This window comes from Marinobacter sp. MMG032 (assembly GCF_040112695.1).
In the GTDB taxonomy this organism is placed as follows: Bacteria; Pseudomonadota; Gammaproteobacteria; order Pseudomonadales; family Oleiphilaceae; genus Marinobacter; species Marinobacter salsuginis.
This window is the reverse complement of record NZ_CP157802.1, coordinates 2,501-60,171: the sequence shown is the minus strand read 5'-3', so window position 1 is coordinate 60,171 and position 57,671 is coordinate 2,501. Positions and strand designations below refer to the sequence as shown.

45 protein-coding genes, 1 other RNA gene, 2 pseudogenes and 1 riboswitch (2 of these 49 running past the window's edge) are annotated in these 57,671 nt (G+C 55.9%); of the genes and pseudogenes, 15 read left to right on the top strand and 33 right to left on the bottom strand.

Features of this window, described 5'->3' with window-relative positions:
* A protein-coding gene (locus tag ABNF92_RS00245) for a LuxR C-terminal-related transcriptional regulator (protein ID WP_349343098.1) crosses the window boundary here: on the top strand, positions 1-2,692 show its 3' portion. Its footprint begins 41 nt before the window's first position; 2,692 of the gene's 2,733 nt are visible here — the last part of the coding sequence; the start codon falls outside the window, past its left edge; it ends in the stop codon at positions 2,690-2,692.
* Positions 2,693-2,962: 270 nt separating this feature from the next.
* Here the strand turns inward: ABNF92_RS00245 and dinG are convergent, their stop codons facing one another.
* From dinG to ABNF92_RS00220, 5 genes are read right to left on the bottom strand one after another with little or no spacing between them, the layout of a single operon-like run.
* Positions 2,963-5,167 carry an ATP-dependent DNA helicase DinG gene (gene dinG / locus ABNF92_RS00240; protein ID WP_349343097.1) on the bottom strand — a complete coding sequence of 735 codons (2,205 nt, stop codon included), beginning with the start codon at positions 5,165-5,167 and terminating at the stop codon, positions 2,963-2,965.
* Complete coding sequence (locus ABNF92_RS00235) at positions 5,167-5,895, bottom strand: general secretion pathway protein GspB (protein ID WP_069183518.1); 729 nt, start codon at positions 5,893-5,895, stop codon at positions 5,167-5,169. Before ABNF92_RS00235 ends, dinG begins: the two co-directional genes overlap by 1 nt.
* A 2-nt stretch (positions 5,896-5,897) precedes the next feature.
* Positions 5,898-7,583 (bottom strand): AAA family ATPase, encoded by a 1,686-nt coding sequence (locus ABNF92_RS00230; RefSeq protein ID WP_349343096.1) that lies wholly within the window; start codon positions 7,581-7,583, stop codon positions 5,898-5,900.
* Position 7,584: 1 nt separating this feature from the next.
* Positions 7,585-9,072 (bottom strand): DUF3336 domain-containing protein, encoded by a 1,488-nt coding sequence (locus ABNF92_RS00225; RefSeq protein WP_349343095.1) that lies wholly within the window; start codon positions 9,070-9,072, stop codon positions 7,585-7,587.
* 29 nt (positions 9,073-9,101) lie between these two features.
* A complete protein-coding gene (locus ABNF92_RS00220) occupies positions 9,102-9,890 on the bottom strand; it encodes a VacJ family lipoprotein (protein ID WP_349344045.1) in 789 nt (262 codons plus the stop codon).
* A gap of 90 nt (positions 9,891-9,980) precedes the next feature.
* On the opposite strand from ABNF92_RS00220, the gene ABNF92_RS00215 reads away from it, so the two are divergent.
* A complete protein-coding gene (locus ABNF92_RS00215) occupies positions 9,981-10,388 on the top strand; it encodes an acyl-CoA thioesterase (protein ID WP_069183514.1) in 408 nt (135 codons plus the stop codon).
* 12 nt (positions 10,389-10,400) lie between these two features.
* Here the strand turns inward: ABNF92_RS00215 and ABNF92_RS00210 are convergent, their stop codons facing one another.
* The 3 genes from ABNF92_RS00210 to ABNF92_RS00200 all read right to left on the bottom strand — a co-directional run bounded on the left by ABNF92_RS00210 (position 10,401) and on the right by ABNF92_RS00200 (position 17,407).
* A complete protein-coding gene (locus ABNF92_RS00210) occupies positions 10,401-11,522 on the bottom strand; it encodes a beta-ketoacyl-ACP synthase III (protein ID WP_349343094.1) in 1,122 nt (373 codons plus the stop codon).
* A 149-nt stretch (positions 11,523-11,671) separates the two neighbouring features.
* Positions 11,672-15,607, bottom strand: coding sequence for an ATP-dependent RNA helicase HrpA (gene hrpA / locus ABNF92_RS00205; protein WP_349343093.1), 3,936 nt, complete (start codon positions 15,605-15,607; stop codon positions 11,672-11,674).
* Positions 15,608-15,730: 123 nt separating this feature from the next.
* Complete coding sequence (locus tag ABNF92_RS00200; protein WP_069183512.1) at positions 15,731-17,407, bottom strand: long-chain fatty acid--CoA ligase; 1,677 nt, start codon at positions 17,405-17,407, stop codon at positions 15,731-15,733.
* Between the two features lie 212 nt (positions 17,408-17,619).
* On the opposite strand from ABNF92_RS00200, the gene ABNF92_RS00195 reads away from it, so the two are divergent.
* Entirely contained in the window at positions 17,620-18,105 is a 486-nt protein-coding gene (locus ABNF92_RS00195) for a MaoC/PaaZ C-terminal domain-containing protein (RefSeq protein WP_069183511.1), read from the top strand.
* A 45-nt stretch (positions 18,106-18,150) separates the two neighbouring features.
* Here ABNF92_RS00195 and ABNF92_RS00190 read toward each other — a convergent pair whose 3' ends face one another.
* The 21 genes from ABNF92_RS00190 to ABNF92_RS00090 form a co-directional block, all read right to left on the bottom strand.
* Entirely contained in the window at positions 18,151-19,152 is a 1,002-nt protein-coding gene (locus tag ABNF92_RS00190) for an AgmX/PglI C-terminal domain-containing protein (protein WP_349343092.1), read from the bottom strand.
* Positions 19,145-19,633, bottom strand: a complete 489-nt coding sequence (locus ABNF92_RS00185) for a biopolymer transporter ExbD (protein WP_349343091.1) — start codon at positions 19,631-19,633, stop codon at positions 19,145-19,147. The genes ABNF92_RS00190 and ABNF92_RS00185 overlap by 8 nt, the downstream gene beginning before the upstream one ends.
* Complete coding sequence (locus tag ABNF92_RS00180; protein ID WP_349343090.1) at positions 19,630-20,160, bottom strand: biopolymer transporter ExbD; 531 nt, start codon at positions 20,158-20,160, stop codon at positions 19,630-19,632. Before ABNF92_RS00180 ends, ABNF92_RS00185 begins: the two co-directional genes overlap by 4 nt.
* Before the next feature lie 9 nt (positions 20,161-20,169).
* Complete coding sequence (locus ABNF92_RS00175) at positions 20,170-20,841, bottom strand: MotA/TolQ/ExbB proton channel family protein (protein ID WP_209397174.1); 672 nt, start codon at positions 20,839-20,841, stop codon at positions 20,170-20,172.
* 27 nt (positions 20,842-20,868) lie between these two features.
* Positions 20,869-21,204, bottom strand: coding sequence for a hypothetical protein (locus tag ABNF92_RS00170; RefSeq protein WP_305966950.1), 336 nt, complete (start codon positions 21,202-21,204; stop codon positions 20,869-20,871).
* Positions 21,205-21,690 (bottom strand): tetratricopeptide repeat protein, encoded by a 486-nt coding sequence (locus ABNF92_RS00165; protein ID WP_069183505.1) that lies wholly within the window; start codon positions 21,688-21,690, stop codon positions 21,205-21,207.
* Positions 21,680-24,487 carry an outer membrane protein assembly factor BamD gene (gene bamD, locus ABNF92_RS00160; RefSeq protein ID WP_349343089.1) on the bottom strand — a complete coding sequence of 936 codons (2,808 nt, stop codon included), beginning with the start codon at positions 24,485-24,487 and terminating at the stop codon, positions 21,680-21,682. Before bamD ends, ABNF92_RS00165 begins: the two co-directional genes overlap by 11 nt.
* Entirely contained in the window at positions 24,484-25,890 is a 1,407-nt protein-coding gene (locus tag ABNF92_RS00155; protein ID WP_349343088.1) for a hypothetical protein, read from the bottom strand. Before ABNF92_RS00155 ends, bamD begins: the two co-directional genes overlap by 4 nt.
* Before the next feature lie 6 nt (positions 25,891-25,896).
* Positions 25,897-26,445: an AraC family transcriptional regulator gene (locus tag ABNF92_RS00150; RefSeq protein WP_349343087.1), complete on the bottom strand. Its 549-nt coding sequence runs from the start codon at positions 26,443-26,445 to the stop codon at positions 25,897-25,899.
* A gap of 345 nt (positions 26,446-26,790) precedes the next feature.
* The gene (locus ABNF92_RS00145; RefSeq protein ID WP_069183501.1) at positions 26,791-27,969 is read right to left on the bottom strand and encodes a VWA domain-containing protein; all 1,179 of its coding nucleotides are present in this window, start codon (positions 27,967-27,969) and stop codon (positions 26,791-26,793) included.
* Positions 27,970-28,003: 34 nt separating this feature from the next.
* On the bottom strand, positions 28,004-28,846 hold the full coding sequence (locus ABNF92_RS00140) for a MoxR family ATPase (protein ID WP_069183500.1): 843 nt from the start codon (positions 28,844-28,846) through the stop codon (positions 28,004-28,006).
* A 17-nt stretch (positions 28,847-28,863) separates the two neighbouring features.
* Positions 28,864-31,029 carry a VWA domain-containing protein gene (locus ABNF92_RS00135; RefSeq protein ID WP_349344044.1) on the bottom strand — a complete coding sequence of 722 codons (2,166 nt, stop codon included), beginning with the start codon at positions 31,027-31,029 and terminating at the stop codon, positions 28,864-28,866.
* A gap of 38 nt (positions 31,030-31,067) precedes the next feature.
* Entirely contained in the window at positions 31,068-31,412 is a 345-nt protein-coding gene (locus tag ABNF92_RS00130) for a hypothetical protein (protein WP_069183498.1), read from the bottom strand.
* A complete protein-coding gene (locus ABNF92_RS00125; protein WP_349343086.1) occupies positions 31,412-31,858 on the bottom strand; it encodes a YcgN family cysteine cluster protein in 447 nt (148 codons plus the stop codon). Before ABNF92_RS00125 ends, ABNF92_RS00130 begins: the two co-directional genes overlap by 1 nt.
* Positions 31,855-32,148: a YcgL domain-containing protein gene (locus ABNF92_RS00120; RefSeq protein WP_069183496.1), complete on the bottom strand. Its 294-nt coding sequence runs from the start codon at positions 32,146-32,148 to the stop codon at positions 31,855-31,857. The genes ABNF92_RS00125 and ABNF92_RS00120 overlap by 4 nt, the downstream gene beginning before the upstream one ends.
* A complete protein-coding gene (locus ABNF92_RS00115; protein WP_349343085.1) occupies positions 32,145-33,308 on the bottom strand; it encodes an HRDC domain-containing protein in 1,164 nt (387 codons plus the stop codon). Before ABNF92_RS00115 ends, ABNF92_RS00120 begins: the two co-directional genes overlap by 4 nt.
* A 31-nt stretch (positions 33,309-33,339) precedes the next feature.
* Positions 33,340-33,942 (bottom strand): recombination mediator RecR, encoded by a 603-nt coding sequence (gene recR / locus ABNF92_RS00110; RefSeq protein WP_349343084.1) that lies wholly within the window; start codon positions 33,940-33,942, stop codon positions 33,340-33,342.
* Between the two features lie 31 nt (positions 33,943-33,973).
* A complete protein-coding gene (locus ABNF92_RS00105) occupies positions 33,974-34,297 on the bottom strand; it encodes a YbaB/EbfC family nucleoid-associated protein (protein WP_053115401.1) in 324 nt (107 codons plus the stop codon).
* A gap of 3 nt (positions 34,298-34,300) precedes the next feature.
* Positions 34,301-36,265: a DNA polymerase III subunit gamma/tau gene (gene dnaX / locus ABNF92_RS00100; protein WP_349343083.1), complete on the bottom strand. Its 1,965-nt coding sequence runs from the start codon at positions 36,263-36,265 to the stop codon at positions 34,301-34,303.
* Positions 36,266-36,432: 167 nt separating this feature from the next.
* Positions 36,433-36,529, bottom strand: an RNA gene (ffs, locus tag ABNF92_RS00095) — signal recognition particle sRNA small type.
* Positions 36,530-36,636: 107 nt separating this feature from the next.
* Positions 36,637-37,338, bottom strand: a complete 702-nt coding sequence (locus ABNF92_RS00090) for a 2OG-Fe(II) oxygenase (protein WP_349343082.1) — start codon at positions 37,336-37,338, stop codon at positions 36,637-36,639.
* A gap of 181 nt (positions 37,339-37,519) precedes the next feature.
* On the opposite strand from ABNF92_RS00090, the gene ABNF92_RS00085 reads away from it, so the two are divergent.
* From ABNF92_RS00085 to prsK, 4 genes and pseudogenes are all read left to right on the top strand, one after another.
* Positions 37,520-38,443: a D-hexose-6-phosphate mutarotase gene (locus ABNF92_RS00085; protein WP_349343081.1), complete on the top strand. Its 924-nt coding sequence runs from the start codon at positions 37,520-37,522 to the stop codon at positions 38,441-38,443.
* A complete protein-coding gene (locus tag ABNF92_RS00080; RefSeq protein ID WP_349343080.1) occupies positions 38,440-39,255 on the top strand; it encodes a lysophospholipid acyltransferase family protein in 816 nt (271 codons plus the stop codon). The genes ABNF92_RS00085 and ABNF92_RS00080 overlap by 4 nt, the downstream gene beginning before the upstream one ends.
* Complete coding sequence (locus ABNF92_RS00075; RefSeq protein WP_349343079.1) at positions 39,255-40,202, top strand: SDR family oxidoreductase; 948 nt, start codon at positions 39,255-39,257, stop codon at positions 40,200-40,202. Before ABNF92_RS00080 ends, ABNF92_RS00075 begins: the two co-directional genes overlap by 1 nt.
* 83 nt (positions 40,203-40,285) lie before the next feature.
* Positions 40,286-41,848 (top strand): annotated as a pseudogene (gene prsK, locus ABNF92_RS00070) (XrtA/PEP-CTERM system histidine kinase PrsK); the annotation flags it as partial.
* A gap of 32 nt (positions 41,849-41,880) precedes the next feature.
* Here prsK and ABNF92_RS00065 read toward each other — a convergent pair.
* Positions 41,881-43,088, bottom strand: a protein-coding gene (locus ABNF92_RS00065) for an IS3-like element ISMaq2 family transposase (protein ID WP_349342663.1) whose coding sequence is annotated in 2 segments (ribosomal slippage) — positions 41,881-42,761 and positions 42,761-43,088 — 1,209 coding nt in all. Because the reading frame shifts where the segments join, the coding sequence is not laid out codon by codon here.
* Positions 43,089-43,169: 81 nt separating this feature from the next.
* Here ABNF92_RS00065 and ABNF92_RS00060 point away from each other — a divergent pair.
* The 7 genes and pseudogenes from ABNF92_RS00060 to ABNF92_RS00030 all read left to right on the top strand — a co-directional run.
* Positions 43,170-43,745: pseudogene (locus ABNF92_RS00060) on the top strand (ATP-binding protein); the annotation flags it as partial.
* Positions 43,746-43,847: 102 nt separating this feature from the next.
* On the top strand, positions 43,848-45,221 hold the full coding sequence (prsR, locus tag ABNF92_RS00055) for a PEP-CTERM-box response regulator transcription factor (protein WP_349343078.1): 1,374 nt from the start codon (positions 43,848-43,850) through the stop codon (positions 45,219-45,221).
* A 54-nt stretch (positions 45,222-45,275) separates the two neighbouring features.
* The gene (locus tag ABNF92_RS00050) at positions 45,276-47,915 is read left to right on the top strand and encodes a tetratricopeptide repeat protein (protein ID WP_349343077.1); all 2,640 of its coding nucleotides are present in this window, start codon (positions 45,276-45,278) and stop codon (positions 47,913-47,915) included.
* Between the two features lie 194 nt (positions 47,916-48,109).
* Positions 48,110-48,192: riboswitch (cyclic di-GMP riboswitch) on the top strand.
* 38 nt (positions 48,193-48,230) lie between these two features.
* On the top strand, positions 48,231-49,034 hold the full coding sequence (locus ABNF92_RS00045; protein ID WP_349343076.1) for a PEP-CTERM sorting domain-containing protein: 804 nt from the start codon (positions 48,231-48,233) through the stop codon (positions 49,032-49,034).
* 115 nt (positions 49,035-49,149) lie between these two features.
* Entirely contained in the window at positions 49,150-50,586 is a 1,437-nt protein-coding gene (locus ABNF92_RS00040) for an exosortase/archaeosortase family protein (protein ID WP_349343075.1), read from the top strand.
* Positions 50,587-50,803: 217 nt separating this feature from the next.
* Complete coding sequence (locus tag ABNF92_RS00035; RefSeq protein ID WP_349343074.1) at positions 50,804-51,352, top strand: PEP-CTERM sorting domain-containing protein; 549 nt, start codon at positions 50,804-50,806, stop codon at positions 51,350-51,352.
* Positions 51,353-51,529: 177 nt separating this feature from the next.
* Complete coding sequence (locus ABNF92_RS00030; RefSeq protein ID WP_349343073.1) at positions 51,530-52,597, top strand: glycosyltransferase; 1,068 nt, start codon at positions 51,530-51,532, stop codon at positions 52,595-52,597.
* Between the two features lie 29 nt (positions 52,598-52,626).
* Here the strand turns inward: ABNF92_RS00030 and ABNF92_RS00025 are convergent, their stop codons facing one another.
* Together ABNF92_RS00025 and ABNF92_RS00020 are read right to left on the bottom strand one after the other, a co-directional pair.
* Positions 52,627-53,712, bottom strand: coding sequence for a hypothetical protein (locus ABNF92_RS00025; RefSeq protein ID WP_349343072.1), 1,086 nt, complete (start codon positions 53,710-53,712; stop codon positions 52,627-52,629).
* Between the two features lie 137 nt (positions 53,713-53,849).
* Positions 53,850-55,103 carry an ISL3 family transposase gene (locus ABNF92_RS00020; protein ID WP_349342348.1) on the bottom strand — a complete coding sequence of 418 codons (1,254 nt, stop codon included), beginning with the start codon at positions 55,101-55,103 and terminating at the stop codon, positions 53,850-53,852.
* Between the two features lie 560 nt (positions 55,104-55,663).
* Between ABNF92_RS00020 and ABNF92_RS00015 the strand changes: the two genes are divergently transcribed.
* Positions 55,664-57,148 (top strand): DUF2264 domain-containing protein, encoded by a 1,485-nt coding sequence (locus ABNF92_RS00015; protein ID WP_349343071.1) that lies wholly within the window; start codon positions 55,664-55,666, stop codon positions 57,146-57,148.
* A 38-nt stretch (positions 57,149-57,186) separates the two neighbouring features.
* Here the strand turns inward: ABNF92_RS00015 and ABNF92_RS00010 are convergent, their stop codons facing one another.
* Positions 57,187-57,671, bottom strand: the 3' portion of a protein-coding gene (locus tag ABNF92_RS00010) for a sulfotransferase (protein WP_349343070.1). The gene runs 361 nt beyond the window's last position; only the last 485 of its 846 coding nucleotides appear in the window; its start codon lies beyond the right edge, outside the window — the gene reads right to left on this strand; the stop codon is at positions 57,187-57,189.

Below are 57,671 nucleotides of genomic sequence, written 5' to 3'. Positions count from 1 at the left end.
TCGCGCAGTCAAGCGCGACCGCCTGAGCGACCTGCTCGAGACCTATGGCCCCAAACGACTGAACCTGGTGATTGCTCCAGCCGGGTTTGGAAAGACCACACTGGTCGCCCAGTGGTGCGCACGAGTTACCTCACCCACCGCCTGGTTATCGCTGGACGAGCACGATGATGAGCCCAGGCGTTTCTGGCAATACGTTATCGGCGCCTTCCAACAGGCCGGGCTGAACGGCGCCGCCGAGTTGCGTAAACAGCTGGCGCACCAGTCTGACGAGTCCTTTACCGAGGCCATCACCGGTTTGATCAATATCCTGGCTCAGGACGGCAGTGCGTGGGGCCTCGTACTGGACGATTTCCACTTTGTTGGAAACCCGGCTATCCACCGGCAGTTTGCCTACTTCATCGACTATCTGCCGCCGGGAATCCTGGTCACCCTGGCGTCCCGAACAGAGCCGCCCCTGCCGCTCGCACGTTGGCGCGTCCGCCGCTGGATTGAGGATATCCATCCTGGCCTGTTGGCCTTCTCAGAGGGCGAGTGTCGGCAGTTCTTCCGCGAAACCATGGGGCTTCAGATCTCAGACGAAGATGTCCACACCGTTTACCATAAAACCGAAGGCTGGGTGGCCGCCATGCAGCTTTCCGCCCTGTCTTCGACATTCTCCGGGAAGGAAGCTGCGAAGTCAGGGAGCCAGATAAATCTGGATGAGCGCTACATCAGCGATTATGTTCTGAGTGAAGTGCTGGACCAACAACCCCGGGATATTGCGAACTTCCTGCTTGAAACCGCTTGCTGCCCCCGGCTCTGCGCTTCCCTGTGTGATTCAATCCGCGAGTCCAGCGACAGCCAGGAAATGCTTGAGAGACTTCTGGGTCAGAACCTGTTCCTGATTCCGCTGGATACTCGTAACGAATGGTTCCGCTATCACGATCTGTTCCGGGATGCGCTGCTGCTCAGGATCAGTCATACAGAACCGGAAGAGGCAACGCGCCTCTGGCAACGCACTGTGGAGTGGCTATTGGCCCACGGTCATGTCCAGGAGGCCATTGCCCAGATCGTCCGTCAGACGGACTGGCCCTGGCTCGCCCGGGTACTGGCCGAACACGGGAACAATCTGATTCATGGTGGCTACCATCTGCCCGTTCTGGGCTGGCTCGATGCCCTGCCACAGTCGCTCGTCAACGATAACCCACAACTCCAGATGCTCCGTATCTGGGGATTATTCTTTGCCAACCGCGTGGATACTCTGGAACCGCTGCTATCGGCCCTTGAGGATCTGCTCGACCGTCAGGTAGCTGATTCACACCCGGATGCCGAAGGGGCTCTCGGACTACAGAGTGAGATCTCGCTGATGCGCTCGTATCTGGCCCGTACCCGGAGTGACGACAAGAGCGCCGCCGACCTCACCCGCCAGGTGCTCCGGGAGATAGATCACACCCGCATACCGTTGAAATCCGTGACCTATTACGGACTGGGCCTGGATTACTATGGCAAGGGTGAGCTTACTGAAGCTGAGGACGCACTCCAGTCAGCCGTTCGATACGGGCAGGTCGAACATAAACCCAGCACGGTGCTCTCGAGTGGCGGACTGTTGGCCTGGATTCAGTACAACCGGGGCGATATCGATCTGGCGCTGGAAACCTGCACTGACATCCGGCAATGGGTGGATAAGCATTACGCAGACCCGAGCCAACCAAGGCTCATTTCCTGTTGGCAAAACAGCACCCTGTGTGAAATCCACAGGGAGCGCAACCATTCAGAGCTCGCAGCGATGCATCTGAAGCCGCTTCTGGAGCATGTGGAGCGGGGTACGGAACCGGGGCAGCATGTGATCATCCAGTACGTTCGTGGCCATCTTGCCTTCAGCGAAGGTAAGCTTCAGGAGGCAATTGAGGCACTGGAGGATGCCTCCCAGACAGGCCGGAAACGCCGTGAACAGATCGTATTCGAACCACCGGCAAGCACGGCCCTTCTTGCGCGGTGCTATCTCGCCACCGGCCACCCGGAAAAAGCCAGGGCCTGCCTGGATGCCAGAGCAGACGGCGAATTTACCAACCCGCTTCACCTTGAACAAAGCCGAATCAGCGAAGCACGTGTACTGGTGGCACTGAATCAGCCAGAACGTGCCCAGGAAATACTAAGCGCCCTGCTGAAACCGGCTGAACGCAATGCCCACAACCGTCACCTGGTGGAGATACTGTTGGTTTATGGCGAGGCCCTGGCACAGCAAAAGCGGAACGACGAATCGCAACAGATGCTGACCCGGGCATTAAATCTGGCCGCTGAGGCCGGGTTCATGCGACTGTTTGCCGAGGAAAGCCCGGATCTTCGCGCCTTGCTGCTGAAGCTGCCCGCGCTGAACGGCCCTGGCAGCTGGAACACCAATCTCAGGAAGATGCTTGTTGATCAGAGCCAATCGAGACAGGTGAATTCTGACACTCGAGAAACCCCAACCAGCCGTTCGGCTGATAAGCCGGCACAGCAACCAACAGCGCTACCCGAACCACTCAGCCAGCGCGAGCTGGAGGTGCTGGCCTTGATTCATGAGGGGCATGCCAACAAGGAAATCGCCTCGAAAATGAAGGTCGCGCCGGCGACCGTAAAAGCCCACATTCGGAATCTCTATGGCAAACTGGGCGTCGGCCGCAGGACCGAGGCCCTGGCCCGCGCCCGGGACCTCGGGCTTTTTGAAGCCTGAGGTCGAGGCAGTCAGAAATGTGACAGGCGTCACATTCTGCACCAACAATCTAAGCCCGCTACGCCCTTTGGACGATCCGACTACGCCCTCTAATCCCCTATGATTATTCCAACGGTGAGGGAAACCTCACCAGGAATTCTGAAACTTCAGGCCTTCAGATTTCTTGTTCCGCGTTGTTTCGACGCCCGGGTTCGAAAGAACCCCTTTTGACGAGAGCCACCCCATCCGGGCTGGCTCTTTTTTTATGCCCAGGTAACCCGAGGCCAAGCCCTAGCGCTCGATCATTCGACGGAACGGAGGCAAAGCGTCCAGTAAAAGCTGCCCATAACGCCTGGTAATTATACGTCGATCCAGAATGGTCACCCTGCCGGTATCCTGCTCGGTTCGAAGCAACCGCCCTACCGCCTGGACCAATTTGATCGAAGCATCCGGTACCGTGATTTCCATAAAGGGATTACCGCCTCGTTGCGTCACCCACTCCGCCAGGCTCGCCTCAATGGGGTCGTCCGGCACAGAGAACGGTAGACGGGTAATTACAACGTGGTGCAAGTACTTCCCGGGCAAATCTATGCCCTCTGCAAAACTGGCCACACCAAAAAGAACACTCGGTCGACCCTCGTCCACCCTGCTGCAATGCTGGCGAAGCACTTCGCCCTTGGCCATATCGTCCTGGGTGATGATGAGATCCGGATACTCCGGGGCCAGTGCGTCACGCACCTGCTGCATCTGGCGGCGCGAGGTAAACAAGACCAGGGTCGCTTTCTCTCCCGCCCAAAGGGCGGGCAACCGCCTTGTCAGCTCATCAGCAAAGCCGTCATCCGTTGGCATGGCGGACATCGCCGGAATCTCAACCGTCGCCATCTCACCGTACCTGAAAGAGCTGGGTACAACGAGAAAACGGCTTCCCTGGGGCAACCCCGCCCGGGCATTCAAACGATCAAACCGTCCAAGTGCAGTCAGCGTGGCACTGGTGAGAACGGCTCCGTAGGCACGGGACCAGAGCCTCGAGTACAACAGGTTATCCGCCAATACGGGAGAACTGTAGAGGGTAATGTCCTCCGCGTGATCCCAACGCTGGCGTACTGCCCATCTGGCCGGTGGCGGGCTTTTCTGTGTTTGCGGCCTGGCCGCGGCCTCCTCAGCCGCTTCACCGTCAGTTTCTGGTTCACTCACAGGTTTGGCGCTGCCCTGCTCGCACCAGGCCGTCCACAACCTTAACTGGTCTTCTGCCCGGGCGTGAAACGAGCCGATCACCGGATACCAGGCTTCCGCGGTTTCCCGGTCTATCTCATGTTCCTTGCGTTCGTCGAAAGCGCCTTGAAGCTCATCCGCCAGCACACCCAATTGCCGGACCATATTGGCGGTTGCAATACGGCTCTCGGCCGCCAGCTCCGCCATAGCCTCCGGTAACTCACCTTCCGGATAACGCCATTGGGCCGTCCGGCGCTCCTCGTTGAACTCCCATCCGGTATTCTGCTCAGCTTCCTCGTAGACCCGGTTCAGCACGAGATCCACCTCCCGCGAAGCGGAACTGATTCGATCCAGCGACTTCGCGGCCTGGGTACCAGCCGCGAGGTATGGCTGCATTTTCACCAGCGCCTGGGAAAGCTGTTTTAGCCATTGCCGGGTAGCGTTCAGGGGAAGCGATGCGGCGAAGTGATTGAGCGCCTTGTCCGGAAGGTGGTGAGCCTCATCGAAAATATAGAGAGCATTCTCCGGCTCCGGCAGAATCGCCCCGCCGCCGAGCGCCAGGTCCGCGAGCACCAGATCGTGGTTGGCGACCACGATATCGGCATCGTCCAGGTCTTTACGGGCATCGAAAAACGCACAACTGTCGAAGTAGGCGCAGTGACGGTTGGTGCATTGACGGTGATCTGTGGTCACCTGTCGCCAGACATCGTCCGGGATCTGCTCCGGCCAATGGTCCCGGTCGCCGTCCCACTCCCGGGACCCATAGCTCGCCAGCATCTCTTCAAAAAACGCTCGGGTACCGGGCTCTTCGTTTTTGGGGCCGTCCAGCAGGAACAGGGGCATGGTATCGCTGTCGGTATTACCCTCATCGTGCAGACGGGCTTCCAAACGGGACATGCACAGGTAGCGGCCCCGACCCTTTGCCAGCGTCCAGTTGAAATCCATTTTGCTGTGCTTTTTCAGGTCTGGAAGGTCCTTGAGTACGATCTGGTCCTGAAGAGCCACGGTCGCGGTGGAAATCACAAGGGTTTTGCCCAGAGCTTTTGCCACCGGAATGGCAGCGATCAGGTAGGCAAGGGTCTTGCCGGTACCAGTGCCTGCCTCCACAACACAGGCCGAGGCCGGTGAGGTTCTCTGGCCATCGTTCTCGGTGATATCGCCCATGTACCTGGCGATTTCAGCAATCATCAGACGCTGACCATAGCGCGCCCGGATGTCCTTGCCGGCGAGCACATCGCGATAACCTTGCTGGATGGATTGTTTGATGTCGTCGGTCAGTGGCATCAGCGGGGGCTCACCCAGTCCCGCACAACGCCAACCCGGAAACGGCGCCCGTCACGACTCAGCACCACGCCCTCTTCGGTGATATCGTCCACTCGCAGGCCCTCGAAGGTATCGCCCACCCGAAGGTATGTATTGTTGATCATCACCCGGCGAGATGCGGGTGAGGACGAATAGATATGGCTGTTAAAGGTCAAATCCGGGACGCTCTTCTGGAATGAAAGCGGCAACTCTACCAGATGAGGCACTCGGTCTGCCTGCCGCTGCTCCACTACCGGCACCCTGGTTTCGGATATTGCGGATGAGGGCACGATTACCGTTGCCCGCTCCCTGCGCTCAGGTTCAGGCGTTTCAGTGGCAATTGGCGGAGGCGTTGAATCAGCGACGTCGGATTCCGGAACTGCCCCCGTCTCGGCAACAGGGCTTTCCGACATCGGATCCGATTCCGCATCGGGCGTCACCGAAACCGGTTCCGGTGCGTTCTTCACAATATCCTGTCCGGGTGACACCTCTGCCTGATCCGCAGAACCCCAGGGCAGCGGCGTGCCCGGCCAGAACAGGAAGGCGAGAACACCCGCGTTAAGCATCAGTGCCAGCGCTACCCAGACAGCCGGCGACACCCGCTTTTTCTTCGGACGATGTATCAGCTGAACCTGCTGACCGAGGTCAGGAACGCGCCCCTGCTGCCGCTCGGTTTCAGATTTTCGCAATGCGTCAAGAATGTAAGACATGGTTACTCTCGACCTTCAGACTGCTTGGGCTTGAGGCGAGGAACGGAAGCCTCCAAATCATTGTTGATCTGTATGATCGTCATGGCGCCAGCAATTCCATCCACAGTGAGCCCTGTAATTGCCTGATACCAGCGAACCTGCTCTTCCGCATTCATTCGTTTAACGCGATCGCTCTCAGCACGGGAATCACTGTGCATATCCGCCAGGTCCATCATTCGCGCACCGATCCAGAGTTGCTCACCACCGCCATTACTGTAGAACCCGTCTCCCGTCAGGTATTCGGGCAAGCGCCAGAGTACCCGATATTCACCGAACCAGTGGCGCTCGATACTGGCAAAGGAAACAGTCTGGTTGCCAGACGGTAAGGCCACCTCTGCCGTATCGCCATCGAGTCTGAGGAGCACGACAAAACCGGTGTTGCCGGCCTCATCCTGAAGCTGAAGCATGGCCGGGCGGTCGAGAAATTCCAGGCTTCGGCGGCTGCCTTGCCGATCTAGACACCCCAGCCCGCTTTCTCGGGCCCATTCGCAGGCCACGGGCGCTTCCGATGGCTGGTAGTCCCTTCCCCAGATCCCGAAAAGCACCTGGAACGCCGAAACGGAATCCAGAAGCTGATCCGGTACGGCCAGCTCAGGAGGCCGAGTCGGCTCTTCTGTCGCCGGTAATGGCGTTTCCTCAACTTGTCCGGATTGCTCCTCCACCCGCTCAACTGCCCCTTTCAGCGGCTCTGGCGACGACAGACCTGATGAGACTGCACTGTCGGGAGACCACCGCTCGAACAACCAGGCGGTTCCGATAATGGCCACCAGTATTGACGCGGCAACGATCAGGTACTGTGTTCTGTCAGCGGATCGGCGTGATCGTGAAGGCACGGGACCAATGGAAGCGCCACGCACTTCCTTGGCTGCGTGGCGGATATGATCAGCCGTGATTTCATGTTCACCTTCCGCGTAAGCGCCCAGTAGAGCCCGGTCGCTGATCAGATTGATCAGGCGAGGAATGCCCTGACTCTCCCGAAAGAGACGAGTCATCGCACGCTGAGAAAATATGTCGCCGCGCATGCCGGCCACGCTGAGTCGGTAGCGAAGATAGGCTGGCAACTCCTCCCGACCGATGGCGTCGAGGTGGTAGCGTGCGGTTACCCGCTGGTTCAACTGTCGCAACTCCGGCAGCGCCAACATTTCCTGAAGCTCCGGCTGGCCAAGCAGGACAATCTGAAGCAGTTTCTTCTCTGCCGTCTCCAGGTTGGTCAGAAGCCGTAGCTGTTCCAGTACCTCGGCCGACAGGTTCTGAGCTTCGTCAATCATGAGCACTTTGTGGCGCCCAGCCGCATGGGCCTTGAGCAGGTCCTGGTTTATCAGGTTCACCAGTTCCTTAATGGTGGCACTGATCTCATGGGGGATTTCCAGCTCGTCACAGATGGAGGACAACAGCTCCCGGGCAGAGAGTCTCGGATTCAGGATCAGCGCGATATCAACGTTATCCGGTACATTTTCGATGAAACATCGGGAAACGGTGGTTTTTCCGGTCCCCACTTCACCGGTGATCACGATGAAACCACCCTGCCCCTGGACCCCATACATCAGGTGCGCCAGCGCCTCCTTGTGGCGATCGCTCAGGTACAGGTAACGAGGGTCCGGGGCAATGGAAAACGGCGGTTCGCGAAAGCCGAAAAAATCGTAATACATATCAGGACGTACCGGAATCCGCGTTACTGATCAGTCTGAGTTCGGCGGTGCGCCGGTTCTGTTGTTTAAGCCTTCGCACACACCGCTCCAGGGTTTTGGAGATGCGGGCATGGGAGCGGATCATGGAGATCTTGGGCCAGGTGGCGCGTTCGCCCGCCAGAATCATCTGACGCACGTAGGCCGGATCAGGGTTCGCCAGCATCCTGCTGTAGTCCTTGAACGAGTACGAGGGGGCGATAGTGACGTCTCCGGAATAGCGCTGGGCCATAATGGTGTACAACTGGCCCGACATCTGCCTCAGAAGTTCCGGCCGTAGGCGTTTACGGAGGTAATCGAATACCCCCTGGCCGTGGAACTGAATTTCGGACTTCATCAAATGCATCGGCAGGTTGCCAAAAGACAGCTTTTCATCACGACCGCGCTGGCTCAGGAAGGGCACCACATGGGGGTTGGTCTGACTAACGATGGTGTAGTTCACATCGTACAGGTGCATCAAGCGCTCAATAGGCAGATCGCTAACAACCGAGCCATCCACAAACTTCAGGCGTGGCATATAAGGCAGCGTGTTGCCCTGAATGTCCTTTTTCATCAGGGTAACCGGCGGGAAAATACCCGGAACCGCGGCGCTCGCCAGTACCGCACTCCAGACCATCAGGTAAGGCGACGTATATCCGCACAACAAACGAGCCTTCTGGTGAGCCTGTACCGGAGAAACACTCACGTTGATCGAACGGCCGGTACGCTGGTATGCCTCCTCAAAGGTGTATTCGCCAATATTGCCCCGCAGACAGTTGCGAAGCTCTTCCTGATCCATCAGCCCGTCTCCGCGAACGGCACTGAGCAGGCCCCGCCACTTCCACGCTTTCAGGTTATGGTTTTCCGGCACCAGCATTTCGGGAATTTCCGCGTCGGTATGAACACCGAGAATGCCCGCGATAATGGCACCGATACTTGAGCCGGCGATAACCTGCGGCAGAAGCCCTTTTTCCCAGAGGGCCTTGATGACTCCGAAGTGAAAAACACCAAGGGTAGCGCCACCACTGAGCAAGAGCGCCGGCCGACCATAGCTTGTCAGGGTATCGCGAAAGAACTGCAGCTTGTCGGCAACGGGAAAACCGGGGACGGATTGATCACAGAGGTAATCCAGGGCTTCACACACCTGGGTAATGTATTCTTCGATCAGGTGTTTGGTACCAACGCGGGATCGCGTGTAAAGTGCCGGGTTGCCCATGTTCCCGAGATCGTGGTGCAGTCCCTCCCTCAGGGCCCGCTTCAGGCGTTCGACATCATTCTGTTGGCGATACTGTTTCAGGTTGCTAAGGCGGTCATAAATCAATTCGTAGTGATAGAGATCGGAAGCGAAATCCTCTTTCCACTCGGCGTTACCTTCCAGAAAGTCCAGCTCCAACGCTGCTGCCTTCCAGACTTCATAATTCGGCGCCTCGGCCAGCATCTTCCGGAATTTGGCTATTCTTGGATCCTTCAGCACCGCTGACCTCCTATCAATCCGGATGACGCTCAGAAATCCTCGAGCATCAGATCCTCATCATCACCGCTGGCAAACGGATCGTTGACCACCTTCCCGTCATTGATCAGGAATTCCCGACGCTGCAGGAAGGCATTTCGAACAAACACGTAACTGTCGCCAGAGATGAAGCTCTCCGCAGGAATCAAATCCGCGCGTTTATCAACAATCTGGAGGGCGCGGCCGTAATAAACTTCAGGACTGTCCACAGTATCCCAAGCGGATGGCAACGCAAAGCCGTCAGTTGCAAACCCGGTCAGGTGCCTTGGCGTGGAAGGCCCGAGAAACGGCAGCATAAGGTATGGCCCCGAACCGACACCCCAGTAGCCCAAAGTCTGGCCAAAGTCCTCGGGCCGTTCAGGCAGGTCAAAGGCGGTTGCCACATCAATCAGGCCACCCAGACCGAAGGTAGTGTTGTAGGTAAATCGACCCACAGCAACGACGGCCGACTCCCCTTTAAGCTGCAACACGCTGTTGGTGAAGTTCCTGAGTTCAGTCAGGTTATTAAAGAAATTGGTAATGCCGCGGTCAACAATCTGCGGGGTAAACGTCCGATAGGCCTGAGCAACCGGTTTCAGGAACCATCGGTCGATCGTTTCGTTGAACGTATACACCTTGCGGTTCCAGTTTTCCCAGGGGTCTTTGGGATCAACCGGTACCGAACCTTCGGGAGGCGGTTCCTGCATATTCTGGGCTATCGCCTGACCCGATGGCACAACGGTAGCCAGGGACAACAACAGGCAAAACGTAACAAGCCGGCGCCGGATAAAAAAGTGTTTCATCATCTGCTCTTGGGTTGTTTAATTCGTTTCAATTCGTCGAAAATACCGGCGCTACTTTTTTATTATTAAACCGTTGTTCCGGAGAAACCGATGTCAGTACCGGGAAATCTTGTAAACACGATTACCATGCCCCTTCGCTGGGGAGACATGGATGCATACGGCCATGCCAACAATACAGTCTACTTCCGATTCTTTGAGGAAGCCCGTATTGTCTGGCTGGCCTCACTGGAGCTGGGCGGTCCCGAGGAGCCGACCGGCCCGGTTATTATAAAGACCAGTGCCACCTTTCTAAAGGAATTGAACCACCCAGCAACGGTTGAGGTGAAAACATACGCCGACAAGGCAGGTAACACCAGCCTCGACACCTACCATCTGCTGACCGATGTCGAGACCGGCGCTGTTTACGCTGAAGGTTATGCGAAGATCGTCTGGTTCGACCGTAAAACACGCTCCTCGGCTCCGCTGCCAGAAACCCTCCGGGCCCTGGCAACGTCTTGAACCAGAGAACGTCTACCGGCGGCGTACCACCACGCTGCCGATGGAATAACCGGCACCGAACGAACAGATAACCCCGAGATCACCACTGACAAGATCGTCCTTGTGTTTGTGGAAGGCGATGATCGAACCGGCGGAGCTGGTGTTGGCGTATTCATCGAGGATGACCGGTGCCTCTTCCTCGGTCGCATCCCGACCCAGCACCTTCCGGGCAATCAGCTGGTTCATATTCAGATTGGCTTGGTGCAGCCACATGCGGCGGAGATCATCCGGGGCCAGAGACAGGCTTTGCAGCTGCTTCTGGATGGTCTCGGCAACCAGAGGCGATACTTCCTTGAACACTTTCCGGCCCTGCTGCACGAAGAGCTTGTCCGGTTTGCCAACGCCTGAATCGTCTGCACGGTTCAGGAACCCGAAATTGTTCCGGATGTTATTGGAGAACTTGGTCTTCAGGCTGGTGCCCAGAATTTCGAACCCCTGCCCCGTACGGGTATCTTCTTCACGCTCAACGAGGATGGCCGTGCAGGCGTCACCAAAGATGAAGTGGCTGTCACGGTCACGGAAATTCAGGTGGCCGGAACAGATCTCCGGGCTGACCACCAGAACGGAACGGGCACTGCCGTTCTCGACAGAGTTGACCGCCGCCTGGAGGCCGAACGTAGCTGAGCTGCAAGCAACGTTCATATCATAGGCAAACCCCTCGATACCAAGCGCTTCCTGAACCTCGATGGACACGGCCGGATATGCTCGCTGCAGGTTGGAGCAGGCAACGATTACGGCATCGACATCCTGTGCCGATTTGCCCGCCTGCTCCAGGGCCTCACGGCAGGCGGTCACTGCCATGTCGCATTGCACCGAAGGTTCCTCGTTGCTGCGCTCGGGGATATAGGGTTTCATGCGTTTGGGATCGAGAATGCCATCCTTGTCGATCACATGGCGTCGTTTGATGCCGGACGCTTTCTCGATAAAAGAAGAGGACGATGGCTGCAGTGGCGTCACATCGCCGCTAGCGATGGCATCTGCATTCTCGGCGTTGAACAGTTCAACATACTGGTTAAAGGCTTCGACCAGTTCGTCATTATCAATGGTTGCTGGCGGTGTGTAGAGACCGGTCCCGCTAATAACGGCTTTAATCACGCTAACCCCACGTCATGATTGTGAAAACGGGACACCAAGCGTCCCGTTTGGTTAATTCGTTCACCCACTGCCGGAAATACTAACACAGTCTCTGGGTTTTGCCCGTCAGGTATCAGTCACGGGCACCAGTCTGGTGCACACGATGTTCTCTAAACTCGGGTTTTCTCCCATTGCCGGTCCAGGCGTTTAACCGATACCGTCATCACTGTGCCCAGTTGCTGTGCAAAAAACGATACCCGGAACTCCTCCAGCATCCAGCGGTACAGCACAAGCTCCGGATCTCGAATCCCCTGCCGCTGCTGTTCGTCCCGCTTCACCGCGTAGCGGGACCAGAGGGGCTCAATGGTGTGAAGAAACTCCCGCTCACGGCCCATTTCCCGGGGCATTTTCTCAAGGCGAATCAGAGCGGCCTCAAAATAACGACCAAATTCCGCCATCCACTCTGGCGGCGTTTGCACCAGAAAACCGGGATAGACAAGGTTCTGCAACTGGAACTTCAGGTCGGCCATGCTGTTAGCCAGCGCCAGGTTGATTTTGCCTTTTAATTGCTTCGCCACTTTCTGGTAACCGGACATGGCCTGATACAGCCGTTCGTCTGCCTGCTCCAGGGTCGGAATGAAATCACCCCGGTGAGTGTCGAACACCTTGTCGAAATCCTCTGCCGTCCTTGGAATTTCGCCCGCGAGAAAATGCTGCATGGCTGTGGCCAGCAGCAGATCGTCCAACAACACTTTCGACTGGCCCACCGGCGCAAACATCAGCGCCGACTGCTTGAAACGAGGCAGTTTGCGTTCAAGATCATCAAGCGTCTTGCCGAACCGGTTGAGGATCAGGCGGGCAATGGCTTTGCGGGTGGTATCTTCAGCGGTCAGCCGATCCAGACAGCGTATCTGGCGCACCTGTTTGCCCAGATCCTCCAGGGCGGGATAAACGGTCACCTGCATGCCACCTTTTTCCGTCTGGACCTCTTCCGGCAGTGAACCGAACTGCCATTCGGTGTACTCGCCGCTCGGTTCTGCTGGCGAATCATCCTGTGTTGCCGAGGCCAGTGCCTGCTCAGCCTGACCTTCAAGCTGGTGTTGCAGATCGCCGGTCTCGCGACTCTCAGCAATGGTGCGACCGCCGTCGCCCATGACCCGCAGGTTCATTCGGAGGTGTTTGGGCAATTCCGAGTCGGACCAGGCCTCGGGATCAATCTGCACACCGGTCATGCGGCGCAACTGCTCACCCAGCTGAAGCGTCAGCGGCTCGTTGGAGGGTTGCAGATTCTCAAGAGCCGCATCCACAAAATCGGGTACCGGCACGAAGTTCCGGCGCAGAGCCTTGGGCAGAGATTTCACCAGGGCAATACACTTTTCCCTCAACAGCCCAGGAACCAGCCACTCCAGACGACGGGACGGAATCTGTTTGAGAGCCATCAGCGGAACCTGAAGCGTGACACCGTCTTTTTCGCTGGTGGGCTCGAATTCATAGCTCAGCGGATAACGGACACCCTCCCATTCCAAAAAGTCCGGATACAGGTCGGCGGCCTGGGCATCCACCGGGCGCTGGAGTATGTCGGCTTCGGTGAGCTCCAGTTCCTTCAATTGTTCAACCGACAGCCCCTTCCACCAGGTCTCGAAATGCCGACCACTGATAATGTCTGCAGGCAGGCGTTCGTCATAGAAAGCCACCAGTACCTCATCATCAACGAGCAGGTCCCGGCGCCGGGTCTTCTTCTCGAGATTCTCAACCGTATCGAGCATCTCGCGATTACGGGCGATAAAAGGCGCCTTTGACCGGTAATCACCCTCCACCAGCGCACGGCGGATGAACAGATTCCTGCATTCCGCCGGATCCACTTTGGCGTAGGGGATGCGGCGCTTTGCAACAATATCCAGGCCGTAGAGGGTGACCTTCTCATAGCCCATCACCTGGGCACGCTTTTGCTCCCAGTGCGGTTCGAAATAGTGGTGTTTGACGATGTGACCGGCCAGGGGCTCGATCCATTCCGGCTGAATGGAAGCCACCACCCGGGCAAACACCCGACTGGTTTCCACAATCTCGGTCGCGACGATCCACTTCGGACTCGTTTTGGCCACCTTGGAACCAGGAAAGATCAGCACTTTCCGGTTTCGTGTTGCCAGATATTCCTTCTTCTCCACTTTCATTGCGACCTGGCCCAGAAGACCGGCCAGAATCGCCTTGTGCAGGGCTTCGTAACTGGCGGCGTCCTTGTTCACCGTCAGCTTCTGTTCACGACAGATCAGAGTCAGTTGGCGATGGATATCCCGCCATTCCCGCATTCGCATCCAGCTCAGGAAACTTTTCTGGCAGACCTTTTTGAGCTGATTCTGGGACAGTTCCTGACGCTGTTCTTCATAGAAGTTCCAGACGTTCAGCAGAGTGACGAAATCCGATTCCTTGTCGTTGAACGGTGCATGAGCCTGGTCCGCTGCCTGTTGTTTATCCTGGGGCCGCTCCCTCGGGTCCTGGATACTCAACCCGGCAATAATCACCAGTGTTTCCGCCAGACTGCCCAGCTCTGCGGCCGTGACCAGCATCCTGGCCAGTCTTGGATCAAGGGGCAGCCGGGCCATGGTTTGGCCAAGCCGGGTGACGCGGCGCTTATCATCCACCGCACCCAACTCTTCCAGGAGCTTGTAGCCATCGTTGACCTGGCGCTTATCCGGCGCCTCAAGGAACGGGAACTGCCGGATTTCGCCTAGACCTGACGTGGCCATTTGCAGAATAACGGAGGCGAGGTTGGTTCGAAGTATCTCCGGATCGGTGTATTCCGGGCGATTGATAAAATCCGTCTCATCGTAAAGCCGGAAACAGATACCCGGCGCGACCCGCCCACAACGGCCCGCCCGCTGGTTGGCGCTGGCCTGGGAAATCGGTTCCACCGGCAGTCGCTGGATCTTGGAGCGCACGCTGTAGCGGCTGATCCTAGCCACCCCGGTATCGATCACGTAACGGATGCCTGGCACCGTCAGTGAGGTTTCCGCCACATTGGTGGAGAGCACAATCCTTCGCCCCTTGTGGGACTGGAACACCCGGTTCTGCTCAGCATTGCTCAATCGCGAATAGAGCGGCAGCACTTCTGTATGCCGCAGATCTACATGGCGCAACACCTTGCTGAGATTGCGAATCTCACGCTCGCCGGGCAGGAACACCAGAACATCCCCCGGCGGCTGTTTCTGGCTGCGCTCATGCTGCTCGATCTCGTCGAGGGCACCCAGAACGCCGTCCGTCCAGCCCTGATCCCGGTCGTCCTCATCTCCGGTCAGCGGCCGGTAGCGCACGTCGACCGGATAAGTCCGTCCGCTCACCTCGATCACCGGCGCCTTGTCGAAGAATTCGCTGAACCGTTCGACTTCGATGGTCGCCGAGGTAATGATCACCTTCAGATCCGGGCGCTTGGGCAGGAGCTGACGCAGATAACCGAGCAGAAAGTCGATGTTTAGACTGCGCTCGTGGGCTTCGTCGATGATGATCGTATCGTAGCGATCCAGAAACCGGTCGTGCTGAACCTCCGCCAGCAGGATCCCGTCGGTCATCACCTTTACCCGGGACTGCTCGGAGGTGTTGTCGGTGAAGCGAACCTGATACCCGATCTGCTGCCCGGTCTGCTCACCGATTTCCTCGGCAATTCGCGCTGCCACGCTCCGCGCCGCGATGCGTCGGGGCTGGGTATGACCGATCAGCCCCCGGATCCCCCGCCCGCTGTTCATGCAGATCTTTGGAATCTGCGTGGTTTTACCGGAGCCGGTTTCCCCGGCAATGATCACCACCTGGTTATTTTCGATGGCCTCACGAATGTCGTCGACCCGTTCGGAAACCGGCAAGCCCTCCGGAAAACTGGCCGGCTTGTGCAATGCGTGTAGCTGCTGCACCTTTTCCAGCCCACGCTCGAGCCATTTCGCCATTTTTTTCAGGTCTTTCTGGTCAGGCTTCCCTTTGGTGCGGGCAACCGTTTTAACGATGCGGGCGGCCTCCTGCTGGTTGCAGGCGTCCAGCTGCTCCATCATGGCCTTCACGGCCGCCTCAGCATCAGGTTTCGGAGTCGGTGTGCTCGGATTATCGGAACGGGTGTCTGTCATTGAATTGCCGGAATAGCGCTCACTCGGATTCGATTGGGCGACAGTCTATCGGGAAAGTCGGTATCTTAAAAACGGAAAAACCCCGCCGAAGCAGGGTTCTCCTTGATCAACTGCTGGAAAGGCTTACTTGTTGTTCGCCTCGTCACGCAGCTCACGGCGAAGGATCTTGCCTACATTGGTCTTGGGCAGTTCGTCCCGGAACTCGAACTGCTTGGGCACTTTGTAGGCGGTGAGCCGCTCGCGACAGAACTCCTTGAGTTCATTTTCTGTCACGCCCTCAGCCGTAGGCACCAGGTAAACCTTGACCGCCTCGCCGCTCTTGGCATCAGGTACGCCAACAGCCGCACACTCGACCACCTTGGGATGGCTGCTCACCACATCTTCAATCTCGTTCGGGAACACGTTGAAGCCCGAGACGATGATCATGTCTTTCTTGCGATCCACAATGCGGATGTAACCGTCTTCCTGGATCAGCGCAATGTCGCCAGTACGCAGGTAGCCATCGTCGGTGAAGGACTTCTGGGTATCTTCCGGACGCTGCCAGTAACCGCGCATGACCTGGGGGCCTTTGACACACAATTCGCCGGGCTCGCCCAGGGGCGTCTCATTGCCCTCTTCATCAATGGTTTTAACCTGCGTGGAAGGAATCGGAAGCCCAATGGTACCGATCTGAATAGCGCTGTGCGGATTGAAGGTCACCACAGGCGACGTTTCGGTCATGCCGAAGCCTTCGCAAATCTCACAGCCGGTTACCCGCTCCCACATTTTGGCGGTGTCGCTGGTCAGCGCCATGCCGCCCGATGAGGTCAGTTTCAGGCTGCTGAAATCCAGGTCCTGGAACTCTTCATTGTTGCAAAGCGCAACGAACAGTGTATTCAGGCCAAGGAACGCGGAGAATTTGTGGTTCTTCAACTCTTTCACAAAGCCCGGAATATCCCGCGGGTTTGGAATCAAGACGTTGTGAGCACCCGCCTCAAGCATGATGCCGCAGTTCAGGGTAAAGGAATAAATGTGATACAGCGGCAGGGGGGCAATCACCACTTCCTGCCCCTCAACCACCATGTCTTCCATCATCGGACGGGTCTGCAGCAGATTCGCAACCAGGTTGCCGTGGGTCAGCATCGCGCCTTTCGCCACACCGGTAGTGCCACCGGTGTACTGGAGCACGGCAATGTCGTCCTGCTTGCACTCAACCGGAGTAAATTTCTCTCGGGCGCCGGCACTCAGTACTGCCGGCAGTTTGTGCGCCTGGGGCAGATTGAAAGGCGGAACCATCTTTTTGACATGCTTGATCACCGCATTCATCAGGGTGCGCTTGATCGGGGAGTGCATGTCCGCTATTTCAGTCACAATGACATGTTCGATGCCAGTGTGCGGCAACACCTTCTCGGCGTTCTCGGCCATGTTGGCCAGAACCACCAGAGCCTTGGCACCGGAATCATTGAACTGATGTTCCATTTCCCGCGTGGTGTACAGCGGGTTGGTATTCACCACAATCAGGCCAGCTCGCATGGCACCAAATACAACCACCGGATACTGGCTGACGTTCGGCATCTGCACAGCAATACGGTCGCCAGGTTTCAGATCTGTCTTGTTCTGGAGCCAGGCCGCGAAGTTACGGCTCTGGGTGTCGAGGTCACGGTATGTGAGCGTTGCGCCAACAGCACTGAATGCGGGACGGTCAGCAAATTTTTTGACCGACTGTTCGAACACATCCACCATGCTTTTGTACTTGTTCAGGTCCACCTCGCGGGGCACGCCGGCGGGGTATTTATCCTGATAGAACTGCTCAAAATCCATCACCATCTCCTGTTTGGCGCTTCTGATTGTAATGATTTACCGATGTCAAGTTGTTTAAAAAATCAACCCTACAAAAGTATCAGCCTCAAAAAAGTGGGGAGAGAATAGCAGTTTTGTAACCGATGAGGTAGTTTTCGAGACTCTAACCCGAACACCGACCAGAACACCGACCAGAACACCTGTACTTTTATGCCAACAGCACGGAGCACGCGATGAGCGATACCCTTGATACTCTGGAGAATATCACCTACGACGAGCTGAATGAGGGCGACACCGCCACCTTCACGCGTACCCTCACCGAGGATGAACTGGTGCTGTTTGCAGCGGTCTCCGGTGATGTAAACCCGGTACACCTGGACGCCGAATTTGCAGCCGGCTCCATGTTCAAAGAACGGATTGCCCATGGCATGTGGAGCGGCTCCCTGATCTCGGCGGCGTTGGCAACGGTGATGCCTGGCCCCGGCACCATCTACCTCGATCAGAGCCTGTCCTTCAAGCGCCCCGTGAAACTGGATGACACACTCACCGTAAAGCTGAAAGTCCTTCGGAAAGAACCGAAAGGCCGGGTCGTGGTCGAGTGCGATGTTCGCAACCAGAACGATCAGCAGGTGGTCATAGGAGAAGCGAAGGTGATTGCGCCATCGGAGAAGGTTTCTCTGCACAAGCCCCGGTTGCCCAAAATTACCATCGAAAACTGAGTTTCTTGCATCGGGCAGTTCTCACTGACTGCCCGATCAGCCGGTTCACCCGGGCAGGAAGTCAATCGGAAATCTGACCTTCCGGGCTTCGACACTGTCAGCCCCGAAATTGAACAGCCTCACCCGCATGGCAATCCGCTGCTCGAGTTTGGGATGTTCAAGCTCTGAGCTGACCACCTCACAGGCTGAGACGGAGCCATCAGGCTCGATGACCAGTTCGAGCAAAACCTTGCCTTCCAGAGTCGGGTCCTGCCGCAGTTCCCGCTGGTACATGGAATAGAGCGCCGATTTCTGGGCATCGAAGACCTTCCGGATATTGCTCATTGCCCGTTCGCCGACCGATGGCTGGGCCTTTACGGGTTTCGCAGCCACTTCCCGGGGTTCCTCCACCGGCGCATCCACTGTTTTTACTTCATGTTCGGCCACAGCGACGTTTGTCTCCGGGGCGGTGGCGTCTGCAACACCACCACTGCCAGTCAGAACCTGCTCCGAGTCCGTGGTTGTTCTGTTTCGTTCGACGGCGTCCGTCTGTGTATTGACCGCAAACTCCCTTGCTGGTGTCTGTTCGGGCGACCTCAGTGAAGCCAGTTTGTCTCTCATGGCAAGCAGGCCGGACCGGGATGCTTTCTCCCGGGCCTGCTCGGCGGTCTGTTTGGGCTCCGGGTTGGATACGGTCTTAGTCTTGGTTTCCGGTTTCGGGGCAGGCACAGGATCTGGCTCAACCTCGGCCACTTCCGGTTCCGGCCGCTTTGGCTTCTCTTTCACCACTTCCGGTTTTTGCTCGGGCTCGGGCTCACGTTCCGGCTGGACCGGCTCCGGTGGCATGACCGGTTTCGGCTTTTCCACGAGGCGCGCCAGCCGGGGCGGAACCTTCTCGGCCTCGCTGCGTTCAATCTCCGGTACTTCCATCATCGGGACCAGGAACGCCGGCGGCAGGAACAGCGCCAGCATCACCACCATAATAACCGCGAATCTTCGACGTTCGCCGAGGTCACTGCTCCATGGCAACCCCGAACCGGCCAACGGGGAATGTGCGTTGTCAGCCATTGCGGACCTCCCCTTCCACGGCCAGACGTACCCGCCGATACTGTTCATCCACACAGGTCTGCATGACCCTGCGAAGCAGCCGATAATCGGTATCCCGCCCAGCCATAATGGTCACCTCAAGCCCCTCGTCCGGGATTTCGGACCAGCGATTACGGCGCCAGGAAAGCTCTTCCGAAAGGCCGGAGATATAGGTGTCACCGGTCTCGATACCCTCCCGTCTTGCCACTTCGCTGCCCTGGACCAGAATGGCATTGCCCGTTACCTGAACTGTCAGGCTCTCAACAGCCTCCTGTTGGGCCGTGGACTTGGGCAATGGCACATCTGCGGTGTTCTGCATCACTTTCACATCCGAGGAATTCACCATCAGGAAAAAAACCAAAATGGTGAAGATGTCCATCAGCGATACCAGGTTCAGACCACCGGGCTTGTGCATCCGGCCGTAATGCCGATGAATTCTTTTCGCCTTGCGGGACGTTTTCATGCCCCCTCTCCTGCTTGGGCACTGGCGTTTGCCGCAAGTTGTCTGCCTTCAGGCGCATTCATCAGCGAGACATCAGGAAACAGCTCCCCCTCCACCACGCTGGCAGCAACCACGGCGGGATACGAGCGAACGGTATCCATTGCTGTAACCAGTGTCTGGTAATCGATGTCCGGTCCTACCTCGAGCACCACGTCGGTTTTATCCGGCACCCGAGTCTTGATCTGGCGGAGAACCGTTCGGAGACCCTCGAAATCCTGCCCCTGCTGATCCACGGGAAGCACCCGGATCAGACCTCGACTGCTATCTGCGATCTCGATACCTTCCGGAATGAGGGTAACAACAAGCCGTAACTCCTCTGGCTCCGGTGTCTGCCCTGCTTCCATACCCGGAAAATTCAGCTCGATCATCCGGACCTGGCTGAACACCATGCCAAGCAGCAAAACCGGAACCAACACAATCATGAGATTTAGAAAGGCGGTGATATCCAGTTCCGGCGATGTACTTAACCTGCGGTGACGGCGTCTCATGGCATCGACTCAGGCAGCGGATGGCCGGGCGGCACTGCCCGCAACAGGGGTCGAACCAGAATCAGAGACCATGTTAAGCAACTTCACGCCGGCCATCTCGAAACTGTCCACAATCTCATTGGTCCGTGTTTGCAGTACTGCATGGAACATGAGCAGAGGGATAGCCGACATCAGACCGAAGGCTGTGGTATTCATGGCCACTGAAATACTCTCGGACAGCAAGCTGGCTTTCTGGGAAGGGTCTGCCGCCGCCACTGCGGTAAACGCCGCAATAAGACCAATAATGGTTCCCAGCAGGCCAAGCAGAGTGGCGATATTGGCCAGGGTCGCCAGGTATTGGGTGCGTTTCTCCAGGCGCGGCAGTACTTCCATCAAGCCTTCTTCCATGGCGTATTCAATATCCTCTCGCCGGCTGTTGCTAAGCAACCGGCCGATCCCGGCGCCCATGATCGAGGCAATCGCACTATCGGAATTAGTGGCCGCTTTCATGGCCCGCTGATAATCCCGCTTCCTGAGTAGCGGCAGGATGCCTTGCTCGAAGGCAATCCGGTTGCGCCGTCTCACCGCCGAGAGATAGAAGAACCGTTCCAGAGTGATGGCCAGCCCCAACGCCAGTACGATGGCAATGGGGTACATGAAAGGCCCGCCTTCCTGGAAAAAACGTACGATGGTGTCCAGCATGATTATTCTCCCGTTATTACTGCGCAGTCACCGCTGAGCCCCAAGGGGACTCAGGATCAGAGGGTTTAGGTTTTCTCGGAACAGACGGTGTCGCTCCATGGCGACCGGATCAGCCGGACGGACCAGTTCCGGCGCTTCGTCATTCAGATCAGCCCTGGGTCGTCTTGGCAGGCTCGGCGCCTGCCAGGGCAATATGTAAAGTACCCGGGGCTCGTCTTCGCCAAGACTTGCAGACAGGCCTTCAACACTGAGCCGGACCGTGTCACCCTGATCCGCCTGTACCGGCGTAATAACCAGTATCTGAAGGCCTGCAAACACCAGTGCGGCAAAGACAGCTTTGGCGGCTTTTTGAATTTCAACCATTTATTCCAGCCTCCGTTCCAGATCCGCAATCCAGCCGGCCACTTGTTGGTCGTCTTCTTCCGTCAGCTCCCGGTAACGGCTGTAGTGCACAAGGGCTGTTTCCAGATCCAGCAGATAGAGTTCAGCGATTACCGCCAAATTGAAATGCAGCTCCGCCACATCTGGTGAATGGACGAGGCCTGCTTTCAACAACTTGGCCGCTTCTGCGAACCGGTGCTGGTCCTTGAGCACGAGCGCCAGATTGTTCACGGTTACAGCGTTGGTCGGGTCCAACTCCACGGCTTTTTTCCAGGCCTTTACAGCCGTCCCTTTCCGGCCCTCTTCGAAAGCCGTGCGACCTTCTTTTTCAAACTTTGCGGCCAGTTCCGGATCCGTCTTGACGGATTCCTCGGGCTGCCGGATTTCCTGACCGGCACAACCACCCAGCACCAAGAGCAAAAGGAGTACTGAGCGCAGTGCTGTTTTTGGAAATGGATTAAACGCCATCTTTCGACCTCATGTTCCAACTGAGCCATTTGACGCTTCGCTCGTAACGGCCCGGATGCAGTTCCGCAAGAACGCCAAGGCTTCGCCCGATCCAGGCATCGTAGCCTTCCGATGCGATCCGGCGGTGGTTTTCGGTGTGCAGTTGAATCGCCTTTTCTTCGAAAGGGTAAGCCTCCTCTTCCAGCAACATCTGGTACTGCATGGCCTCAAGCTCATTCAGGTCCGAAGGGATGGTTGAGGTCATCAGGTCTTTGGCCAGGCCCCGGTAGAGCTCTGCCCTGCGGAACAAAGACTCAGACAGAACGCGCGCTCCACCGAGGGCTTCGGCATCGAGAAATCGCTGTCTGGCCGCTTCCAGGGCCTTCTGTTTGCGGTCCAATGATTGTTCCAGAGGCTGGCTCAGGCTGATACTGGTGAACACCGCTGCTGCCCGGGCGCCAAGCACCAGGGATGCACGGGATGACCACTCAAGTGTGTCTGCACTGTGCCAGGCACTGTCCAGCTCTGCCTGAACCAGAGCTTCCCGCCAGGAGTCCGGATCGTCACCCGTCTCTACCAGGCGATAACGGATTGTCTGAAGCCGCTCATGCTCAGATCCGTCGGCAGCTTCCGGACCCGTTGCAAGGTAATCCACGTACAGGGCATTCCGTTCGGCAATATTTCCGGCCTCATTCAGCAATTCTGCGGCGCGCATCCGCAGGCCCCAGGGGTTGGCGCTATTGTCAGCGGCCTGAAGTAATTCTGATGCCGCCTGGGTCGGTTTATCGGACTGAATCCAGGCATGTACCAGCTTTTCACTGATACCCGCAGCCAGTTCGTGTTGCGGGTGGTCGGCACGAAACGCCTGCAGGTCCGCCACAGCGGCTGCCCAGTCTGATGCCTTCAGCAAGGTATTGGCGGCGTCGTACCGTGCCCGAATGGCGATTTCCGAGCCGGGTAACACTGAATCAACCCGCCGGAAGTGACCTACAGCCTCTCTGAACCTGCCGCGAGCGGCTGCCATCTCTCCCTGGCGATAGACCGCCGTCGCCAGTTGCCGGCGAACGGCCGCCCGCTGTTCGTCGGTCACATCTTCTAGCTGATCGCCCTCCGCAAGATCCAGCGCCTGATTCCAGGCCCGCTCTGCCAACCCATACTCACCTTCCTTCTGGCGAATCCGGGCCGTCACCTGCCAGGCTGTATATTGCTCCGCCGGCGATGCCCCGGCTGCCGTGAGAACCTGCGACGCGTAATGCAGTGCCCGCTCATGGTTGCCTACTGCAAGCCAGCGGGAGCCCAGATCCGCCATGAGGCCTGAAATCCGGGCATCATCGGCGAAACGCTTTTCAAAGCGATTGGCCTCGTTTGATAGATCCTGCAGTTCGGGCCTGAATTCAGCAGTCGGGAGCTTTTGGTCGACACCATCTCTTAACAGGATGACTGCGGCCCAGGCAGCATCAGCCGCCTCGTTGTAACCGGGCGCTTCGTAGGCAGCCTTTCGAAAGTTCACCAGCGCCTTCGCAAACTGCCCTGCCTGAAGTCGAGCATCTCCGGCTAGGCGCAGGATCTCTCCACTCTGAGCTACCCTGGGCGACAGTCCTTCATAGTAGGCAGCGGCAATTGCGAAGGCCTGACCGGAAGCTGCAACCTGCCCCTGCTCCGCCGCGCGGCCACCCAGGTCATAGTGATAGTCCGCCAGGCGCTTGCTGTAACTCCGCCACTTGTCTCGCTCGTCCCCATCCAGCTCAGCAAAGGCCGATTCCGCGCCATAAATCTCGACGAATCGAGCCTGGGCAGCGCGAACCTGCTCGACGTCACCGGCTGCCTGCCAGACATCCACCACCTGCAACAGGAAGGCTGGAACCGAATTGTGATTTGGGGAATACTCAATGAAGGCCGTGTTGGCGGCGACACTGGCCCGGGTGTCTCCAAGGACGGCGTAATAGTCCGCGAGGCGGTCAAACAGAAGATGCTCCCAGGGACGCGGCCGTTCTCTATCCAGCCAGGAAATCAGGGTGTCCGGGCCACTGTTTCGTGCGGCCATCAATGCCAGGACACGAAAGGTATCGTCGATGGTATCGACGCTGGACTCACTGACCGACTCCAGGCTCTGTTCCTGCGGTAAAAACTCATCCAGAACCTCGACGAAGGTTGCGGCAGCCCGGTTCCAGGCAGACGGCCCCTGCTTGTACTGGCTCCAACCAAGCATGTATCTGGCCTTTGTGCTGAACTCTTCGCTGTCATCAGATGTAACCAGGTGCCGGTAGCCGTTTTCTGCCTCGGCGTACTGGCCAGCGGCAAAGGCGGATTCTGCCAATCGGAACCTTGCCTCCGGCACCAGGGGCGATTGAGGGTACAGCCCGATCAGCTGTTTCAGCCTCTGGATAGACGCACTCTGCTGCCCTGTCAGAGCATGGGCCTTGGCCATCTGGTAAAGCAGTTCATCCAGCCGGCCACCATAGGAGCCGCGCTCCAGAATCGACTCGTAACTGCTGATTGCCTCGCTGTAGACCCTTTCCTCTTCAGCCGGGGAGAACCCGATATCTTCACCTGAACGATCCCGAATATTGCTCAGACGGTTAAGGGCATCAATCCTCACCTCCGGTTCGTCGGATGTCTGGAACAGGCGGTGATAACGCCTGGCAACTTCCGAGGGCGAGATGGCCGGCATGGGCCGGCTTTCAAAGGTCAGGAAAACCGGACGCATATCCCCGATGGTTTCGCCGTCCCTGCCCAGCTCCACGCGGAAGGATTCCTGAGCCATAGCCGGCGTAACAAGGAGCAGGGAGAGACAGAGGCTCTGGATCGGCCGGATCATGGCTTTGTTTCCTCCAGATTCTGGAGGGCAAGATATTCATACAGGTGAGCAATCTGTTGTTCAGTTTTGTCCAGTGCAAAGGCCATCTGCTGGTCCCTGGCCTCGACATAATCCAGAGCCAATTCGTCCAGCGCCGCTTCAGATGCCCGGAGCAACTGAAGCACAGACGAAGCCAGCGCTTCGTTGCGCTCTGTCAGCACGGCAGCTGTGTGACGTAAACGTTCCAGGATTTCAGGTTGCCCCGATGCATTGCTCCTGACCTGATTCAACCGCGTCTGGGCGTCCGAGAGGGTTTTCCGGAGGGCCTGGATACGGGCTTGCCCGCCAGGACTGGCGTTATCCGCGAGCCGCTGCAGCCGTGCACCGAGCTCTTCACCTTTAGCAATCAGATCAGCTGTGCGTTGCCTGGAGCCCTGCTCCTGAATGCCGACCAGCTGTTCGGTCAGCGCTTCCTGAAATACCTCAAGGTCGTGCCCATAACGTTCCAGTTTCGCGGCCATCAAGCGAAGAGCTGCCACCCTCCCCGCAGCGGTCTGGGCATTCGTCTCTTCCAGGAACCCCAGGAGATAGGCCATCCTTGGCTGGGTCAGTGTGCGGCTGTCTGCAAGAAACCAGTCGACCCCGGTTTCCCGGGCATCTTCCACCAGGGTTTTGTAGGCCCCTTGTTCGCGAATCTTCCCCGCCAGTTTGCGGAGAGTCACTCGTTCACTCTCAAAGGCGGCGTTGGCGGCCAGATAGGCTTCACCGGCCTGCCCCAGATAGCCGGAAAGGTCGTAGCCCCTGCCCATGCCAATCCAGGCGTCAGCGACACCGGGGTACGCCAGAGGATACTTCCGGGCCCGATGCCAGCTCTGCATCGCGGCCCGATGATTGCCTCTTTCAGCCAGGGCGAGACCATGAAGATAAAGTGCCCTGGGGGTGTTAAAGCTATCGAGATCGACCTTCTCCAGGAAGCTTATCGCCTTGTCAAACTCGCCGTGCTGGTAAGCAAGGTAGCCCGCCCGAACCAGCAGATTATTCTTCAGGTGCTCGCTGCGGCGGGAATTGTCGTCGCCCTCGGACATGGCTAACGCTACCCGCAAAGCAACCAGCGCCCTGGCCGGGTTAAGATCGGTTTTCGCGTAATCGCTGGCAAGATTGAGGTAACCCAGAGCCGCCCAGTAGCCTTCTTTCATTCCGGCCAGGATTCGCCCGGCCTCATCGGTACGCCCCTCAGTTCTTGCCTTTTCCGCCGCTTCGAAGAGCGCTTGCTGTCGGCCATCACCAAGGTTGACGCCAACATCCCCGGCCTGTCGGAATTCCGTGAGGCCAGAACGAATTTCGTCCGGCATTGACGGCGTAGCCGCTAAGGAAAACCCGCAGACAGTCAGAAGTACCGGAACCAGCAGGACCCGCAACACCATGACGCCCTACTCCCACTCCACGAAAGAAACCCGGGGTTCGTAATCGGGAGCCCGGGCTTCAAGGCTCAATTGCAGACGCAGAACGCCGGGGCGTTTTCTGAACCGGTGAGTGGATTCCCGACGCACAAAATCATCATCGGCAGAGCGAGCGGTAATGACCGTTTTCAACTCATGCTCGCCGTTTTGCAGATTCCCGGTGAACAACTGCTGTATTCCGCCCCGCTCAAGTGAAGCCCGCTCTCTGTCGGAATACAGGTGGGAGGCCACTGGCTGGCCATTCACAAACAGCTCGACGGAATCGAGATCGAGCGCATCGCGGCTTTGAAGTGTCAGAAAAACTGCCAGCCGGGTATTGGCTGGGTGCAGCACCTTTTGTTCGAGGGCAAAAACGCGCTCGGAGTGACTGGCGACCTCGGCGCTCAGGCGTTCGAGCTCTTCATCAAGCCCGGCCGCTGGTATTGGGGGAGCGGTCAGCAATGCGAGAATAACGGATCCGATGGCCACTACCCTTCGATGTGCTATCCGGCGCCTTTGTGTTTGTTGTGTGCCGAACATAAGCCTCCTGCCTTTGCAGCCTCTGTAACTCACGAAAACTTCTGTAACAGATCGGCAGAAAGCGTAACACTTGGTAACCGCCAAGAACGGTATCCAGATCACCAAATGAAAAACGCGAGTTCGGCAGTTCGAAATTGAGAAGAGTGTCGAGTTATTTGACGGTATTCAGGAGGGGAGGAAAATCAGAACCCGGAATTCGCATAACTGGATTTTTAAACGACTGTTTTAACAGCCTTTAATCCAACTGGCCCTGTATTTGCTATCTGGAAAGCGGCGGGAAAGCCTTCAGGCAACCCCGCTTGATATGCCGAGCTTTGCCGATGCCCTCAACCGCATCGGCTTTTTTTATTTACTCAGTTGCTTCATGGCCGATTCGAGGCCTTCAACCGTTAGCGGGTACATGTGGTCGTTAACGAGTTGCTTCGTCATTCCCAACGATCCCCCATTGCCCCAATAACTCTCCGGGAGCGGATTAATCCACACAACCTTCCGGAAATGTTCGGTGATGCGCTGGAACCAGGTGGCGCCCGCTTCCTCATTCCAGTGCTCGATGGAGCCACCGGGGTGGGAGATCTCGTAGGGAGCCATCGTTGCGTCACCCACAAAGATCACCTTGTAGTCGGGCGTGTACTTGTGAAGGATGTCCCAGGTGCTGGTGGTTTCGTTCATGCGGCGGATATTGTTCTTCCAGACACTCTCATAGATGAAATTGTGGAAGTAAAAATATTCCATATGCTTGAACTCTAGCCGGGCAGCAGAAAACAGTTCCTCGCACACTCGGACGTGGGGGTCCATGGAACCGCCGACATCAAAGAAGATCAGCACCTTCACCGCATTGTGTCGTTCGGGCACCATTTTCAGGTCCAGATAGCCGGCATTGCGAGCTGTCGAACGGATGGTGTCATCCATATCCAGCTGGTCCGCCGCGCCCTGGCGGGCGAACTTCCGCAGTCGGCGCAGCGCCACCTTGATGTTGCGGATGCCCAGGGTCACGCTGTCGTCGAGATCCTTGAATTCGCGCTTTTCCCAGACTTTCACGGCCCTGCCGTGACGACCATTCTTCTGGCCGATCCGGAACCCCTCCGGGTTGTAACCGTTAGCTCCAAAGGGTGAAGTACCGCCGGTACCGATCCATTTGTTCCCGCCAGCGTGACGCTCCTGCTGCTCCTCCATCCGCTTTTTGAAGGTCTCAATCAGCTCCTCCAGGCCTCCGAGAGAATCGATCTTTGCCTTCTCTTCCTCAGACAGGTGCTTCTCGAACTCGGCCCGCAACCAGTCGTCCGGAATCAGGGCTTCAAGCAGGTCGTCGAGATTCTCGATTCCTTCAAAGTAAGCCTGGAACGCGCGGTCAAACTTGTCGAAGTGGCGCTCGTCCTTGACGAGGCAAAGACGGGACAGGTAATAGAACTCCTCCATATCCGCAAAGGCAAGCCGTTTCTGCAGGGCTTCCAGAAGATCCAGAAACTCTCTCAGGCTGGCAGGCACTCTCGCGCGCCGGACTTCAAGAAAAAAATCAATCAACATAAAACGTGACTCTTGCCAATGAGCTTGCCGAGAATCAGCTGCGACGACGGGCCATGAAAGCGAGCTTCTGCAGCAGGTGCACATCCTGCTCGTTCTTCACCAGGGCCCCGTAAAGCGGTGGCAGCGCCGAGCTGGTATCCTTCTCCTGCAACATTTTCGCAGACAGCTCATCCGCCATCAGCAGTTTCAGCCAGTCAATCAGCTCCGAGGTAGACGGTTTCTTCTTCAGGCCCGGCACCTTACGCACATCAAAGAAAACTTCCAGGGCATCGCGAACGATTTCCTGCTGCAAGCCCGGGAAATGTACGTCCACGATATTCTGCATGGTGTCGTGGTCCGGGAAGCTGATGTAGTGGAAGAAACACCGGCGCAGGAAGGCATCCGGCAATTCCTTCTCGTTGTTACTGGTGATCACCACGATCGGACGTTTCTTTGCCTTTACGGACTGCTGGGTCTCGTAGACGAAGAACTCCATCCGGTCGAGTTCCAGCAACAAATCATTGGGGAATTCGATATCAGCCTTGTCAATCTCGTCGATCAGCAGCACCACCTGCTCGTCCGCCTCGAAGGCCTCCCAGAGCTTGCCCTTGACGATGTAGTTGCTGATGTCCTTGACCTTTTCATCGCCCAGCTGGGAATCCCGCAGACGGGAAACCGCATCGTATTCGTAGAGACCCTGCTGAGCCTTGGTGGTGGACTTGATGTGCCAGGGAATAAGCTTCATACCCAGGCCGGCGGCCATCTCCTCCGCCAGCAGGGTTTTCCCGGTGCCCGGCTCGCCCTTGATCAACAGCGGACGCTGGAGCGCAATTGCTGCATTGACGGCCATTTGCAGGTCATCGGTGGCTACGTATTTCTCGGTACCGGTAAACTTCATGCTCTGGTTCCTGTTGGTTACTTTTTCTGGTCTTTCTGATCAGGCTTTTTCTTCGAATCGTCTTCGGGCAATCCGGACTCATCCTGATCATAATCGGGTAAATCGTCGAACTCGGACAAATCGAAATCCTCAAGCCCGAACTCTTCCTCGTCATCTTCTTCCGGCTCATCAGCGTCGGAGGGATCGGCGACATCCTCCAACTCAGGGATATCCTCATCCGTCTCTGCAGGGTCTTCTTCCACCGGCGTATCGGCCACCGGGATGTCCTCTTCCAGGTCATCGGCCGATTCCATTTCGGATTCAGAAAGCGCTTCATCTTCCGCTTTCAGAGTGGCCTCATGCTCATCAATCACGGCCTCCAGCTCGGACATATCATCTTCTGGCGCCTCCTCGGTGACCTCCGGAATCTCCTCGATTTCGGCATCCTCTTCCAGCTGAAGGCTTTCTTCTGGCTGAGGTCTCTCCTCTTGCTGAAGATTGTCCTCCGCATCGTCGCTAGCCTCTGGCTCGGGCTCCGGTTGAGGCTCCTCCTGCAGGTCCTCAAGCGTTTCTCGCTCTGCGGCGGCCTCTGTCTGCTCCTGTTGGCGTTGCTTCCGCTGGCGAAGTGCAAACCACACCAGGCCTCCGATCAGAACCACACCACCGCCAGCTGCTGCGACCATCCATAAGGGTACTGCAAAGGCGGTTTCCGTTTCTTCCGGTTCCTCAGGCGCCGGCTCAGGCTCCGGTGCCGACGGAGTCACCGGCTCCTCTGCCTGGCTCACATCAATGGGCGATGAAATCGCAGATTCAGGCTCGGATTGCTCCGGCTCGGATAAGGGCGGCTCCGGCTCAGATTGTTCTGTGGCGGGCTCCGATTCAATTACCCCGGGCTCCACCTGTTCAATTGGCTGATCGGCAGGTTCCGTCCCTTCAGGCACCGTGAAGCCGACAGTCGCACTGAACTTGCGGCTGAAGGTCTGGCCGTCGGCAACGACATCAAAGGTGTAGAGTCCAGCGGCTGGTAACCGACTCACCGTATCCCGATAGGTGCCATCTTCCGGCGGCTGCTCATCAGACAATACTTTGGTTCCGCTCCGGCCATCCTCCGAGGTGATACTGAGGCTGACCTCAATCACACCCAGAAAATCAGAACTGGTGATTTTCTCCCCTTCCTCGAAAAAACCAACCCGGATGTTCAGCGGGTCATCTGCGGTAAACGACGGTGGTAGTGGATTAACCACCATCCTGAGATCGCTGACCACCGTTACCCGGCTGCCCTCGCCCAGCTCGCCATTGATACGCCATTGCCCGGCCAACGGCTCATTGACCGTAATCAGGTCATAGCCGGCTTCCCTGGCCCAGCGGACATTATCGGGAAATTCAGAAAGATTGACGGTCTGCTCATCCGGGCGAACCAGGGCAAGCTCCCGTGTTGCTGAGGTCTCCGACTCGCCCCAGAAAATCAGGGCGGTAAATTCACTGACGCCCTCGTCTACAGTGAAACCGTTGCCCTCAATCGGAATCTGCTCCTGGGGTACCGCGGTATTCAGGGCCTGAAGAAACGCCAGGTTCAGTGCATCCGCCGTATCGGCCACCTGGAAACGGCCACCGGATTCCGTCGCCAAGGCCTTCAGAAAGTCAGTATCGGCTGCCTCTGACAGGGCTACAGGGTGAAACGTGGCGCCCCGCTCGATGAGATCCGCCACAATCGTGTCCAGAATCCGTTTTTCTTCTGCCGTATTGGCGGCGGCATCGTCGGAGATATCGACCTTACCATCTGTCAGCAGGATAAAATGAGTGCGGCTCAGATCGCCGTCAGTGAAATAGTCGTCGCTTGCCGTCTCAATAGCCGCGCCAAGGTTGGTTCTGAGCGCAACGGAATTGATCTGCGCGGAACGCTGGATGGCCATATCCCGCCAGGCATCGGTCACTTCCTGATGCGGCACCAGCATGTTGACGTACTGTCCGAATGTCCAGACACCGGCACTGGCTCCCTCTGGCAACAGCCGGGCGAGCAAACGAACGGCAGGTTGACGCAGATTCTCCGGATCGGTCTCTTTCATGGAACCCGAGATATCGACAATGATCCGCACGTCCGACTGTTCTGGCAATTGAACGTCATCGCTCTCCTGGGCGCCAAGCCCGGCAGACAAGCTGAGCGCGAAAAAAGCCGCGAACAGGCCAAACCATCTCAATGTCATCTTTCTCAAGGCTTCCATCCTTTTATTGTTTTCCCGATTTACTTGCGAACAAGGCGGTAACGAACCAGATCCAGTACCCAGACCAGCAACATTACCAATCCAGCCAGACCGAGATTGAACAGCGCCCGGCCTGAAGCGTCGGCGTCGCCGAGAATCATTTCGTAACCGCCAAACAGCCATGCCGGAATCCACCAGCCGGCCAGTTCTGGCGACTCCACCGGGGTAAGCAGCAAGGCCACCAGGGCGGCAAGAATCAGGGTACGAACCCCGTAAAACGGAAGGAAACGCACAAGGCTCTTCATCATGTAAAAGAATACGACAAAGGCGATGGCGTAGGCGGCCCAGAATATCCCGTAGGCCAGTTGTGCATCAGTATCAATCATTACAGGATCCAGTGAATGATGTGTTCTTCCCAGTCTTCTTCCGGCACGCGGTCCTCTGAGATGACCTTGTGGCGAATCGAAACGCCTGCCTCGTGTACGGAGCCCGGATCCCCGCTTCGCAGAGGATGCCAGTCGGCCAGCGGCCGGTCTTCAGCCAACGTTCGGTAGGCGCAGGTATATGGCAACCAATGGTAGTCGCTGACGGTATCCGGTGTCAGCACTGTGCAGCCCGGCACTTTCTTTAGCCGTTCTTCATAAACGGTGCACTGGCAGGTTTCCTCGTCCATGTAACGGCAGACAAGGTCGGTGTGGTAAACCTCACCGGTGTCTTCGTCTTCCAGTTTGTTGAGGCAACACTTTCCGCAACCGTCGCAGAGAGACTCCCATTCCTGCTCCGTCATCTCTTTCAGGCGTTTACGCTGCCAGAACGGCACCTGGGCAATCATGGATTGCGCTGCTCCAGCTTACGCTTGAAGTCCACCACATAGCTTTCCTGCTCTTCCGGCATCTGCAGAAAAAAGTCCTTCTCGTCGATCGCTTCCAGAACCTGCTTTCCAGTGGTTCGTGCCAGCTTACGGTCGGGTGTCAGCACGAGGTCCATGGAGTGGACCGGCTGCCCGAAGATACCCCGGAGGCTCTCGGGAAGATCCTCCCAGTTCTGGCCGCGGCGAACGAAAAGGTAGGTGTCGTTCTTCTTGCTGCTGCGGAAAACGGAAACGAACTCTCGCTCTTTCATGACTTCAGCAATTCCTCGATATCAGCGCGAACCGGCGCGAGAACTTGCGCCCGCCAGCCCTGGAAAAATTCATGTTTCGCCAGATCGGGATGCTGCACAACCTTCTCAAGACGCTTCCTGGGCGCCAGCAATTCCATAGGAATATCAGCATCTTCTGAAGCTTTCCTGAAAAGACGCTTTAACTTTTTGAAGAAGCCCTGCTGATCCCGTGACAATGGCGGCGCGATCCTCTCAAGGGAGGAATTATCCGCGGTCGACCCCCGGCTAACAAGTTCAAGGATGGTTTCACCGTATCGGCGGACAGCGCCGGAAGGGACACCCTGAATGTTGGAAAGCTCCTTGAGTGAACCGGGCAGCCTTTCCGCAATGGCAATCAATAGAGCGTCAGCCAGCACCCTGTTCCTCGGCCGGTCCCGCCGCTGACATTCCAGTTCGCGCCAACGAACCAGCTCTCTGAGCACCCCCTGCTGCTGGGCAGAAAGCGTCCAGCCTCCGCGCAGCTTCAGGTAATGGTTGTCCGGATCTTCCTGCCCTGCCAGCTCATCGGCAAAACGAGCCGACTCCTCCGCGAGGGCCGCCTCCAGCCCGCGATCACGCAATAATTGGCTAGCCCACTGGTACATCGGCTCCAGAAAACGGATATCGTCGATCGCATAGCGTTGCTGGGCGTCGCTCAATGGTCTTGCCAGCCAGTCGGAGCGGGTGGCGGACTTGTCCAGCGTCTCGCCAAAAAGAGTTTCCACCAGCCTGGCGTAACCAAGGGAAAACCCGGCTCCGGCCATTGCAGCACCGATTTGAAGGTCTATCACACCGGCAGGCTCAATGTTGAGCCACTGGCGGAACAATTCCAGGTCTTCGCTCATGGCGTACAGGAGCTTAGGGGTACCCGGATCCGCCAGAATTTCCCGGAAACGTTGGGATTTCTCCGCAACGGAAGGGTCCACCAGGCAGAACTCACCGCCAAGTCCCAACTGAACGAGGCCCGGAATCGGATAAAAGGTGTTTACCCGCTCGAATTCAGTGTCCAGAGCCAGAGGTTTGCCAGGTGCGCGATCCAGCCATTGGTCCAGCGCCTGCGACTCCCGGACCCAATGAATGCTGGCCGGGGCCGGGGCCGGGGGAACGTCAACAGCCATCGAGGCGTGAGCAGAAATATCCATAAACGTGCCTGGTAGGATTATTCGTTCTGGTTCAATCGGAGAGCGGCTTGCGGCCACGGAAGGCGTGCGTCAGGGTAAATCCGTCAACATAGCCCAGCTCGCCACCCACCGGAATGCCATGGGCCAGCCGGGTAATAAGGATCCGCTGGCCATCAAGACGATCCGCTATGTAGTGGGCGGTAGCCTCGCCTTCCACGGTCGGGTTGGTCGCCAGGATCAGTTCCGTAACACCTTCGTCGCGGATCCTTTTCAGCAGGCGTTCGATGCCGATTTCTTCAGGCCCCACGCCATCGATGGGCGACAGGTGTCCCATCAGGACGAAATAACCACCCCGGTAATCACCCGCCTGCTCAATGGCCAGCAAATCCGAGGGACTTTCCACCACACAAAGGGTCCCGGTGCGGCGCTGAGGATTTTCACAGATGCCGCAGATTTCGGTGTCCGCAAAGTTCTGACAGCTTTCGCAGCGACGTACTCCGTTCATGGCCTGGCCCAGTGCCTCTGAAAGCCGGGTACCGCCCGAGCGGCCACGCTCGAGCAAATGGAAAGCCATGCGCTGGGCAGTTTTCTGACCAACACCGGGCAGGCAACGAAGGGATTCTACAAGCTCATCAACCAGCGGGCTGAACGCCATGAAAGGTCCTCAAACGACGGCAGAGTAAAATTCAGAACGGCATTTTGAAGCCGGGTGGCAGGCCCATGCCCGACATCATACCGGACATCTTCTCCTTCTGGTTTTCCTCAACGCGGCGAACGGCATCGTTCACCGCAGCGGCGAGAAGGTCTTCCAGGATGTCCTTTTCCTCAGACATCAGAGATGAATCGATGTCCACTTTACGAACATCGTGGCGGCCATTCATGGTAACCTTGACCAGACCGGCGCCGGCTTCGCCAGTCACCTCTGCCTTGGCAATTTCCTCCTGGGCCTTCTGCATCTCTTCCTGCATTTTCTGGGCTTTTTTCATCATATCGCCCATATTGTTCATCATAACTTATCTCCTGCTTGTCTCGGCCGGCCGGATACTCTCTTCAACTACCCGCGCCTCGAATCGTTCAACAATAGACTTTACGACCGGATCCTGGCGAATGGACGCCTCCGCCGCTTCCTGGCGGGCCTTCCGCTGGCGTTCTTCATAAGCCGCAGGCGTATGGGGGCCGGGATTACCGTGCTCGGTACGTAACTGAATGGAGTCGCCAAAGCGGTTTCTCAAGGCAGCCAGAATCTTTTCCTCGTGCCGGCTGTTAAGCAGCCGGGCGTGGCCCTCGTCGATTGTCAGGGTAATCACATCCCCATCCCGCGACATGGCGCCGTTACTGGCGAGATTACCGGGCATACCAACAATGCCCAGACTCCGGAAATCCCGGTGCCACACAAATTCGCCCTCCGGCACAGGCTCTTGCTCAACTGCTGGTTCTATCGCTGGTTCGGGCGCTGGCTCCGGCTCCACAAACGCGGGCTCCGGAGCCGGCGCGGGCTGATCAACCGGCTCGTCGGCGACGTCAGGTGCCGGCTCTTCCATAACCGGCGCGTCATCGCTTAGAGGGTAGTTTTCTTCATACTCTCCAGCCGCCTCGGCCTGGGCATCAAGGCTGGCCAGCCAGGAGGCATCCTCCTCCGAAACAGGCGGAGCGACCGGCATTTCGGGCTCGGGCTCAGGTGTGGGTTCCGGTTCCGGCTCTGGCTGTACGGGGGTTTGGCTGGCCTCTCGAACCGGCTCCTCAGCCACTTCCGTCGACGCCTCAGACTGTGGCTGCTGCGTTTCAGGCTGTTCTGATTCTGCTTCTGGTCTCGGCGCCGGGTCGGGCTCATCCCGTGGCTCGGAGGCGACAGACTGACCACCAGAACTTATAGCGGGCGGCTCTCGCCGATCAGCACCAGGCCTGAAGGCAAGCATGCGGAGCAGAGTCATTTCGAAACCCATACGTGCATCCGGCGTAATGGTCAGGTCTTTCCGGCCGATCAGTGCAGACTGGTAGAAAAGCTGGGCGTCCTCGGCACTGAGCTTGCGAGCCAGGGCCTGGACTTGCTCGGCATCACCCAGCGCGTTATCGGCACTGCCCGGAACCACCTGCTCCATGGTGACCCGGTGGAAGAGCGACAGCAGATCGGCAAGAATCACACTGTAATCCGGCGCAAAATCGGAAATCCGGCTGATTTCCGACAGCAATGCCGGGCCGTCGCCCTCAACGAGTGCATCAACGATGCGCTCAATATCCCGCTGATCAATGGTGCCCAGCATGTTGCTGACATCACTGGCCGACAGCTTCTGGTTACCGAAAGCGATTGCCTGGTCGGTCAAGCTCAGGGCATCACGCATACTGCCATCGGCAGCCCGGGCCAGCAGCCACAGGGCCGGCTCCTCAAATGGAATATCCTCGGCACCCAGCACATGGCGGAGGTGGCCAGCGATATGCTCTGGCGTCATTCGCTTGAGGTTGAATTGCAGGCACCGGGACAACACCGTAACCGGCAGCTTCTGGGGATCCGTCGTCGCCAGCAGGAACTTGACGTGTTCCGGTGGCTCTTCAAGCGTCTTCAGGAAGGCATTGAAGGACTGATTCGTCAGCATGTGCACCTCGTCAATGAGGTACACCTTGTAGCGACCGCGAGTGGGTGCGTACTGGACATTATCGGTCAGTTCCCGCATATCATCCACGCCGGTGCGAGACGCCGCGTCAATCTCTATCAGATCCACAAACCGGCCTTCCTGGATTTCCTGGCAACTGGAGCATTCACCGCAGGGATTGGGCGTGACGCCGGTTTCGCAGTTCAGGCAGCGGGCGAGAAGCCGACCAATGGTGGTCTTGCCTACCCCACGGGTACCCGTGAACAGATAGGCGTGATGAAGACGCTGGCTTTCCAGGGCGTGGATCAACGCCTGGAGCACGTGTTCCTGGCCCACCATATCCTCGAAGGTGCGTGGGCGCCATTTACGGGCAAGTACCTGGTAGCTCATGTTCCGCCAACTGCAGTGAAAAACGGGTTTAACCTTAGCACGGACGAGGTTTCAGAAGAAGCAAACTCGGTCTCGGAAACGGGCACGCCAGGTCCGGACATAAGTTCACGGCAATCAAGGATAATCAGAAAGATAAAAACGAGAGAGGGAGAGAAAACTGGGGGTGACTCCACCAGCGACACCCCGGCACACAATTCCACCGCTGCGGCTGCTCCCTTCCGGGCCTGACCGGGTTCACGGTTTCATGTTGCGGGGGCACCAATGGAGCCACCATAACGGCGTTTCAGAACAATTCCCTGAAAGCGGCGCGCATATTAGCAAAAGGGTTTGCACACTACAATGACAAATCGGCGCGCCCGTCCGTATCGGCATTAGAGGGGCAAGGGCACTTCGTCCTGGCGGAACCAGCAAGCCAGACTGTAACGAGTGCGGTTTGCAGGTAACACCTCGTGCGGTATTTCCTCGCTCATGAACAAAGCCATGCGCCCGGCCTCGGGCAATACGGTTCCGCAAACTTCCTGATCGTTGTCGCGATTGAACACCTGGAGAGCTCCGCCATCGGCTGCTTGCCAATCTTCGTTGAGATACAACACCAGACTGACAACGCGAGACGCCCTGCCCCGGAAGCTGTCCAGGTGCCGCTTGTAGAAATCACCGGGGTGATAGGTCGCATAATGGGTTTCAAATCGCTTCAACCCGAGAAACAGCCTCTGGTTCAACCCCTGGCGAATCGTCTCGAAAAATTCAAACAACGCAGCCTGAGGTGCTGTGACCCCCTGCAACCATGCAATCTTGTCGCGTCGAACCGAGCGGTCACGCATCAGATCATTGCCACGGCCAATACCGGCTTTTTTCATGGCATCAGTACGATCAAGAATCTGCACTTCCTGCTTCAGCGCGGCCAACAGGTTTTCACCCAGCCGTGAGCGGGCATCAAGTGACATCCAACCATGCTCACTCAACCCCGAAGCCAGCTCGTCCAGCCATTCCTCGGACAACAGCTCCCGGTGATCCGGCGCAAGGTCGGTTGACTGAACATCACTGCCTGCTACTGCATCGCAGACGCTACTCAAGGGGGTGTTCAGGGGGATCGTTGATTGGGACTATTACCGGCGTTTCCATCGTCGGGCCTCGTGCATAATTTGAGCGTATTTTAGGCGCAATTCTCGCCGGAGCGGCAGTTTTAATTTACTCTCTGTGTAGGCAAATACACTTAACCGGTTTCACTCAGCAGATTCCCATTAGCAGATAATCATGTCAGAAAGCAGTAACAGGCCACCGCTCTCACTATCGCCGGGCCAGTGGTCCTTCACGCGCTGGAAAACGATCGGGCAACTGGAAGCCCTCGAGGTACATCACCCTCTGTTTCAGGCAACTCTGTTTCTCCAGGGAGCCCACCTGGCTAGCTTCAAGCCCCAGGATGAGTCCGATTGGCTGTGGATGAGCCCAACCGCCCGCTACGAACCAGGCCGCGCCATCCGGGGTGGCATTCCGGTCTGCTGGCCCTGGTTCGGGGATCCTGCCCGCAATGCGCCGGAAGTCCGAAAGCGGATCCATACTGACAAACCCCACGGCTTTGCCCGCACCGCCCTGTGGAAACTGGAAGACGTCAGGGAAAACGCCCACGAAGTAGAGATCAGCCTGTCCCTGGATGCCAACGAGGACTTCAGTGATGTCTGGATTGGCCACGCACTCGCCCTGCTCACGTTCAGCTTTTCCATCCGGGGCTGCCAGCTGGCACTGACCACCACAAACCTGGGTAACGATCCCCTCGCGTTTACCCAGGCACTCCATACTTATTTGCCAACGAGTGACATAACCCGCACACGAGTACTGGGGCTCGGAAACAGCCAGTACATCGACACCCTGGATAACTGGGAATACCGCAACCAGGAAGGGCCGGTGTATTTCGAAGGGGAAACTGACCGGATTTATGAGAGCGGCGAGACCCTCACCGTTGTAACACCCCGAACCGGCCGTAAACTTTCTGCTGTGGGCAGCGACTCAACTGTGGTCTGGAACCCGGGGCCTGCGAAAGCGGCAAGCTTGTCGGATTTCCCCAATACCGCCTGGCAGTCCATGCTGTGCGTCGAAACCGCCAATGCCGCCAGCGACTATCGGGTGCTAAATAAAGGACAAAGCCACACATTAGGCGTATTCATCGGAAGGAAATCATGAGCCTGGCATCATTTCTGAAAACCCGACTGGTTCCCGCGGAGCTGGACGAACATATCAACCGCATCCGCAAACCCATCGGCAGCCTGGGCTACGATCCCTGGGGCTTTAACAACGAAGCCATCAAATACGGGCTTTCGATTACCAAACAGATTTACGAAAAATACTTCCGGGTGCAGGCGCACGGCGTCGAGAACATTCCCGCCGAGGGTCCGGTGCTGATTATTGCCAATCACAGCGGGCAATTACCCATTGATGGCTTGCTGATCGGTTACGCCCTCGCCTCCCGGGAAAAAGATGCCCGCATTCCAAGAGCCATGATTGAGCGCTTCTTCCCGACTGTACCCTGGTTGGGAAACCTGCTTAATGAAGTGGGCGCAGTGCTTGGAGACCCGGTCAACTGCGCCAAGATGCTCGCCAACGACGAAGCGGTCATCGTGTTCCCGGAGGGCGTGCGCGGCTCCGGAAAACTTTACCAGGACCGCTACAAGCTCAAGCGTTTCGGCAATGGCTTCATGCACCTCGCCATGAAATACAAAGCCCCAATCGTGCCCGTGGGTGTGGTTGGTTGTGAGGAAACCATCCCGGCCATCGCCAACATCAAGCCCCTGGCAAAGGCTCTGGGCATCCCTTACGCCCCGGTCGCCATGCCCGTGGTGCTACCGGCAAAGGTACACCTGAATTTCGGAGCCCCGATGTACTTTGACGATCTGGAAATCCCTGAAGAACAGGTCACCGAGCGCGTGGAGAAGGTGAAAGCGGAAATCAGCCGGTTGATCGACAAGGGACTGAGCGAAAGGAAAAGGCTTTTCTGATGACCGAACAACGCAGACCGCACATTCTGATTACCGGTGCCGCCGGCGCCCTTGCCCAACAGGTTATTGAGCAACTCCGCGACACCTGCGACCTGGTCGCCGTGGATTTTCGGGAACAGGTCTACCTGGGCAACGACATTCCCAGCTACTGTATCGATTTCAACAAAAGGGTTTTCGAGGATCTGTTCCGGCGATACCAGTTTGATGGCGTGATCCACATGGGCCGGATCATGTCCAGCCAGCTCACCCGTATGCGCCGGTACAACGCCAACGTGCTGGGCACCCAGAAACTCCTGGACCTGAGCCACAAGTACGGCATCAAACGGGTGGTGGTGCTCTCAACCTTCCACGTATACGGCGCCGTGGCCTACAACCCGGCACTCATTGATGAATCTGCCCCGTTGAAAAGTGCGGGGCTCAGTGCCGACCTGATCGACTCGGTTGAGCTGGAAAACCTCGCCAACATCTACCTGTGGCGCTACCCGGAACTGAACATCACCATCCTGCGGCCCTGCAACATCGTGGGCCCCGGCGTGCGTAATACCATTAGCACGCTGCTGGCCAGTGAACGGGCACCGGTGTTGGCGGGCTTTTCCCCCATGATGCAATTCATCCATATTGATGACATGGCCGATGCGATTGTACTGGCGTATAAAAAACCGACACGTGGCGTGTACAACGTTGCACCGCAGGACTGGGTAGCGTACCAGCACGCGTTGAAGCTCTGCGGCTGCAAACGGATTCCTGTACCCTCAGTTCCGCCGATGGTGCCGAAGATGATCCTCGGCACGCTTAAGCTCAAGAGTTTTCCGTCCTACCTGATGGCATTCTTCAAGTATCCGGTGGTAATAGACGGGCGGGCGTTTGTGAAGGAGTTCGGGTTTGAGCCCAAGCGGCCGCTGAAGGAGATTTTCCGGTTTTATCGGGAGAATAAGAGGCCGGTTTAGGTAAAGGCTGACTACATAAGTTACGCTGGATCTCAAACAAGACTATTCTTTGACAAGGACTTCTTTCTTTGGGGTGCTAAGGCATGTTCAGCAACATGGACGTACTCAGCTATTCACTGGCGTCGATTACGTTCGGGCTCTTGGCGGTACTGGTTGCAACGAGATACCTCCGGCGCGGCGTCGATCGGGCGCTGGCACTTGCGGCCACAGTCACTGCAATCTGGGCAGGGTCACTCGTCAGCCAAAGCCTTTGGGGCTACCCCGGCTTCAATATCCGCTACCTTATCGAATTGGTCCGTGACGCAGCGTGGATTTACCTGCTGTTTGCACTTCTGAAAGACGGTCTAGGAGAAAAAAAGCTTACAGGCAAAGTGAAACAGGTGCTGGGGGCAAGCGCCGCGACCCTGCTCGTTGTTCTTCTGGGGATAGGCCTTGCGGAACATTTTGCCGAGGTAAGCGTAGCTACCGGCAAAGTCAAACTCCTGGGCCAAATCGGACTCACGCTTCTGGGGCTGTCACTGGTTGAGCAAATCTGGCGCAACTCTCCCAGTTTCGGCCGATCGAGCATCAAGTATATTTGCATTGGCGTTGCCACCATCTTTGCCTTTGACTTTTTCATGTATGCCGACGCCCTGCTTTTTGGTCATGTTGCCGATTCATTCTGGAACGCCCGTGGCTTTGTAAACGCTCTACTCACCCCCCTGTTCGCCGTCAACGTCATCAACACCCGAAAGCAACCGGTCGACTTCCAACTGTCCCGGTCAGCGGTGTTTCACGCCGGCACACTCGTCTTCGCCGGCGGCTATCTCCTGTTCCTGGCTCTCGGCGGCTATTATGTCCGAGTGGTTGGAGGCGATTGGGGCGATGCCCTCCAGGTTCTGTTTTTTACAATCTCACTGGTGTTCCTAGTTACACTTCTGCTTTCCCGGCGGATACGTTCCAAGCTGATGGTTCTGATCAGCCAGAATTTCTTTGACTACAAATACGATTACCGGGAAGAGTGGCTAAAAATGACTCGGGAACTGGCGGACCTCAGTGACGATCCACCCCTGCCCGAACGGGTAATCCGCATGCTGGCGGGCCTGGTTGAAAGCAATGCCGGCGCAATCTGGTTGATTAGCGAACAGGACGCCTACATCCTCAAGGCAGCCGTCAACCTCTCGACCCCCAGATACACCATGATCGATAGCGATTCAGAGCTGGTGCGCTTTTTCAAGGATCGCGAGTGGATTGTAGACCTGCACGAATATAAGGCGGACCCCGTCAGCTACAACCTGCTCGAAATACCAGACGCAATCGCCAAAACACCCGACGGCTGGCTGATCATTCCGCTCTATCTGGGCAACGAACTCTACGGCATGGCACTGGTTGGCAACCCATACGCCAGGGTGGAATTAAACTGGGAGAATTTCGACCTGATCAAAGTAGTCGCCCGCCAAACTACCAACCTTCTGGCCCAGGCGGATGCACAGAATCGCCTGTCCCGTGCCATGCAGTTTGAGGCGGTCAGCAAAGCCTCGGCGTTTATGGTCCACGACCTTAAAACAGTTATCGCCCAACTATCTTTGCTCGTAAAAAATGCCCCGAAACACCGGAACAACCCAGCGTTTATAGACGACATGATAAACACCACTGAACATGCCGTCCTGTAGTTGCCCCCGCTAAACCGGACACCACCTCATTCGTTTGATGCCAGTTCCGCCCGGTACTCCCAGGGCGATTTCATTTTCAGCCCCTTGTGCGGGTGGCTGCGGTTATAGTCTTCGACCCATTCCGGCAACCTGGCCATCACCGTGGCGGCATCAGGGAGATCGTTCAAGTACACATAGTCGCGCTTAAACGTCTTCACGAAGGCCTCAGCCATGCCGTTGCTCTGAGGGCTTCTCACCGGTGTGGTACACACGACAAAGCCCAGAGAGGACGCGAAGGCTCGCGTTTCTTTGGCAATGTAGCAACTGCCATTGTCCGTCAGCCATTCCAGCGGATGAGGCACTCGCTCTGACTGGCCGAACCGGTATTCCAAGCTTTCCAGCAGCAGGTCTTGAACCATCTCACCGGTGATGCCACCAGTAGTCGCTACATAGCGCATCAGCTCGCGATCACAGCAGTCCAGGCTGAAGGCTACGCGGACAACCTCCTTGTTCCAGCAGCGGATCTCAAAGCCATCTGAGCACCAACGAAGGTCCGGCTTCAACGTAATAACCTGGCCATTGTGGCAGCGCTCTTGAGGTCGCCCTGTATACCGGGGTAACAGCAGCCCATCCTGCTTCATCAGTCGGTACACGCGCTTGTGGTTTACTCGCTCATCGTTGGCTGCGAGCAACCGATTCAGTCGAGCCGTGATCCTTCGATAGCCATTGGCAGCACGGGCCTCGCACAGCTCACGGATAAACGGCAAATGCCGGTCATCGTCTTGTTTGCTGTATCTCGGGCTTCGGCCTTTCTGGCGACCATGAAGGCGATCCAGAAGATTGGAGCGCGATACCTTCAGCACTTCCGCAACCCGCTTCAGAGGGTATCGTCCGGTGGCAGCAACGGCATGCGCGAGATCAACTTTTTTGACTGAGCCACCTCCAGGGCTTCCCGGAGTATTTCAGCTTCCATCGTCTTGCGGCCCAACATCCGCTCCAGCTCCCGAACCTTCTTTTTCAGGGCTTTGACCTCGGATGCGCTTACAACCTCATCACCGGATTCAATCGCGGACATGCCACCGTCTTTCATCAGCTTCTTCCAACGGAACAACAGACTTGCTGATATACCATGACGCCGGGCTACAAGCGATACCGACATGCCTGGCTGCTCACACTCTGCAACCATGAATGCTTTCTCCTGCGCGGAATACCGGCGACGGCGCTGCACTCCGGTTATGACTTCGATTCTCTCCACCTTGGACACTCCTTTGCACTAGGTCTATGCCTAGGCCTTTGCTTCTACCAAGGTGTCCGGTTTAATTGGGGGCTACTACACGTCCGCAAGATGTCGAATCTGGTCGACCACATACGCAAACCGGCCATCGAAAACGACAGTGAACAGATACCCATCAACCTGACGCAACTGGTTCAGGAGCTGATCGCCCATAATCAACACCGGCTACCTGCACCGACTCTTGAGGGCACACCCCCACAAGTAATGATCAGAGCGGACTCTGAGCAGCTACGCAATGTTCTAGGTCATCTCATCCAGAATGCGCAGGATGCAACGCCACCAGACGGCGAAATTGCCCTGAATTTGAAAATAGCAAAAGGCAACGTTGTGCTGTTCATTCAGGATACAGGTAGTGGCATGACAGAAGAATTCATCAAAGGTCAGCTTTTCAAACCGTTTGAGAGTACCAAGGGGCTGACTGGCATGGGCATCGGAGCTTATCAGGCCAGAGAATACATCCAGAAAATAGGCGGCAACATCGATGTGACCAGCGAGCCGGGACTCGGGTCCTGCTTTTCAGTTCGGATTCCTCTGGCCGAACCGAAGTTAACGCCCCTGCCCGGGAAACCGTCCCGGCCAATTTCTGACGCAGAGAAACGGAAAGAGAGTGCCAATTAGTTGGCGGTCAGTATTGCCGCCAAAAACCGGCATTGCAAAGTGTCAATGTTCAGTTAAGAATCACCAATAAGGAAACTTCAGAAAAAAGGATTTGGTGCTGTTGTGACTAGAAAACTCTTGATCGTAGAGGATGATCCAGGCCTGCAGAGCCAGATGCGCTGGTGTTTCAGTGAAGATCTCGAAGTAACCGTGTCTTCGGAGCGTGAGTCAGCCCTGGCGGCGTTGCGAAGAGAAGAACCAGATGTGGTCACTCTGGATCTTGGGCTCCCGCCCGACCCAGGTGGAGCCACAGAAGGCTTCAAGCTCCTTGAAGAAATCCTCCGCCTTTCCCCGATGACCAAGGTGGTAGTGGTAACCGGGCGCGAGGACAAAGAGAATGCAGTGAAAGCCGTCGGCATGGGCGCTTCCGACTTTTATCAGAAACCCCTGGACGCAGACATCCTGACGTTCGTAGTAAACCGGGCTTTTCGTTTGGCCGAGCTCGAGCGGGAAAACCGGGAACTTGCCCGCAGGGGCAATAACGCCAACATCAAAGGTATTGTCGCCGCCAGCCCCCAAATGCTGGCCATATGCCGCACTCTCGAGAAAGTGGCGCCCACCGATGTAACAACCCTGATAACCGGGGAAACCGGAACCGGGAAAGAACTTCTCGCCCGGGCGATTCATGACCTGAGTCCGCGTGCAGACAAACCATTTGCTGCAATCAACTGCGCGGCGATTCCAGAAAACCTACTGGAAAGCGAGCTGTTTGGTTTCGAGAAGGGATCTTTCACCGGAGCCACCCAGGCCAAGAAAGGCAAAATCGAAAGTGCCAATGGCGGCACCCTGTTTCTCGACGAAATTGGCGACATGCCCATGGCGCTGCAAGCCAAACTACTGCGTTTTCTTCAGGAACGCGTGGTAGACCGGGTGGGATCGATCAATCCGATCCCCGTGGACGTACGGGTCGTTTGCGCCACACACAGGGACGTGCGCCAACTGATCGACAGCGGCGAGTTCCGCGAAGACCTGTATTACCGAATTAGTGAGATCACCCTCGACGTTCCAGCCGTGCGGGAACGTGAGGGGGATGCCTTGGTAATTGCCCAATCGTTATTGAAATCCCTTGGCAAAAACATGGACAGGCCTAACCTGGCGTTCAGCGAGGATGCCATTAACGCCATCAATAACTATCCCTGGCCCGGCAACGTGCGAGAAATGATTAACAAGATAAAACGAGCCACCATCATGGCGGATGGCAAGCGAGTTACGGCCGATGACCTCGAGCTCAACTGCGAGGAACCCGCCGCTCCGAGCCACATAAACCTTCGCCAGGCCCGGGAGCGGGCAGAACGCCAGGCCATAAATCAGGCTTTACACACGACGGGCTTCAACATGGCCCAGGCTGCACGGCTTCTCGGCATCACGCGACCAACGCTCTACAACCTTACGGATAAATACCAGATCGACACGTCGGCTGAAACATCCAACGCATGAAGGTGCCCTACGGACACGAGGTTTGCTCGAACAAGTTCAAGGAGTAAAAAAATAATGAAATCATGGAACCAGACATCAAAATCCCTGCCGCGCCTGCTGTTGTTGAGTGCGCTTGCGCTGCCGCTCCCATTCCTCGTTACAGGCTGCAATAACAAACCGGATTCCTCGGAAGCTACCTCCCATATTACCCGGGCAGAAACCTATGCCGACCAGGGGCAGTACCGTTCAGCGCTGCTGGAAGTTCGCAACGCCATCCAGACAGATCCGAACAACGTTGCACACATCGAACGATTGGCTGAACTGTATCTTGATATCGGGGCCTACGAACAGGCCTCTGAACTCTTGCAACCCTGGCTGGAAGAGCATGCTGACTCGGTTGCTCTCACCCTTGCAAGAGCCTACGTCAATCAAGGTAAGCAGTTGTCTGCAACAGAAACCCTCGCAACTTACACGCCGCGCTCGCCTGAAGAACAACTGGAAGCATCATTGATACGTGCAGAGGCCCTCAGGCTGTCCGGAGACGTTCCAGAGGCGCTGGCCCTCTTCAGAAGCCTCTCTGAGAGCAACAGCTCAAACGTGAAGGCCATTACCGGCCTAGCCCGAAGCCATCTCGATATGAACCAGACAGGCCAGGCGATTGAAGCGGTTGAGCAGTGGGTAGCTGCCAATGGACAACATCCTGCCCCACTGTACTGGAAAGGGGTCGCGCAATATCGCGAAAATCGACTGGAAGTCGCTTCAGAAACCCTGACAGATGCCGTGGCCGTGATACCGTCCACAGACGTATTCCTGCCGATCCGGCGGAATATTCTAACCTCCTTGTCCCGTGTGCTGACCGAGCAAGGAAAAATCACCGAGGCACAGGTTTACAACAGAATACTCGCGGAAAACCTGGATACAGGCGCGCAGGAACAGGGCGATGCGGTAATCGCTGCAATCAAGGATGGCAACATTGAGGAAGCAAAAGCCACACTGAGAGACATGCTCAAGCTTGACCCGGATAACGAGCAAGTGGCTCTTATGCTGGGCGCCCTGACTGCAGGAACAGGCGATCTGGAGGAAGGTACCCGCCTGCTGACAGAAAACCTTGATCCGGAAACAACACCCACCCAGTTTATCCGCGCGGCCACCATGGCGCAGATCGACACGGGCGACCGGGAGCAGGCACTTCGGGATCTGGACCGGGCAATCAAAGCAAGGCCAAACGACAATGACTTGTTAGCAATGCACGGCATTCTCGCCCTGAGCCTCCCTGAGCATGAGGAAGCAGGCGTGGCGAGCCTCAGCAAGGCGATCAGTAACCAACCGGAACGGGTTCGCCTGCGACTCGCCCTTGCCCAGCACCATATCCGAAAAAACCAGCCCGAACAGGCGTTAGGGCAGTTGCGAATGGCGTTTACCGCGAACCCCGCAGAGTGGAACACCACCGGCACCTACCTCAACCTGCTGATTCAGCAAGGTGAAACTAAAGAGGCCGAAGAAATCCGGGATTCCCTGTTAAATGGCTACGGTGATCAACCAAGGGCGGTGCTTCTGGCCAGCATGGCCGATGCCAGGATGGGTAACCCCGCTGAAGCGACCCAACGCCTAGAAACCCTGGTGAGCGAAGACCCGCAATTGCAGGCCCCCAAAATCGCCCTTGCCATGCTCTATACGCAAAACGGTGAAAACGACAAGGCCATTACACAGCTATTGAATGCTGCCAGGATCACACCAGACGCTATCCAGCCCCTCCAGCAAGCCGGCCAGATCTACGCTCAGAACCACTCCCTCGCAGAACTGGAACAATGGCTGGTCGGAATCGGTGAGGAAAACCCGGAACTTGCCCAGAATGCGGACACCCTCGCTGCACTTGTCAACATCCGCGAAGGCGATCTCCAGTCAGCTCGCTCCCTGCTTGAGGGTTGGCAGAACAGCGAGTCTGTGACTGTCCGCAGAGCAACCGCGCAGCTCCTTCAGGCAGAGGCTCAGGCCGCATTGCGCTCCGGGGATTATGCAACCGCCCGGGCCAAAGCTGCCGAGGCCATTGCATTGGAGCCGGAGAACCTCGGATACGCATTAATGCCAGCCGGCATTGCACAAAGAGAAGAGAAATACGAGGAAGCTCTCACGGCATTGGACGCCTTAGAGGAGACGTTTGGCAATCAGCCAGCTATTGTTCTTTCTAGGGCCTCTGTATTAAGTGACACCCAAGGAACAACCGCTGCCCATAACTACCTGCGCGAACAATGGGAAACCTCCGGTAATACCCGCCTTATACCGCCATTGATCAAACTGGCCAGCATGGAAAATCCCGAGTCCATCAACGGGCTAACCAAAGATTGGCTCGAGGCTGAGCCAGACAGTGTGGCAGCGCATATGGCCAGAGCCGACTGGCTGATGGCCAACAATCAGGAGATTGTAGCCGCCACCCACTATGAACAAGTTCTGGCGCAGCAGCCCAACAATGTTGCGGCACTCAACAACCTCGCCTGGTTGTTGAGAGAGGATGACACAACCCGAGCTCTAGAGTACGCCAGCCAAGCTCGCGAGCTTGCACCCAATAACGCCGCTGTGCTAGACACCTATGGGTGGATTCTTCACCTGCAAGGTAATCACCAAGACGCCCTCGCCGTGATAGAAAAGGCACTGTCCCTTGCACCGGATAACGCAGACATCCAGTCGCATCTGGAAACGGTCAAAGGGGCAATGTAAAAGACTCTCACATTGCAACGAGATCCTGGAAATCACAAAGGCCGGAACGAGCAGTCGTTCCGGCCTTTGTGATTCTGTTGTCGGAATTTTTTACACCCTGCATGTGCAGAATTATTTTTTCTTTGCTTTATCAAAACCTTACATCGTTGGCATAGATCTCGCTTGAACACATCACAGGATCGGGTATGCATTCCCCGGTCGGGAGCCAAACCATTCGCGAGAATGGGACGGAAAGCCAAGGATCTCGAGAAAAATAAGAGACAGCCTGGTTGCAAAGCAAAATACGGATTTTAGCTAAACAACCGGAGAACACCGATGAAATTAAAACATCTTGCTAGTGCGATTATAATGGGCAGCATCTCCTGCGGAGCTGCAGCGACCGCAATTCAGGGAAATTCACTCCAGTCACAACTTGACGCACTGAGTGATGGGAACTTTTACGACGTTAATAATGCTCAACACACCCCGGATGAGCAATGGGAAATAAATGCGTCAAATGGTTCAGTTGCTCGCCTGTTGTTTGAGTCAGCAGACTTCGAAAACATCGCAAGTTTTGGCATTTACGATATTGCGGACACAAGTAACAGACTTCGTATATTCGAGGCCTCAGCTTACGTGCCATTCGTCGGCCCCGTGGGTGGAAGCTGCGGTACGGCGGAAGCTTCATGTCCTCCTTTTTCCAATAACTTTGAAGTCGTAGTTAACGATACGCCTGGCGAGTTCAATGATGGATTGTATCAGTTCAGCGGTGGTCTCTTGGGTGAGTCAGCAACCTTCAGTAGTAACAGATTTGGTTTCTACCTTGACTCCGGCGACGGCACCTTCTTCTCGGAGGTTTCCAAGAACAGCGACGGGACTGATCACATGGTAGCGTACCGAGGTGACGGAAGCCTTGGGTTTGATATTAATGGAGGCACTGACTACTCCCCGCTGGGAACCGGCGAATACATAATGGCATTTGAGGACTTAAACGCCAACAATCCAGATTATGACGGCGATTTCGACGATTTTGTATTTCTTATGGAGTCTGTAACTGCCGTACCTGAGCCTGGTACTTTGGCCCTTCTCGGCCTCGGCCTTGCCGGCCTCGGTGCAGCCCGTCGTCGTCAGAAAGCCTGATTTCGACAGGTCGCGAAAAAGCCAGCTTCGGCTGGCTTTTTTCGTGCTTTGATTTGTCTTTTACCGGAATAGCAATCACGTTATTCTTCCAAAGACCAAGTAGTCCGGCGGAAAAATGATGTTAAGGAAGACATTCGACAACCTCCCCTATTCCCTACCCTTTCTGGTTGTTTCGGCTGTTGCCGTCGTACTTTTCTTTCCAACCTGGTTCAGGCTCGCCACCGTTTGGCTTGAGTTCGAGCAGGTGCTGGCTCATGGCCTTGCCACCGCCGTCATTTTCTTGGGCCTGCTAGTGATTCATCCGCCCAGGCCCGCCAGCAGCACGAGCGGCGTAATCCAAAAACCATACCTCCTGCTCGGTGGCATCGCGCTCATCGGAGTTACTCTCGTGTGGCTCCTGCTCGAGCTGGTCCGCATTGACACCCTCGCCTATCTGGTTCTGCCGGCAGGCGTAATGGCCGTTGCATGGACGCTGCTGGGCTTTCATAGGGCGCTCAGCTTTCTGCCTTATGTTGCCCTTCTTTCACTCTCACTGCCTTTCTGGGCAGACCTGGTTCCGCCGCTGGTATCGCTTGCCAGCGCTGTTGTAGGCAGCTGGGTTCGATTGTTCGGGATGACAGCACTGATTGAGGGAAACAGCATAACCCTGCCCTACGGCCGACTCCTGATTGCCGATGGCTGTTCCGGCATTCGTTATTTTGCCATTTCCATCCTTCTGGCCATGATGACCTCCATTCTCAATGATTACCGCTGGAAAGGCTGGTTAATCACCGTCGTCGTCGCCATGCTGATCGGCCTGGTCGCGAACTGGGTACGCATCACAATTCTGGTTTTTGTCGCCTATGAGACCAACATGCAGAGCGACCTGCTCACCGACCACGAAACCATGGGCTGGATCGTTTTCGGGGCTTTCATTCTGCCGGCTCTGTATTTCTCACCCGTTCGCAAGAGAAGCAAGGCCAACCAGCAGCCCACAGCTATCAGGCTAAACATTGCCAAAGCTGGCATTCCGGCACTCATCATTGCCATGCTACTCGGCCCCGTGGCACTTACACTTGCACAAACAAGCGCCGGACAACAGCCCGCCTGGACTCTGGAACTCGATGGCTTTCAGGCACGTGGAGAGAGCAATGACCTGCCCTTGCCAATCAGCCTGCCTTCATATCTCGACCAGAAAATCCTCAAAGCCGGCAATACCTCGGTTTCTCTCGCGCAAAGTCAGAAAACCACAGCAGATGATAAGCTGGTACCTTACCTGCCAACCATGTTCGACAACTCCACTTGGCAGATTGAGGAGCGAGTTGCTCCAGGCGTCTCGCTTTACCTCAACATCCTCACCCGCGATCGTGTTTTGATGGCTCAGTGGTATCAGGTAGGAAGCAGAAGTAGCCTGAATTACCGAAAGGCCAAACTACTCCAGATTCCCGCCACGCTCAGCGGCGAGAACCGCTTCGCGCTCGTGACCATCCAGGTGCCCTGTAGCGACAGGGACTGCAGCGACGAGTTATCCCGACTCGAGCGCATCAAAACGATGGTAGAAACGCAGCTGTAAACCACGGGATACACAGATCAAACTACTCGTCGAATTTCTTTACACACCCCTCACCCGCCGACAAAAAAAGACATTAAAAACAGTAGCTTAAATATTGGCACCGATCCTGCTTAATCAAACGTAGGCTGTATTAACGCATTCGTTTAATTTGGGAAGTACCAATATGATGTATAAACGGTTAGCCACTCTCCTCTCGACCGCGCTTTTTAGTTTCTCCGTGAGCGCAGGCGTTATTTTCCAGGACAACTTTGAGTCAGAATTGGCCGATGGCGTATCGCAAACCAATTACGCAGGTTTTACCAACTGGACCGTAACCGACGGTACCGTTGATTTGATTGCCACCCCGAATGACTGGAACCTTACCTGTGCCGGCGGAGCTGGTAAGTGCGTGGACCTCGATGGCTCAAACAGAAACGCGGGCACTCTCCAGAGCATCGCTTTGACCCTTGATCCGGGCACCTACACCCTGAGCTTCGACATCTCTGGCAACCAGAGGAACAGTGCGGCTGATTCCGTGGAAGTTTCTCTGGACGGTTTCCTCACCGAAACCTTTCTTGTGTCAGCCAATGACCCCTGGCAGACCATCGTCCGGGACATTACGCTCACCAGCCAGACCACCAGCAATCTAATCTTCAAACACGATGGTGGTGACAACATCGGCATCTTGCTGGACAACGTATCCCTCGTGCCTGAACCAGGTACGCTGGCACTGTTTGGCCTAGGTATCTTGAGCCTTGTGGCCGTTCGCCGCAAAAAGCTTTCCTGAGCTCCAAGCCAAGCCTGCAGAAAGCCAGCCACCGGGCTGGCTTTTCTATGTTCCAGACATCATTCACTATGTGAACAATAACCCGATATACTCTGGCCTCAAGACTCAAACCTTATCGGGTCCAACCCCATGGAAATTATGAGAGCACCGGTTCGCATTCTCCACATCACCTTCAACATGGGCTTCGGCGGCACCGAACAAGTCATCCGGCAACTGGTCACCAACCTCGATAAAAATCGGTTTCACAACGAAATTGCCTGTATTGATGGGGAAGTTGGCGCTATTGGCCAGGCACTCGAAACCGAACACGGCATAAAGCTCCACTCGCGGCAAAGAGCCCCCGGCTTTGATCTAAAAACCATTCTCTGGCTCAGGCATCTGATCAAGTCCGGCAAATTCGATATTGTTCATTGCCACCAATACTCACCTTACGCCTATGGTTGGTTTGCCCACTGGGGCACTGGCGCAAAGGTGGTTTTCACAGAGCATGGGCGCTTCCATCCGGACCAATACCGCAAAAAAGCAAGGTTCATTAACCCCATCATCGCCCGCACCTCCCACAAGCTTGTTGCCATTTCCTCCGCGACTCGCGACGCCCTGGTTGAATACGAATACCTTCCCAGAGACAGAATCACCGTCATCTACAACGGCATTGCCCCGCTGGAAGTTAGTGAGAAAGCACGCGCTGCATTGAAAGAAGAACTCGGGATAAAACAAGACGAAACTGTGATCGGCACCGTTGCCCGACTGGACGCGGTGAAAAACCAGGCACTGATGCTAAAGGCAACGCGAGCTCTGCTCGACAGAGGCATAAAGGTGCGGCTTCTCCTGGTCGGCGATGGCCCGGAATGGGAAAATCTGGAAAACCTTGCCGCTGAATTAAACCTTGGGGAGTCAGTTATTTTTACAGGCTTCCAATCAAAGCCGGCCGATTACCTGGGCCTGATGGACCTGTTCCTACTGCCCTCTTTTACCGAAGGCACGTCCATGACGCTTCTGGAAGCCATGAGCCTGGGAATTCCGACAGTCGCCACTGGTGCTGGCGGAACACCCGAAATCGTCGACGATGGCGAAACAGGAAAACTGGTTGAGAGCGACGATCTTCCCGCATTTACCCGGGCGATACAGGAATTACTGCAAGACCCGAACGCACTCTCCAAAATGTCGAAACAAGCCAAGACGCACTTTACAGAACGATTTTCCGCAGAACATATGGTGCAGCAGTACGAACGCTGCTACGAGTGATTTTTAATGCCGAACACTGGAAGCTAGCACTACTCTGGCACCAATCGATTACCGGACCCTTTGTAACTCCCGCCATCGCGGGTGCCAATGGGCGCATCCACCGTATTATTGATGGCACTGGCCCCGCTGGTATCAAACCGGAATTCAATAGAGCGATTCAGATTTCCCCGAGTAAACACCTCATTCCCGTCTACGATAGTGCCTGGCGAACTCCACACAATAATTGCCCCATCAGACCCCCGTCGCCTTTGACTGCTGTATAGTCCTTCGTCATAGTAAATGCGATTGTTTCGAATGACACCGCCGGAGTGATCTTTCGGCCGATCCAGCAACCCGAACGCGATAGCTCGATCGACATTTACAAACGTGTTGTTTTCCAAGATGGTATCGCGCGCACCATTCCACATTAAAACAACGGGCGCCCAAAGATGATCCGCATGATCCGGCGCATGAAAGTTTTCAAAGTGATTGTTCCGGATAACCCAGTTGGCACCGGCATGGACATCCACACCATTGGTGTATCCAGTGCCGCCACCCCGGTCGATCATTGGTGGCCCTTCGGTATATGCGAAAACCGAATTTTCGACAAGGCCTCCGTCAACGCCATCACCAAAATCAGATGGGTTGGCTTTGATTAACTGCTTGCCGGTATCCAGTATGCGGATATTCTGGAAGGTTGGTGATTCGGCTCCTGGGTTTAACACAATACCGTGTTGAAAGAAGTCGCGAATTGTGAGGTTCTGTACCGTGAGGCCGGAAGCATTTGTCCAGATACCGTACGGGGCTCCATTATAATCGATGTTGTTCATACCGGCACCCTGCAAAATCACATCAGAGCAATCATTACCACTGCCACGGAGGGTGATATTGTTTTTGCGCACCTGAAGCGTCGCCTGAAGGCGGTACTCCCCCGGCGCCAATAGAATAACACTGCCGGAGCTTGCAAACTGCACAGCGCGCTCCAGGTCATTCACGCGATCAACAACTGATTCCGGGCCTGACGGCTGGTCGGGTAGCGGTGAAGAGGAACACCCAACAATCCCTGCGCCAGTTACCGACGACACCAAGTGCAGACAGAGGAAAAACATCCAACACCATATCGCTTTGTTGACCATGATAAGGCCCTGCCTGTGCTAAGCTCTCAATACAGATGCCATTCATTCTTTGAGATTGGTTCGCCCACCACATGAGCACCACCAGCCGCGTATTGAAAAGCTCTATTTTTCGGGTCTCTTCCGTTTTGTGTGGAACATTAGCTTGCAACCATTCTCTGTAATGGCGTCTGGAACGGGTTTGCTGGCAGATGCTTGAGCTTGCCGGCAATCAGAAAGCAGATGGCAATGAAGTGGCTCGCCGTGCCGTAGCCGCGCGCACGGGCCTTGGCCGCCTGGATCAGGCTGTTCATGGCTTCGACATAACCATTGCTCAAGCCGCTTTCAAAGCCCTGTAGGACTCCGGCCCAGTGTCGCTTGAGGGTGGCAGCTAGTTGTTTCATCGGTTCCAACCGACAGCGTCTGGCCCAGGAGTGCCATCGCTTCAGTAACCCTTCCGCTTGTTCACGACCAGGCTTGGCCTGGAAGATGTCACGCAAGGCCTCTTTGATGCGCCAGGCACGAGCGGTCTTCAGGTTGGAGCGGGTCAGGTCGTAGACGGCCTCATCCTGCTTTTTGCTCCAGCGGGCCATGTCCGTGAGCCAGGCCCATTTGGTTCGCTTCAGGCGGGCGTCGTGGCGTACTTCAGACTTGCGCACGGCATCCACAGCCTGATTTGCCAGCTGAATGATATGGAACCGGTCAAAGGTGATTTCGGCGTTGGGCAGGTGCTGCCCCAGGCCGCTGATGTAGGCTTTAGACATATCGATGCTGGCGTGCCGGATCTGATCAGCCTTGCCCTGATGGCTTGCAAGATCCTCAGAGAATCCTTTCAGAGTCTGGGCGTCACGACCGGGCGTTGCAAAGATGAGTCGGCGCTCGGCCAGGTCATGCACCAGCGTGATGTAGTGATGGCCACGCCGACAGGCGGTCTCATCGACCCCGATGGTGGTCACGGTGCTGTAGTCTTCACGAGCTTGTGCCTGGGTGACATGGTGGTCCAGTACCCGCCAAAGGGCCCTGTCATCAGTCCTCAGCTGCCTTGCCGTGGTCGATACCGGCATGGCCTTGGCCAACGTGAGCGCAAAGGCTTCGAATAGCAGGGTGAAACGGCTGCCCGGGCGAGCCCAGGGTACTTCCACCTGAGTGGTCTTCTTGCAGCCGCCGCAGCGCACCCGGGGCACCTCGGCATGGACATAGGCGGCAAACTGGAAGAAGTCCAAATGCCGCCAAGTTCGCGGTTTCCGGTCGTGAATAGGCTGATCAGCTCGCCCACAACCAGGACACGGTAATTGCTTCGCCTCACAGGAGACCCGGAAATCGATACGCTGGGCCTTTGGGTCAAAATCGATGTCATCGACAGCCCATGGTGACGTCAGACCCAAGGCTTGTGTGAACAAGAGTTCCGGATTCATAGAGATGTTCGCTGGAGGTCAGAAGATATCAGGGAGTATGGCTCAAAAAGGCGTTAGCTGGCGACCGATTCCACACGAAATGGAAGAGAGCCTATTTTTCTGCTCGGAATCGCGAAGGCGCAGCGTTCACTCGGTATCGTCAAAACTCTGATACTTACGCGATTACTTAAAACGGACCATTTCGGCGTCGTCGCGTTGGTCACCATTACCCAACAGCTGTTTGAGCTCTTGGAGGAAAACTGCAAACATCAGGATATGGTAAAGAAAGATAACATTGAAGGCGCCGACCTAAAGACTCCATTCAGCATGCACATAGCCATCAAAACAGGTATGGCCATCATCGTGGTTGTCAGGACATGGTTAAAGGAAGCCTACCAGGAAACACCGAAAATGCGCGCTGCCGCGTGGGTTGCCCCGCTTAACATTTCAATTCGGGCCCTGTAAAATTTCGAGGAATGGAGAGCCCAACGATAAGTCTCTATCCATCAGGATTATTTTCCTAAAAACGGCCCTAAATCCCGTCAGGTACATTATAAACGGAACTTTCTGAGTTATCTGCAATGAGTATCGGATCGACAGTAACAATTTCGCTTGCACTTATAATATTATTTGTCCTTTCTTGGACCTTGTTAGTTCGAAAAATAAAACCTGTCGATAAATGGTTTCTTGATGTTGATGTACCAGCCCATCTCGAAGATTTGGATGAATCAATTAAAACCATCGGGAAAAACCAATCTATAGACGTTTCACAATATGAGAGCATATTTCGCTATTTTATAGAAGGCATCGACTCATACTCAAGCAAATATCATTCTCGAGTGGTCTACCCAGGAATCTCTGGCACAAGGGGATCAGTCGTCGAAGGTCTGGAAGGTTTTGCGAGGTCTTCTGTCCTAGTTTGCTCATGGCTAAGCTCCGGGCGAACAGACCGAGTCCAGTTGACTAGTGGCAAAACATTTAGCATTAAAGAACATTTTCTGTCCGGTTTAATATCCGGCACTGATCCTAACTCAGAGGAGTTTTGGGGTCACATTTCAGATTTCGACCAAAGGATCGCAGAAGGAGCCGACATAGCTCTGGGAATCTGGATGATAAAGAATACGATAACGACTGAGATCGATAGTAGTAAATTAAAGTCCATTTTGGAATGGTTAAATGAGGTGAACGGAAAAAAAATCTATGACGGAAATTGGGTTTTGTTCAGAATAATCATAAATATGGTACTTATTGATTTCAGATTCCTTGAGTCAAACAGTCAAATAGCAGTTGACTATTCGCTATTTAAGTCATTCTATGTTGGAAATGGGTGGTTTACAGATGGTCCTGGGGGCCCAGTTGATTATTATAACGTTTGGCAAATGCAATATATGCTATTCTGGATATCTGAAATAAACCCTGATTTCGATACTGACTTTCTAATGAATGTATTCTCCGAATTTTCTTCGACATACAAGTATTTCATCAGCCCAGAAGGAATCCCTATTTTCGGAAGGAGTTGTTGCTATCGACTTGCAGCGCCAGTACCTCTGATCGCAATAGCTAAAAAAAACCCGAAGGATTGGGGCCAACTAGCGCGCCGGGCAACAGACGTAACTTGGGCGCATTTTATCTCACGCGGCGCATTAAAAAATGGTACAGTAACACAAGGCTACTGGGAACAGGATGAGGATCTCTTAGAAAATTATAGCGGTAGAGCAAGCCCTCTTTGGTCTTTAAGGTCCCTTGTCCTGGCATTTTACCTCCCAGAGGAACACTCTTTCTGGTCTGAGACTGCAGGGTCACTCCCCATCGAAAAAGAGTCGTATCAAATCAAAATTCCAGGCCCCAAACTTACGATACGAGGATCCCAGAACACCAAAGAAGTAATAGTAGAGCGCAAAAGCCCAAATCCCCTCAGCAAATTCAGCAACGCGACAACATTCAAGAGAATGTCTACTGCCCGGAGATTGCTTCAGTATGTGCTAAAAAGGCCACTACGACACTCAAACCTTCAGGTGAAATATGGAAGGAGATCCTACTCCTCGAAAAACTTGTTTATCCATTAAAGCGCGGAATTCTAGATCCGCGACAGAACTATATTTTTCTAATAATTTGCCTTCCAGTTCGAAAGGCTAAGGCTCAATATTTTTTCTAGCTTTTCGACGTCTTGTTCTATCATAGCAACAACTTTTGGATCAACTTTTATCTCGGAACTCTTTTGTTTACTTCTCTGGATTAGAGCTCGCTTCATGAAACCAAATAATTTCATATTTTTCATCCAGTTTATTTGCCGAGAAAACCCCTTTCTAAGAAGAAAATTCTGAAGCTTTATCAGACCAAACCCATCTTGCAAAGTCGCGTTTATGGAGGTGTTACGTACGCTGTAAAGGGCATCTGGGTCATACTCACCGTCGATACCAATAAACTCACAGACATCCTTAAAAAACTGCCTAGGGTTTTCCTCTATTTTTTCGTAAAAATCAATATGAACGTTCGATTTCGGAAAAAGAGAAAACAGATGCCCTATCTGCTCTGAATAAAGACTCTGCTTGATAATCCATGGATCTTTTTCCACTGCTGCGTTGAAGT

Bases quoted from the DNA above. Each gene is read 5' to 3' on its own strand.
- dinG (WP_349343097.1), bottom strand. From the start codon at position 5,167: ATGCCACTGACCGACGACATCAAACAATCCATCCAGCAAGGTTATCGC.
- ABNF92_RS00235 (WP_069183518.1), bottom strand. From the start codon at position 5,895: ATGTCTTACATTCTTGACGCATTGCGAAAATCTGAAACCGAGCGGCAG.
- ABNF92_RS00230 (WP_349343096.1), bottom strand. From the start codon at position 7,583: ATGTATTACGATTTTTTCGGCTTTCGCGAACCGCCGTTTTCCATTGCC.
- ABNF92_RS00220 (WP_349344045.1), bottom strand. From the start codon at position 9,890: ATGAAACACTTTTTTATCCGGCGCCGGCTTGTTACGTTTTGCCTGTTG.
- ABNF92_RS00215 (WP_069183514.1), top strand. From the start codon at position 9,981: ATGTCAGTACCGGGAAATCTTGTAAACACGATTACCATGCCCCTTCGC.
- hrpA (WP_349343093.1), bottom strand. From the start codon at position 15,607: ATGACAGACACCCGTTCCGATAATCCGAGCACACCGACTCCGAAACCT.
- ABNF92_RS00200 (WP_069183512.1), bottom strand. From the start codon at position 17,407: ATGGATTTTGAGCAGTTCTATCAGGATAAATACCCCGCCGGCGTGCCC.
- ABNF92_RS00195 (WP_069183511.1), top strand. From the start codon at position 17,620: ATGAGCGATACCCTTGATACTCTGGAGAATATCACCTACGACGAGCTG.
- ABNF92_RS00190 (WP_349343092.1), bottom strand. From the start codon at position 19,152: ATGGCTGACAACGCACATTCCCCGTTGGCCGGTTCGGGGTTGCCATGG.
- ABNF92_RS00185 (WP_349343091.1), bottom strand. From the start codon at position 19,633: ATGAAAACGTCCCGCAAGGCGAAAAGAATTCATCGGCATTACGGCCGG.
- ABNF92_RS00180 (WP_349343090.1), bottom strand. From the start codon at position 20,160: ATGAGACGCCGTCACCGCAGGTTAAGTACATCGCCGGAACTGGATATC.
- ABNF92_RS00175 (WP_209397174.1), bottom strand. From the start codon at position 20,841: ATGCTGGACACCATCGTACGTTTTTTCCAGGAAGGCGGGCCTTTCATG.
- ABNF92_RS00170 (WP_305966950.1), bottom strand. From the start codon at position 21,204: ATGGTTGAAATTCAAAAAGCCGCCAAAGCTGTCTTTGCCGCACTGGTG.
- ABNF92_RS00165 (WP_069183505.1), bottom strand. From the start codon at position 21,690: ATGGCGTTTAATCCATTTCCAAAAACAGCACTGCGCTCAGTACTCCTT.
- bamD (WP_349343089.1), bottom strand. From the start codon at position 24,487: ATGATCCGGCCGATCCAGAGCCTCTGTCTCTCCCTGCTCCTTGTTACG.
- ABNF92_RS00155 (WP_349343088.1), bottom strand. From the start codon at position 25,890: ATGGTGTTGCGGGTCCTGCTGGTTCCGGTACTTCTGACTGTCTGCGGG.
- ABNF92_RS00150 (WP_349343087.1), bottom strand. From the start codon at position 26,445: ATGTTCGGCACACAACAAACACAAAGGCGCCGGATAGCACATCGAAGG.
- ABNF92_RS00145 (WP_069183501.1), bottom strand. From the start codon at position 27,969: ATGTTGATTGATTTTTTTCTTGAAGTCCGGCGCGCGAGAGTGCCTGCC.
- ABNF92_RS00140 (WP_069183500.1), bottom strand. From the start codon at position 28,846: ATGAAGTTTACCGGTACCGAGAAATACGTAGCCACCGATGACCTGCAA.
- ABNF92_RS00135 (WP_349344044.1), bottom strand. From the start codon at position 31,029: ATGACATTGAGATGGTTTGGCCTGTTCGCGGCTTTTTTCGCGCTCAGC.
- ABNF92_RS00130 (WP_069183498.1), bottom strand. From the start codon at position 31,412: ATGATTGATACTGATGCACAACTGGCCTACGGGATATTCTGGGCCGCC.
- ABNF92_RS00125 (WP_349343086.1), bottom strand. From the start codon at position 31,858: ATGATTGCCCAGGTGCCGTTCTGGCAGCGTAAACGCCTGAAAGAGATG.
- ABNF92_RS00120 (WP_069183496.1), bottom strand. From the start codon at position 32,148: ATGAAAGAGCGAGAGTTCGTTTCCGTTTTCCGCAGCAGCAAGAAGAAC.
- ABNF92_RS00115 (WP_349343085.1), bottom strand. From the start codon at position 33,308: ATGGATATTTCTGCTCACGCCTCGATGGCTGTTGACGTTCCCCCGGCC.
- recR (WP_349343084.1), bottom strand. From the start codon at position 33,942: ATGGCGTTCAGCCCGCTGGTTGATGAGCTTGTAGAATCCCTTCGTTGC.
- ABNF92_RS00105 (WP_053115401.1), bottom strand. From the start codon at position 34,297: ATGATGAACAATATGGGCGATATGATGAAAAAAGCCCAGAAAATGCAG.
- dnaX (WP_349343083.1), bottom strand. From the start codon at position 36,265: ATGAGCTACCAGGTACTTGCCCGTAAATGGCGCCCACGCACCTTCGAG.
- ABNF92_RS00085 (WP_349343081.1), top strand. From the start codon at position 37,520: ATGTCAGAAAGCAGTAACAGGCCACCGCTCTCACTATCGCCGGGCCAG.
- ABNF92_RS00080 (WP_349343080.1), top strand. From the start codon at position 38,440: ATGAGCCTGGCATCATTTCTGAAAACCCGACTGGTTCCCGCGGAGCTG.
- ABNF92_RS00075 (WP_349343079.1), top strand. From the start codon at position 39,255: ATGACCGAACAACGCAGACCGCACATTCTGATTACCGGTGCCGCCGGC.
- ABNF92_RS00050 (WP_349343077.1), top strand. From the start codon at position 45,276: ATGAAATCATGGAACCAGACATCAAAATCCCTGCCGCGCCTGCTGTTG.
- ABNF92_RS00045 (WP_349343076.1), top strand. From the start codon at position 48,231: ATGAAATTAAAACATCTTGCTAGTGCGATTATAATGGGCAGCATCTCC.
- ABNF92_RS00040 (WP_349343075.1), top strand. From the start codon at position 49,150: ATGATGTTAAGGAAGACATTCGACAACCTCCCCTATTCCCTACCCTTT.
- ABNF92_RS00030 (WP_349343073.1), top strand. From the start codon at position 51,530: ATGGGCTTCGGCGGCACCGAACAAGTCATCCGGCAACTGGTCACCAAC.
- ABNF92_RS00025 (WP_349343072.1), bottom strand. From the start codon at position 53,712: ATGGTCAACAAAGCGATATGGTGTTGGATGTTTTTCCTCTGTCTGCAC.
- ABNF92_RS00020 (WP_349342348.1), bottom strand. From the start codon at position 55,103: ATGAATCCGGAACTCTTGTTCACACAAGCCTTGGGTCTGACGTCACCA.
- ABNF92_RS00015 (WP_349343071.1), top strand. From the start codon at position 55,664: ATGAGTATCGGATCGACAGTAACAATTTCGCTTGCACTTATAATATTA.